We start from the raw sequence: 47,894 nt of genomic DNA, 5'->3' as shown, positions 1-47,894 counted from the left end.
GGGGTCGCGGGGGGCCCCGCCTCACCCGCGCTGGGCCGCCGCCGGGGCCCTCCGCCGCCCCCCCCGCCCCTGTTTTTTGACACCCACCCCCCCGCGGACCACCCACCACAACTCATTCTGTCGGGGGATGACGACCTGCTTGATGATCAGCAGGATCGACGCGGCGACCGGGATCGCGATCAGCGCACCCAGGATGCCCAGCAGCGAGCCGCCCGCGAGCGCCGCGATCACGACGACGGCGCCGGGCACCGACACGGCGCGGTTCATGATGCGCGGGCTCAGCACATATGCCTCGACCTGCATATAGATCACGTAGTAGATGGCCGCGACGAGGGCGGTGAGCGGCGAGGCCAGCAGCAGCGACAGCAGCACGATGATGATGGACCCCGAGATGGTTCCGATCAGCGGGATCAGCGAGAACAGGAACGCGATCACTGCGAGCAGGATGGGGAAGGGTGCGCCGATGATCGTGAGGAAGATCGCGCTCAGTATTCCGTTGATGAGGGCGAGCCCCACCTGCCCCATCACGTACTTGCCGACGGAATCCGTGATCTGCTCTGCGATGTCGGCGAACCGGCCGCGCTTGCTCGCCGGCACCAGCTCATACGCGGCGCGCTTGATGTTCGGCAGCGATGCGGTGAAGTAGATGGTGAGGATGATGACGATGAGCGCGCCGAAGAACCCGGAGATGATGCCGATCCCGACCGACAGCAGGCCGGCACCGATGCTGCCTGCGGACTTCTGCACGTAGTTCCAGATCTCCTGGAGCGACTTGTCGAAGTCGATCGCCGGGAACTGCTTCTGCAGCGTCTGATACCACTCCTGGTAGGTGCCCTTCTCCACGAAGGACGTCATCTGCTTCACGAGGCTCGTGCCCTGGCTGACGATGATCGGGATGATCGCCCAGAGCAGCAGGCCGAGCAGCACGAGCAGCACGACGAGCACGATCAGGATGGCCGCCCAGCGCGGTATCTTGCGCCGTTCCAGGAACGCCACGATCGGCTCGATGCCGAGCGCGAGGAACAGCGCCGCCCCGATGTAGGTCAGGATCGTCGACAGCGAGACGATCGACGTGAGGATGAGAACGCCGAGCCCGACTCCGAGAGTCCCGATCAGTCCGACCCGGAATGCGTTCTGGATCTTCACGCGGCCCCCCTCGCCTGCACCGTCAGTCGTCTACGGCAGTCACCTGCTCCGCCTGGCTCAGCACGCTGCGCAGGCTCTCGAAGTACCCGGCCACAGCTTCGCGTTCGATCCTAATCTGAGACAGGCGCTCTTCCGCGTCAGCGACAAGCTTGCGTGTGCGCTCTTCCGCCTCGTCGATGATCGCGGCTGCGCGCTCCTCAGCGGAGCGCACGATCTCGCGCGCCGAGACCTCGGCCTCCTTGCGTGCCGCCTTGACCTCGGACCGCATCTCCTGCTCGATGGCCTCGCCCTCCGAGCGCACCTCGTTGGTGCGGCGGGTGACCTCGGCCAGTTCCGCGTTCGCGTCGTCGAGGTATTTCTGCGTCTGTGCGACTGCCTCCTGGTGCCGCGCGAGGTGCTCCTTCTCGGACTCGTCGCGGCGTCCCTTGAGCTCCACCTCGAGCTCCATGCGCGCCCGTTCCGCCTCGTGAGCGAGCCGCTCCGACTCGGCGGCGATCTCAGAGCGGATGCCCGCGAGCTCCTCCTCGAGCTCCTTGCGCGCCTTCTCCGCGGCACGCTGGAACGCCTTGCGCTCCTTCTCCGCTTCAGCGGCCGCCTCGGCCTTGCGCTGGTCCAGCTCGCGCGCCAGCGCTGCGCGGCCCTGCTCGATCTCGTTGGCAAGGTCGATGCGCGCCTGCTGGGTGTCCGCGGCGAGGTCGCGCTGGGACTGCGCGATCTCCTCGTCGACCACGGTGCGACGGTCGGCCAGCTCCGCCTCGACCTCAGCGCGCCGTGCCTCGAGCTCCCTCGCAAGTGCCGCCCTGGCCTCTTCGACCTCGCGGCTGAGCCCTTCGGCATCCGTCCGAGCTTCGGCGGCCTCGCGATTGGCCGCGGCCTTCGTCTCGGCCGCCTGGTGCTCGGCCTCGGCCTGCATGGCCGCCGCCTCGCGCTTGGCGGTCGCCCGCAGCTCGGCGACCTCGGTGCCGACCGACGTGCGCACGGCGGCCGCCTGGCGCTGCGACTCCTGGCTCAGGGTGTCGGCCTTCGCCCTGGCCTCGCTCACCAGCTCGTTCGCCTCGATGCCGGCGTCCTGCAGCGTGGTGTCCGCCTTTGCGTGGGCCTCCGCGAGGATGCGCTGGGCCTGCTCCTCGGCCGTGCGGCGGGTCTTCTCGACCTCCGCGGCGACGGCCGAACGCAGCTTCTCGGCGTCGATGTCGGCCTGCGCGATCATGCGCGTCGACTGCTCCTCAGCCACGCGCAACGTGTTCTCGAGCTTCGTTCCGAGACCGGAGAACGTCGGGCTGCCGACTTCCTCGATCTCGGCGTTGAGTTCGTCGATGCGGGCGGACAGGCGCTTGATCTCCTTGGCGGAGTCCGCGGTCTGCGTGTTCGCCTGAATCAGTTCGCGTCGCAGATCCTGGATCGCCTTGTCGACCTCGTCCTTGTCATAACCGCGGAAGACTTGAGTGAACTCGGTCTCTTCGGGGGCCACGGGCTTCTTCTCTCCGGGGTGGTATTCGGGGGTGTTGTTCGCGGGCAGCGCTGCCGTGTGGGGATTCGGCAGGCGACACGAAGCCGGCGCTACGACGCGCCGGGCGTTTCGAGTGTAGTCGGGCCGGGCATCCGGTGTCGCGGGAGTTCGGGGTGGAGGGCGGTGCCGCGACCCGCCGTTCAGCCCGCTGGGAGCGGGTTCCCAGGGCTGTTTCGGTATCGTGGGTTGCCTGCCGGGCGCCGCGCGCGGCGGCCGTCACCCGAAACCACTGATTGCGGGCGCCACCAGTCGGCGCCGGTTGCGCCCGTCGCGACGGCATGTTGCGTGCGGATGCGACAGCGAAGGAGAGTTCGTGCGATTCCTGATCGCCATCCTGGCGTTCATCGCCGCGGCCGCGATGATCGCCCTGGGCTTCGCCCAGCGGACCATCTGGATCCCGCCCGCGAACATTGTCACCGGCACCATCGTCAAGGGTGGTGAGCCGTTCACCGTCATCGACGGTTCCGTGTTGCGTGCACGCCCCGGCCAGCAGACCCTGACCGTCTCCGGCGGAAGCAAGCCGTTCGTCGCCTACGGCCGCACCGCCGATGTGCTCGCCTGGCTCGGCACCGAGAAGTACGCGAAGGTCTCCTACAACGCGGCGACCAACACGCTGTCGTCGCACGTCGTCACGCCGAAGCCGAGCAAGACATCAGCTCCGCAGCCCTCCGACACGGCGACCCCGACACCCACACCGACGCCGAGCGCGACCGCCGGTTCGGACTCGAGCTCGACCGATTCCACCAAGAGCTCGGCGCATAGGGGCCCGGACCCGGCGGGTTCCGACCTGTGGCTGGAGGAGTTCAGCGGAGACGCCGCCTCGATCACGAAGATGAACGTGCCCGACACGGTCAGCGTCATCGTCGCCAGCGACGGGACGAAGCCTGCGCCCGACAGGATCACGATCAACTGGCCGCTCGACAGTCGTACGCCGTTCGCCGGCCCGCTCATCGTCGGCGGAATCGTCGTCGCAGCGTTCGGAGTGCTGATGTACGTGCTCGCCATCCGCCACCTGCGCCGTTCACGGGGACCGCGCCGTGGCGGAGGCAAGCCGCCCAAGCTGCCTCGTGGGCCCAAGCCGCCGAAGCCCTCCAGCTACGAGCCGACGCAGGAGGTGGAGCCGCCGGCGAAGGGCAGGCGCTCGATCGGTCGGGCATCCGTCGCCGTTCCCGTCGTCCTCGTCGGGACGTTGGTGCTCGCCGGATGTTCGTCGGACTACTGGCCCCAGTTCGGCGGTTCGACGGCGACGCCGACCTCGACGCCGATCGCGACCGACCTGCCCGGTCAGGGGAAGGACACGCCACCACCGGCCGTGACCGGCCCGCAGCTGGACAACATCGTCAACTCCATCGCCAAGACGGCGAGCAAGGCCGACGGCACCCTGGACGCAACGCTCGCCGCGACGCGCTTCAGCGGGCCGGCACTGGATGCCCGCACCGGCGATTACGCGCTGCGCACCAAGAAGTCCGATGCGCCGGCCGAGCAGGCGATCCCGAGCAATTCCGTCTCGCTCGCCCTGCCCGAGGCCACGAACGACTGGCCGCGTGTGGTCAGCGCCGTCGTGCACGACCCGAAGGACTCCAAGGCGGCCCCGCTCGACCTGGTGATGATCCAGAAGACTCCGCGCGACAACTACACCGTGGAGTACGCGATCGCGCTGGAGGCCGACGCGAACGTGCCCGACCTGCCACCGGCCAACATCGGCACGTCGATCGTGCCGCCGGACTCGAAGCTGCTGTCGGTCGCGCCGAACAAGCTGGCCGACTACTACGGCGACGTGCTCCAGAACGGCGACAAGAGCAAGTACTACAACCTCTTCGACTCCAAGACCGACAAGCTGGCCCCGCAGGTGGGTGCGGCTTACAAGGCGTCGCAGACCGCGAACCTCCCGAAGACCGCGTCGCTCACATTCGCACATCAGGCCGGATCCGACGGTCCGATCGCGATGGCGACGAACGACTCGGGCGCCATCGTCGCGACGAGCCTGAACGAGGTGTCGACGCTGAAACCGGTGGAGGCGGGCGCGACAGTCTCGACCAGCAATCCCAACGTGCAGGCGCTCACGGGTGTGACGGACAGCACGAAGGGCCTCGAGACCACGTACGGCTACCAGCTACTGTTTTATGTGCCGCCCGCGGAGTCCAAGAGCAAGATCGTCATGCTCGGCTTCACGCAGGCGCTGCTCGGTGCGAAGGAACTCGGATGACCAACACGCCTGATGCCGCATCCTTCCGCGGCGCCGTCGATCTCTCTGGCCTGGCGAGCCGTCCGGCAGGCCAACCCACCACGACGGATGCCGCTCCGCAGCAGACCCTTCCCGGCCTGATCTACGACGGCACCGACCAGAACTTCACGCAGTTCATCGAGCTGTCGAATACCGTTCCAGTGATCGTCGACCTCTGGGCCGAGTGGTGCGGGCCGTGCAAGCAGCTCTCCCCGGCGCTCGAGCGCGCCGTGAACGACTACGCGGGCCGCCTCGTGCTCGTGAAGGTCGACGTCGACGCGAACCCGCAGCTGGCGCAGGCGTTCCAGGCACAGTCGATCCCGACCGTCGTCGCCATCATCGGCGGGCGCCCCGCCCCGCTCTTCGTCGGCGCCATTCCGGAGCAGCAGGTGCGCGACGTGTTCGAGCAGGTGCTCCAGATCGCCGAGCAGAACGGCGTGACAGGCAGCGTGAGCGTCGACGAGGCGGCGGGCGCCGAGGGCGACGAGGTGGCATCCGAGCCGGAACCCGAACCCCTGCCGCCGCACCACCAGGAGGCGTACGACGCGATCGAGCGCGGCGACTTGGACGGCGCCATCGCGGAGTACCGGCTCGCGATCGCGCAGAACCCTGCAGACGACCTTGCGGTCGCCGGGCTCGCCCAGGTGAGCCTGCTCAAGCGTCTCTCAACCGTCGACGCCAGTCAGGTGAGGGATGCCGCGGCATCCGCGCCGAAGGACGCCGACGCCGCCCTCGCCGTGGCGGACCTCGACCTCTCCGGCGGGCACGTCGACGACGCGTTCGGTCGGCTGCTCGACCTGTTCGCCACGGCAGACCCCGCGACCCGCGACCTCATCCGCACGCGCCTCGTGGACTACTTCGAGATCGTCGGCGTGACCGACCCCCGCGTCATCAAGGCTCGCGGTCGCCTGGCTTCGCTGCTGTACTAGCGCTTCGGGCGCAGCCAGAGGGCGCCGAGCGGCGGCAGGTCGAGAACGGCGGATGCCTGCATCCCACCCCACGGCGCATCCGTCGCCCGCACGACGCCCAGGTTGCCCACACCCGACCCGCCGTATTCCACGGCGTCGGTGTTGAGCAACTCGTCCCAGTCGCCGGCGAACGGCATCGGCAGCCGGTACCCGGTGTGCGGCACCCCGGCGAAGTTCACGACGCACACCAGCGGATCGCCGTCTGCACGCCTGGCGAACGCGACCACGTTGCCCTGGGCGTCTCCGCCGTCGATCCACTGGAAACCGCGCGGGTCCTGGTCGTAACGCCACAGCGCCGGCTCATTGCGATAGATGCCGTTGAGCCGCGCCACGAGCTCCCACAGGCCGCGGTGCGCCGGCTGGTCGAGGATCCACCAGTCGAGCCCGCGCTCTTCGCTCCACTCGGAGGGCTGCCCGAACTCCTGGCCCATGAACAGCAGCTGCTTGCCGGGGTGCGCCCACATGAACGCGAGATAGGCACGAACGTTCGCCAGTTGCTGCCAGTGATCGCCTGGCATCTTGGCGAGGAGCGATCCCTTGCCGTGCACCACCTCATCGTGGCTGATCGGCAGCATGAAGTGCTCGCTGAACGCGTACACGAACGAGAACGTGATCTCGCCGTGGTGGTACGAGCGGTACATCGGGTCCTCGTGCATGTACTGCAACGAGTCATGCATCCAGCCCATGTTCCACTTCAGGCCGAACCCGAGCCCGCCCGCGCTCGTCGGAGCGGTGACTCCCGGGTAGGCAGTGGACTCCTCGGCGACCATCACGATGCCCGGGTTGCGCTTGTACGCGGTGGCCGTCGCCTCCTGCAGGAACGAGATCGCCTCCAGGTTCTCGCGCCCGCCGTGCACGTTCGGCACCCACTCGCCCTCGGCGCGCGAGTAGTCGAGGTACAGCATGGAGGCGACGGCATCCACGCGCAGGCCGTCGACGTGGAACTCCTCCAGCCAGTACAGCGCGTTCGCGACGAGGAAGTTCCGCACCTCCGGCCTGCCGAAGTCGAACACGTACGTGCCCCAGTCCTTCTGCTCGCCGCGACGCGGATCGGGATGCTCGTAGAGAGCCTCGCCGTCGAACCGCGCGAGAGCCCAGACATCCTTTGGGAAATGGCCAGGCACCCAGTCCATGAACACGCCGATCCCAGCACGGTGCAGCCGGTCGATGAGGTAACGCAGGTCGTCGGGATGCCCGAAGCGGCTGGTCGGCGCGTAGTATCCCGTCACCTGGTAGCCCCACGAACCGCCGAACGGATGCTCCGCCAGCGGCAGGAACTCCACGTGGGTGTACCCGAGCGGCGTGAGGTAGTCGATCAACGCGTCCGCCGCCTCGCGGTACCCGAGCCCCGGCCGCCACGACCCCAGGTGCAGCTCGTACACGCTCATCGGTCCGGTGTGCGGGTTGCGGGAGCGGCGGCCGAGCATCCAGTCGCCGTCGTCCCAGACGTAGTCCGTCTCGGTGACGACAGAACCCGTCGCCGGCGGCACCTCGGCCAGACGGGCCAGGGGATCGGCCTTGAGACTCCACTGCCCGTGCTTGTCACGCAGCTCGAACTTGTAGACGGCGCCAGGCTCGACGCCGGGCAGGAACAGTTCCCACACGCCGCTGGCTCCCATGGAACGCATCGCGGATGCGACGCCGTTCCAGTCGTTGAAGTCGCCCGCCACCCGCACCGCTGTCGCGTTGGGCGCCCACGCCGTGAACGCGGTGCCCGAGACGCCCTCGTGCTCGCGGTGGTGTGCGCCGAGCGCGTCCCAGAGCCGCTCGTGTCTGCCCTCCCGGATCAGGTGCAGGTCGAGTTCGCCGATCGTCGGGGTGAACCGGTACGGGTCTTCGGCCGTCCACACCGCGTCGTCCTCGTAGCGTGCCTCCAGCAGGTACGGCTGGGGTCCGAGCACGCTCACGCCCTGCCACACGCCGTGCCCGAGGTGGCCGAGCGAGACCCGCGCCCCGGTGGCGAGCACGGCCGTGACCGACCTGGCCAGCGGGCGGAGGGCGCGGATGACCGTGACGCGGTCGGCGACGCCGTCCGCCGCCACCAGGTGCTGACCGAGCACGGAGTGCGGTTCGTGGTAGCGCCCCTCCGTGACGGCCAGCAGTACGCCGTCATCCAGCGCCGGCGCGTGTATCGCCGCGGATCCGTCCGCGTGCGCGATCGTCGTCATCTCGTTCTCGGACATCGGGCCGCCTTACGCCGGGGGACTTGCAGGGGAGTTCACGCTGAGGATGTGCACGGGCTCGTGGAAGGCATCCAGCCGCACGTAGTTGACGGCACCCCACGACCAGACCTGCCCGGTCACGGCATCCGTCACCTCGTACGTCGACTCGGGCGGCAGCTCGATCGCCTCGAGATCGAGGTGCACGAGCGTCTCGCGCACGGCGTGCGGGTCGACATTGGCGACCACGATCACCGTGTCTGGCCGGCCGGTGCCGGTGAACTCCGCGGCCAGATGCTTGCTGTAGACGAGAACGGCGTCGTCCTCGCTGGAGTGCACGTGCAGGTTGCGCAGCTGCCTCAGCGCAGGATGCTCGCGCCTCACCCTGTTCAGCATCGTGAGGTACGGCGCCAACGATTCGCCCCGGGACTCGGCGCCTTCGTAGTCACGCGGCCGGTACTCGTACTTCTCGTTGTCGATGTACTCCTCAGCGCCGCTTCGCGCCACCGACTCGTAAAGCTCGTAGCCCGAGTACACGCCCCAGAGCGGAGCGCCGGTCGCCGCGATCGCGGCCCGCACCTTGAAGGCGGGCCGGCCGCCGAACTGCAGGTACTCGGTGAGGATGTCCGGGGTGTTGACGAACAGGTTGGGCCGCATGAAGGCAGCCGTCTCGTGCGCGATCGAGTCCAGGAACTCCTCGAGCTCGACCTTCGTGTTGCGCCAGGTGAAGTAGGAGTACGACTGCTGGAACCCGGCCTTCGCCAGCGTTTGCATCACGGCCGGCCGGGTGAACGCCTCGGCCAGGAACACGACGTCCGGCTCTTCCGCATTGATGGTGTGGATGAGCCACTCCCAGAAGTCGACGGGCTTCGTGTGCGGATTGTCGACGCGGAAGATGCGGATGCCCAGACGCATCCAGTGCCGCACGATGCGGAGCACCTCGACGCGGATGCCGTTCGGATCGTCGTCGAAGTTGACCGGGTAGATGTCCTGGTACTTCTTCGGCGGGTTCTCCGCGTACGCGATGGAGCCGTCGGGCAGCCGGGTGAACCACTCCGGATGCTCGCGCACCCACGGGTGATCCGGCGAGGCCTGCAGCGCGAGGTCCAGCGCCACCTCGAGTCCGGCCTTCTTCGCCCGCGTGACGAACCGCTTGAGGTCGGCCTCGGAGCCAAGATCCGGGTGGATCGCGTCGTGGCCGCCGTCCGCTCCGCCGATCGCCCACGGCGAGCCCGGGTCGTTCTCGCCGGCATCCAGCGAGTTGTTCGGCCCCTTGCGGTAGGCCAGCCCGATCGGGTGGATCGGCGGAAGGTAGACCACATCGAAGCCCATCTCCGCGATCCGAGGCAGCCGGGACTCCGCCGTGCGGAACGTCCCCGACTTCCAGGACCCGTCTTCCTGGCGCACGGCGCCGACCGAGCGTGGGAAGAACTCGTACCAGGCGCCGACCCCGGCGCGTTCTCTCTCCGCGAGCACCTCGTACTCGTGCGATGAGGTCACGAGGCTCCGCAGTGGGTTGGCGGTCAGGTGGTCCAGCACGCCGTTCGTCGCGAGGGCGTCCAGCCGTACGGTCGCCGGCTTGCGGCCGTTCACGAGTGCTTCCGCCTCGTCCGCGAGCCAGCGTCCGTCTGCGGCATCGCCCTGTTCCACCGCCGCGCGGCTGAGGAGCTCGGCGCCCGCCGCCAGCATCAGGTCGACGTCGATTCCCGCAGGCACCTTGATGCCGGCGGCGTGCCACCAGGTCGCGACGTCGTCCGCCCACGCCTCGATGCGGAACCGCCACGTGCCCTGCTCGTTCAGAAGCGCCGTCGTGCCCCAGCTGTCCGTTCCCGCTGCGAGTGCGGACATCCTTCGCCTCAGCGTCTGACCCGAGGGCGCCGTGAGCACGAGCTCGACGCCGATCAGGTCGTGACCTTCGCGGAATGCGACGGCGGAGAACGGCACCACCTCGCCGTTGTACGCCTTGGCCGGCCATGCTCCGCCCTCGACGACGGGACTCACGTCGAGGATCGGGAGCCTGCCGAGTACGGGACGGTACTCGCTCCGTTGTGCTGTTTCCGCCGGCGGGCGGGAACGGGAGGAGCGTGACGACGTTGTCGGCATTCTCCGACCGTAGCGCTACGGGGCCCGGAAGTCGCCACCCCTTGCACGCCGCGCGCGTCGCCCCCACACTCCCGCGCGAGGCGCGCGTCAGGCACGCGTTCACACGTTGGACATGCGGCGTGGGTAGGGTTGCGCGAGTGAAAGCCATCCGTCGATTCACCGTCCGTGCGGTCATCCCGGACTCCCTGCAAGCGCTCGACGAGCTCGCCTCGAACCTGCGCTGGTCATGGCACGAGCCCACCAGGGATCTGTTCCGCCACGTCTCCGAGCACCTCTGGCGCGCAACGAACCACGATCCGATCGCGCTGCTCGGCGCCGTCAGCCCGGAGCGTCTCGCGGAGCTGGCCGACGACGAGGGCTTCATCGGCTGGGCGAACGGCCTGCGAGACGAGCTGCGCCGCTACATCGGCGAACCGCGGTGGTATCAGACGCTTCACGATGCCCCGCAGTCGATCGCGTACTTCTCGCCCGAGTTCGGCATCGCGGCCGCGCTGCCGCAGTACTCCGGCGGCCTCGGCATCCTCGCGGGCGACCACCTGAAGAGCGCGTCCGATCTCGGCGTCCCGCTCACCGGCGTCGGGCTGTTCTACCGGTCCGGATACTTCGCGCAGTCGCTGACCGCCGACGGCTGGCAGCAGGAGAGCTATCCGGTGCTGGATCCCGATGGGATGCCGCTGTCGGTGCTGCGGCACGCGGACGGTACCCCGGCGATCGTCGCGCTCGCCATGCCCGACGGCCGCACCCTGAGCGCCCGCATCTGGACCACCCTCGTCGGGCGGGTGCGTCTTCTCCTGCTGGACACGAACATCCCGGAGAACGACGACGACCTGCGCAGCGTCACCGACCGTCTGTACGGCGGCGGGGGAGAGCACAGGCTGCTGCAGGAGCTGCTGCTGGGCATCGGGGGCGTTCGGGCGCTGCGTACTGCCACGAGTCTGCTCGGCCTCGCCCCGCCGAGCGTCTATCACACGAACGAAGGCCACGCCGGTTTCCAGGGTCTCGAGCGCATCGCCGAGCTGATCGGCGAGGGCCTCACGTTCCCGCAGGCGCTGGAGGCGGTGCGCGCCGGAACCGTCTTCACCACGCACACACCGGTCGCGGCGGGAATCGACCGCTTCGACGCATCCCTGGTGCACCGCTACTTCCAGGCGCACGAGCTCGTGCCGGGCATCGACGTCGACGACGTGATGCGCCTCGGGGCGGAGGACTACGACGGCGGATCGCCCGGCGTGTTCAACATGGCCGTGATGGGGTTGCGGCTCGCGCAGCGCGCGAACGGCGTCTCGAAGCTGCACGGCAACGTGTCGCGGCACATGTTCGCGGGCCTCTGGCCGGGATTCGACTACGACGAGGTGCCGATCGGCTCGGTCACCAACGGCGTGCACGCGCCCACCTGGACCGATCCGCTGCTGACCGAGCTGGCGCAGAACACGCTCGGCACGTCCGACACGACGCACGCCGACTGGCTCTCGCCTTCGCTCAGCGATCACGACCTGTGGAACGTGCGCAGCAGAATGCGCGAGAACCTGGTGCAGGATGCCCGCACGCGTGTCGCAGGGGAGTGGCACCGCCGCTCTCGGGGCGCGATCACCCCGGCGTGGCTGTCCGGCGTGCTCGACCCGCACGTGCTCACCATCGGATTCGCCCGCCGCGTCGCCACCTACAAGCGGCTCACGCTGATGCTGCACGACAAGGAGCGCCTCACGCGCCTGCTGAACGACCCGGAGCGCCCGGTGCAGCTGGTCATCGCGGGCAAGGCGCATCCGGCCGACGACGGCGGCAAGCGGCTCATCCAGGAGCTCGTCGAGTTCGCGGCCTCGCCCGAGGTGCGCAATCGCCTCGTGTTCCTGCCGGACTATGACATCACGATGGCGCAGACGCTGTACCCGGGCTGCGACATCTGGCTGAACAATCCGTTGCGTCCGCTCGAGGCGTGCGGCACGAGCGGAATGAAGGCGGCGCTGAACGGCGCGCTCAACCTGTCGATCCTCGACGGCTGGTGGGCCGAGTACTTCGACGGCGAGAACGGTTGGGCCATCCCGTCGGCGGACGCCGCGGGGGATGCCGCCGAACGTGACGCGCTCGAGGCGAACGCGCTGTACGACCTGATCGAGCACCAGATCGCGCCGCGCTTCTACGACCGGGACGAGACCGGGGTGCCGATCACCTGGATGCAGCAGGTGCGGCACACCCTGAAGACGCTGTCTCCTGAGCTGAGCGCGGACCGCATGGTGCGGCAGTACGTCACCGAGCTGTATCAGCCGGCCTACGCCGAGTCGACGCAGCTCGGCGCGAACAGGTACCAGGGCGCTCGCGAGTTCGCCGCATGGAAGGCGCGCGTGACCGATGCGTGGCAGGACGTGGCGGTCGTGCACGTGGAATCCGGGGGAGTGGATGCCGTGCCTCAGGTCGGCGACCGGCTCCGTCTTCGTGCACACGTGGCGCTGGGCACGCTGGAGCCGTCGGATGTCGCCGTGGAGGTCGTGTACGGCCGTATCGGCGAGGACGACGACCTCGAGAAGGTCGGGCATCAGCGGCTGAGTCACCACGACGGAGGCACAGGCGGCACGTCAGCGTTCGAGGGCGTCGTGCCGCTGGACCGCGCCGGATCGTTCGGCTACACAGTGCGCGTGCTGCCGTGCAATCCGGCGATGGCGAGCCCTGCTGAACTCGGACTGGTCACCATCGCCCACTGACCCGTCAGCGAGCGATGGCGACGAGGCGTCCGTCGGTGACCCTGAGCAGGTCGCTCGGCGTCAGCTCGATGTCGAATCCGCGGCGGCCGCCGGAGACGTAGACGGTCTCGAAGACGGAGGCCGAGGCATCCAGGACCGTCTCCAGCCTCGACTTCTGCCCGACCGGCGAGATCCCGCCCACGATATAGCCGGTCCTCCGTTGCGCCAACGCTGGGTCGGCAAGCGACACCCGCTTCGCGCCGACCGCAGCAGCTAGTGCCTTGAGATCGAGTTGACCGGTCACCGGTACGATGCCGACGACGAGCCGGCCGTCGGCATCCGCGATCAGCGTCTTGAAGACGCGCGCCGGATCGACGTCCAGCTCATCGGCCGCCTCGATTCCGAACGACGTGGCGCCCCGGTCGTGCTCGTACGCGTGCGCGGTGAACGGGACACCGGCACGGGTGAGCTCCACGGTGGCCGGTGTCCCCGCAGCGCGCGCCGATGCCGACTTCTTCATCGCCACCCGTGCGCCCGGAAGAGCTTCATCGAGGTGGGACCCATGTCGACAGTGCCCCCGGGCGCGAACTCCGCGTCGGCCTCAGACACCGTCTCCAGGGCGCTGTCCCACAACAGGGTGTAGCCGCCAACGCCCTCGCGCTCGGGAAGCGTCACCGACGTGTCGGTCTCGAGTCCGTGCACCACGAGCAGGATGCGGTTGAACTCCTCGAACTCGGGCGTCGACGCGGCGAGGTACTGCAGAGTGCGGTGCTCGGGCGAGTCCCAGTCCTGCTGCGCCATCGTCTTCCCCGATGCGTCGTACCAGTCGAGCTGGCTGGCGCTCGGCACGGTCTCGCCGAACTTGCCGAACCGCACGGGACGCAGCGCCGGGTTCTCCCTGCGCAGCCTGATCAGCTCGGCCGTGACCGCGGCGAAGTCGCTCTGCCGCTCGTCCCAGTCCCAGCGGAACCAGGTGAGCTCATCGTCGTGGCAGTACGCGTTGTTGTTGCCTGACTGGCTCCTGCCGTACTCGTCGCCCGCCGTGATCATGGGGATGCCCGCCGAGAGCAGGAGCGTTCCCATCAGGTTGCGCGCGGCCTTGCGTCGCGCGGCGCGGATGCCCTCGTCGTCGGTCGGTCCTTCGACGCCGTGATTGAACGACCTGTTGTCGTTCGTGCCGTCGCGGTTGTCCTCGCCGTTTCCGAGGTTGTGCTTCTCGTCGTACGACACGAGGTCGGCGAGGGTGAAGCCGTCGTGCGCCGTGACGAAGTTGACGGATGCCAGCGGGCCGCGTTCCGGACTGAACAGATTGGACGACCCGGCCAGACTGGTGGCGAACGAGCCGATTCCGGTCGGTGCGGAGCCGTTCGCACGGGCATCCGCGATGTCCGCCAACCAGAACGAGCGCACGCGGTTTCGGTACCGGTCGTTCCACTCGTGCCAGCCGTTCGGGAACCCGCCGGTCTGCCAGCCGCCAGGGCCGACATCCCACGGCTCCGCGATGAGCTTGACGCCCTCGAGGTACGGGTCGTCGACGATCGCCGTGAGCAGCGAGTGGTCGTTGTCGAACTCGCCTGTCTCGTCGCGACCAAGAGTGGCGGCGAGGTCGAAGCGGAAGCCGTCGATCTGCACGTCGTTCGCCCAGTACGCCAGCGAATCGAGCACGAGCCGCTCTGCGACCGGATTGCCGTAGTCGATCGTGTTGCCGACGCCCGTGGTGTCGATGTAGGAGCCGTCAGGGTTCTGCCGGTAGTACGTGGCGTTGTCGATGCCGCGCAGGCTGGTCGTCGGACCGCCGAGACCCTCCTCGGCCGTGTGGTTGTAGACGACGTCGAGGATGACCTCGAGCCCCGCCTCGTGCAACAGCCGCACCATCCCCTTGAACTCACGCAGCACCGCCTCCGCACCGGATGCCTGCGCCTGCTTCGTCGCGTACGGCGCGTGCGGCGTGAAGAAGTTCAGCGTGTTGTAGCCCCAGTAGTTCGACAACCCGAGCCGCGAGAGGCGCTGCTCCGTCACGAACGCCTGCACGGGTAGGAGCTCGACGCTGGTGACTCCGAGCCGGTGAAAGTGCTCGATCGTCGCCGGATGAGCGAGACCGGCGTAGGTGCCGCGGAGGTCAGCGGGAATCGCGGTGTTGAGAGTGGTAAGGCCCTTCACGTGCGCCTCGTAGACCACGGTGTGGTCGGTCGGCACGTGCGGCTTGCCCGTCCCTGCCCAGTCGAAGCCGCCGTCCATGACGACCGAGCGCCACTCCTTCGTGCCCGCCCGCAGGAGGCCACGCGAGTACGGCTCGATCAGCAGTTGGCGCTCGTTGAAGTGGTGCTCCGGTCCGCGCGGACCAGAGCACCTGATGTCGTATCGCGTGCCCGGTCTCAGGTGCGGCGACTGCGCGGTCCACACGTCGCCGTGCCCGCGGGTGAGAGGCACCGTATCGATCCGCCAGTTCGGATCGGAATCGTCGAAGATCAGCAGGTCGATCGATGTCGCGTTCTTCGAGTACACCCCGATGGTCCCGCCGTCCGCTTCGGCGTGGACGCCGAGCTGCGACAGGGGATCCTCGGTGGACATGCGTTCTACAGTAATTCGTATGCCGGTCTACCTTGACCACGCCGCCACCACCCCCGTTCTGCCCGAGGCGATCGAGGCGTACACGCGCGCGCTGACCGAGGTGGGCAACCCGTCGAGCATCCATTCCGCCGGCCAGTCCGCCAAGCGCGCGCTCGAGGATGCCCGCGAGCAGCTTGCCGGCACGCTCGGCTGCCAGGGCATCGAGGTCGTGCTCGTCTCCGGTGGTACCGAGGCGATCAACCTGGGCATCAAGGGGCTCTACTGGGCCGGCGCGCGCCGGGGCGCGAATCGCATCCTCGTGCCGGAGGGCGAGCACCACGCCACGCTCGACACGGTCGAGTGGTTGCAGTCGTACGAGGGCGCCCAGGTGGAGTGGCTCCCCCTCGACGAACAGGGATTCGTGCGGGTCGACGTGCTCGAGCGCGCCCTGTCACGCGAGCCGCACACGGTCGCTCTGCTCACGTTCCTGTGGGCGAACAACGAGGTGGGGAGCATCCAGCCGGCCGAACGGATGATCGCGCTGGCGGCGGCCGCGGGCGTCCCGGTGCACGTGGACGCCGTCTCCGTCTTCGGACACCTGCAGGTGGACTTCACTGGAATGCGTCGCCGCACAGGCTCGAAGGCGGGGGCGGGGCTCGCAGCACTGAGCGTCTCTGCGCACAAGATCGGCGGCCCGGTCGGCGCGGGCGCGCTCGTGCTGTCGAGGGACGCCACGATCGTTCCGCTCATCCACGGCGGTGGGCAGCAGCGCCAGGTGCGCAGCGGAACGCAGGATGTTGCGGCGGCCTCCGCCTTCGCGGTGGCGGCGGTCTCGGCGGACCGCGACCGCGTCGTTGAGGCCGAGCGGCTCACCGTACTCCGCGACCGCCTCATCGACGGCGTGCGCCGTGCCGTGCCTCAAGCCGTGCTCAGCGGCCCCGAGCCCGGTTCGGACGGCTCCGCGGATGCCCGACTCGCCTCGAACGCTCACTTCACCTTCCCCGGCTGTGAGGGGGACTCCCTGCTGTTCCTCCTGGACGCCGCGGGCGTCGAGGTCTCGACCGGATCCGCGTGCCAGGCGGGCATCCCGGAGCCGTCTCACGTGCTCCGCGCCATGGGCCGCACCGAAGACGAGGCGCGCGGAGCGCTTCGCATCACATTGGGACGCACCTCGACCGAGGCTGACGTCGATGCTTTTCTGGCGGCGTTGCCCGCGGCATACGCGCAAGCGTCACGTGCCGGTCTCGCCGCCCGAGAGTCCGCGCTCGGCGCCCGCTGACCTTCCGCACGCGGCGCCCGCTGAGCCCTCGCACCTTGTGCCGGTTCCGTCAACAGGACAGATCGCGCTGTCCCGCCGATAGCAGGACCAATCGGCATGTTTCCGGGCGGATGTCATGTCGGCGCCGCTCCAGCGCGTGAAATGAACATCCAGGGACACTTTCGTAGGCTGTAGCGCATGCGTGTTCTGGCGGCGATGAGCGGCGGAGTCGACTCCGCGGTGGCAGCGGCGCGCGCCGTTGACGCCGGGCACGACGTCGTCGGCGTGCACCTAGCGCTGAGCCGCATGCCGGGAACGCTGCGAACCGGGAGCCGTGGATGCTGCACCATCGAGGACTCGATGGACGCGCAGCGGGTGGCCAACCTGATCGGCATTCCCTACTACGTGTGGGACTTCTCGGAGCGGTTCAAGCTCGACGTGGTCGACGACTTCATCGCCGAGTACTCGGCCGGCCGCACCCCGAACCCGTGTTTGCGCTGCAATGAGAAGATCAAGTTTGCCGCACTGCTCGAGAAGGCGATGGCGCTCGGGTTCGACGCGGTGTGCACCGGCCACTACGCGAGCATCGTGACGGATGCCGACGGCAACCGGGAACTGCACCGTGCCGCGGCGTGGGCGAAGGACCAGTCGTACGTACTCGGCGTGCTCACGGCCGAGCAGCTCGCTCACGCGATGTTCCCGCTCGGCGCGACACCGTCGAAGGATCTGGTGCGCGCGGAGGCGGCGGAGCGCGGGTTCACGGTCGCGTCGAAGCCGGACTCGCACGACATCTGCTTCATCCCCGACGGTGACACGCGCGGCTGGCTCGCCGAGCACGTCGGCACGGCGCCCGGTGACATCATCGACCGCGACGGCAGCGTCGTCGGGAGCCACGAGGGCGCGACGGCCTACACCATCGGACAGCGCCGCGGCCTGGGCATCACTGTCCCAGCTCCGGACGGCCGCCCGCGCTTCGTGCTCGAGGTGCGCCCGAAGGACAACACGGTCGTCGTTGGTCCCAAGGAGGCGCTCGACATCGCCGAGCTCGCCGGTAGTCGCATCACATGGGCAGGGCTGCCGCCCGAGGATGCCGCCACGCCGTTCGCCTGCGAGGTGCAGATCCGGGCGCACGCCGACCCCGTGGCCGCCACGGCCCTCCTGCGCGACGGCGAGCTGGTCATCCGGCCGGCCACACCCATCAACGGGGTGGCGACCGGACAGAGCGCTGTCGTCTACGTGGGAACGCGCGTGCTCGGGCAGTGCACGATCGACCGAACGGTGAGCGCGGTTCCGGCCACCACGCGCTGAAGCGGCCGCAACGTCGGTGGCCGCTTCTAGGATGGCGGACGTGACGGACATTCCGGCAGGCTCGGTCATCCCAGCGGACAGCGACATCCCCGCCGACTTCGAGTCTGCGCACGCCGAATCTGACGAGCTGCGTGAACGCATCGAGCGCAACCGCGTCGCGTACTACGCGGGCGGCAGCCTGATCAGCGACGCGGAGTACGACGCGGACATCCATCGGCTCGAGGCGATCGAGCAGCGCTTCCCCGAGCTCGTCAGTCAGGACAGCCCGACGCAGACCGTGGGGGCCGACATCGCGTCAGCGGGTTTCCCGCCGCACGAGCACGCCGAGCGGATGCTCAGCCTCGACAACGTGTTCAGCATCGACGAGCTGCGCGACTGGGCGAACAAGACTCAGCTGGCGGCCGGACATCCGGTTCACTGGCTCACCGAGGTCAAGATCGACGGGCTCGCGATCAGCCTGGCGTACCGCGACGGCGTTCTGGAGACCGCCACCACCCGCGGTGATGGAACCGTCGGCGAAGACATCACCGAGAACGTCGACTGGATCCCGGTCATCCCACGCAGGCTCGAGGGCAGCGGATGGCCGCCGTTCTTCGAGGTGCGCGGCGAGGTGTTCCTGAAGACTGCCGACTTCGAGTTCCTCAACGAACGACAGCACCAGCTGCAGGACCAGTACGCGCAGCTGCAGCGGGCGAAGGGCAAGACGGACGACGAGATCAAGACCCGCTACCCGGAGTTCGCCAACGCGCGCAACACCGCGGCGGGGAGCCTGCGCCAGCGCAGGGAGAACAAGTCGCCGCAGGAGCTCGACCTGATGCGCGAGCGGCAGGGGCGGCTCTCGCTGTACCTGCACGGGATCGGCGCCTGGCCCGACCCGCCAGTGCGAACGCAGTCGGAGATGTACGACCTGATCCGCTCCTGGGGTCTTCCGGTGTCTCCGCACAACCGGGTGCTGGACGACATGGATGCCGTGGCCGGCTACATCGCCGAGATGGGGGAGCGCCGCCACTCGCTCGAGCACGAGATCGACGGCGTCGTCGTCAAGGTCGACGACCTCGCCACGCACGATGAGCTCGGCGCGACCAGTCGTGCGCCGAGGTGGGCGATCGCGTACAAGTACCCGCCGGAGGAGGTCTTCACGACCCTGCTGGACATTCTGGTCGGCATCGGCCGTACCGGACGGGCGACGCCGTACGCGGTGATGACGCCGGTGAAGGTGGCGGGCAGCACGGTGCGGCAGGCCACCCTCCACAACCAGCAGGTGGTCAAGGCCAAGGGCGTGCTCATCGGCGATACGGTCGTGCTGCGCAAGGCGGGCGACGTCATCCCCGAGATCCTTGGTGCCGTGGAGGAGCGCCGTGACGGAACGCAGCGGGAGTGGCGGATGCCGGAGCTCTGCCCCGAGTGCGGCACTCGTCTGGCGCCCGCGAAAGAGGGCGACATCGACCTGCGGTGCCCGAACTCGCGGTCCTGCCCCGCTCAGGTGCGGGGCAGGGTCGAGCACATCGGCTCCCGAGGAGCGCTCGACATCGACGCGCTCGGAGAGGTGACCGCCGCCGCGCTCACGCAGCCGCTGGTCCCGGCTGAGCCGCCGCTCGCGAACGAGGCAGGGCTCTTCGAGCTCACCGAGGACGAGATCGTTCCGATCGAGGTGGTGGTGCGCGACGTCGAGACCGGCGCTCCGAAGGTGGACGATGAGACCGGCCTGCCGGTACGGCGCGCGCCGTTCCAGAAGGTCGCGCTGGTGTACCCGCCGGGATTCGAGCACGCGAGCGCGGCGGAACGGCGCAAGGCGGGCATCCGCAAGAACCACCGTCTCGTCACGCCGTCCGAAGCGGCCGTCACGCTGCTCGCCGAGCTCGAGAAGGCCAAGACGCAGCCCTTGTGGCGGCTGCTGGTGGCACTGAGCATCCGGCATGTCGGCCCGGTCGCCGCACGGGCGCTGGCGAACTGGTTCGGTTCGCTGGATGCCATCCGCTCGGCCAGCAGAGACGAGCTCGCCGCGGTCGACGGCGTCGGCGGGATCATCGCGGATGCCGTGCTCGACTGGTTCGACGTCGACTGGCACCGCGAGATCGTCGAGCGGTGGACGGCGGCCGGGGTGCGGTTCTCGACTCCCGGGCATCCCGGACCGGGGCGTGCGGAGGAAGCGGGCGGACCGCTCGCCGGCCTGACCGTCGTGGCGACGGGATCGCTCGAGGGCTTCACCAGGGAGGGAGCGCAGGAGGCCATCATCGCCGCCGGCGGCAAGGCGGCCTCCAGCGTGTCGAAGAAGACCGACTACGTCGCGGCCGGCCCAGGAGCCGGATCCAAGCTGGCGAAGGCGGAGGAGCTCGGCGTGCCGATCCTCGATGCCGGGCAGTTCAGGCTCCTGCTGGAGGGCGGACCCGCCGCACTGGGCGGACCTGCCGCACTGGGCGGATCGGAACCACTGGAGGGATCGGAGTCGCTGGACGAGGCGGGGGAGAGCACGCCCTCGTGACACAGGATGCCTCGCGCCGCGAGTTCCTGCGCGGAGCCGGAATCGCGGCCGCCGGCGCCGCCGCGGGCGGCATCGTCGGAGGCGCAGCGGGCGCCGCGATCGGGGCGGCTGCGGGACGTGCGAGCGTTCATCCCGAGATCGAACGCGAACTCGGCCTGCTTCCCGTGCCGTCGAAGCCGGGCTTCGACCATCTCGTCGCGATCATGTTCGAGAACAGGTCGTTCGACAACATCCTCGGATTCCTGTACGCCGACGGGAAGCCGCCCCACGGTCAGCACTTCGAGGGCCTCGACGTGGAGCGCGACGCAAACCGGGATCCGCTCACCGGCCTCGACATCCCGGTGCACGTCTACAACGGCACGACCGACTTCGTGATGAGCCAGCCCGACCCGGACCCTGGCGAGGAGTACCCCTACGTCAACCAGCAGCTCTTCGGCAGGGTCGACCCACCCGGCAATGCGGACAAGTTCCTCGGGGAGATGGATCCGCCGTTCAACGCGCCCCCTGCAGGTGCCGAGCCGGACATGAGCGGATTCCTCGCCGACTACATCGATCACATCCGGGTCGACCGGCGCGGGGTCACGCCGCAGATCGACGAGTACCGGCGCATCATGGGTGCGTTCGATCCCACGATGCTTCCGGTGTTCTCGACCTTGGCCAAAGAGTTCGCCGTGTACGACCACTGGCACTGTGCTGTGCCGTCGCAGACGTTCTGCAACAGGTCGTTCTTTCACGCCGCCACCTCGCACGGCTTCGTCACGAACAACGGCAGCGGCGGTTACCGCAAGTGGTTCGAGGTCGACGGCGGTGCCGACACGATCTTCAATCGGCTCGAGGATGCCGGGATCTCGTGGGCGATCTACTTCGACGACAATCAGTTCCTCTCGCTCACCGGATTCATCCATGCGCCGGCGCTTCACAAGTTCTGGAAGACCGACCGCTTCCGCACCATGGCTCGCTTCTACGACGACGTGAAGCGCGGCGAGCTTCCCGCCTACTCGTTCATCGAGCCGCGACTCACCTACGACCACAACGACATGCACCCGCCGGTCGGACCGTTCACCAGAACGGATGTCGACGGCCAGGTGATCGCCAGCGGCGCGATCTCCGACGTGCGCGCCGGTGAGGCACTGTTGCACAGGGTGTACTCGGCGATCAGGGAGAGCGCCACGCTGAACGGATCGAACGCCATGAACACGATGCTGTTCGTCACGTTCGACGAGCACGGCGGCCTGTACGACCACGTACCGCCGCCGGCTGCGAAACCGCCGTCGAAGCGGCTGGGCGACACGGAAATGGACTTCCGGTTCGACCGTCTCGGAGTCCGCGTACCCGCGCTCGCGATCTCCGCGTGGACCGCGAAGGGTCACGTCATCAACGAGACCATGCACCACTCCAGCGTGATGGCGACCCTGGAGAAGAAATACCGGCTGGCGCCCCTGACCGAGCGGGATGCCGGCGCACCGACCATCGACAATGCGGTCACGCTGCGCACGCCGCGGCAGCCCGCCACCTGGCCGCAGACCCACCCGCAGTGGGTTCCGCCGAATCCGGAGGCCGGCCCTCCCGTTCCCGGCGGCGACGACGACCGTCCGCTCGGACCGCCGGGGGTCGGCCTGCTCGGCATGCTGATCGCGCACTACGGCGGCGACGAGACGCGGGTGCCGCGCACGTACCGGGAGGCGTACGACCTCATCACCGTGTCGGGCAAAGGGGTGTTCGGTGCCGGGCCGAACCCTGCCGAGCCGCTCCTTCCGCCGCTGAGTCCCGCGCCGACTTCTCCCACGTCCCCTGGTTCGACGGCACCCGGCCCCACGCAGCCGCCCAGCGCTGCCGAATAGACTGGACGGCATCCCTCGAACTGAACCGAGCTACGGAGACCCATGCCCGATATCAGCGCCGACCAGGTGCGGCACCTTGCCGAACTGGCCCGCATCGACCTCAGCGAAGCCGAACTGACGAGCCTGACCACCGAGCTGGGGCAGATCGTGGAATCCGTGGCCAAGGTCAGTGAGGTGGCGACGCCCGAGGTGCCGGCCACGAGCCATCCGATCCCCATGACGAACGTGTTCCGGGACGACGTGGTGCGTCCGAGCCTCACCGTCGAGCAGGCGCTGTCGGGGGCACCCGATCGCGAAGGCGACTACTTCCGGGTACCCCCCATCCTGGACGAGGAGGCGTGATGACCGACCTGACCAGACTCAGCGCGGCCGAGCTCGCCGCCCGGCTCGAGGCATCCGACGTCTCCAGCGTGGAGGTGACCCGTGCGCACCTCGAGCGCATCCACGCGGTGGACCCTGACGTGCACGCGTTCCTGCACGTGGCATCCGAGAAGGCCCTCCAGACGGCGGAAGCCGTGGATGCCCGCCGCGCGGCAGGCGAGAAACTGGGCCCGCTCGCGGGCGTGCCGGTGGCGATCAAGGACGTGCTCTGCACGTACGACATGCCGTCGACCTCCGGCTCGCGGATCCTCGACGGCTGGATTCCGCCGTACGACGCGACGGTGGTGAAGCGGCTGCGCGACGCGGATCTGGTGCCGCTCGGCAAGACGAACATGGACGAGTTCGCCATGGGCTCGTCCACCGAGCATTCTGCGTTCGGGCCGACGCACAACCCCTGGGACCTCGAGCGCATCCCGGGCGGATCGGGTGGCGGTTCGGCGGCTGCCGTCGCCGCGTTCGAGACTCCGCTCGCTCTCGGCAGTGACACCGGCGGCTCGATCCGGCAGCCCGCCGCCGTGACCGGCTCGGTGGGTGTGAAGCCCACGTACGGCGGCGTCAGCCGCTACGGAGCGATCGCCCTGGCCAGCTCGCTCGACCAGGTCGGGCCCGTCACGCGCAGCGTTCTCGACGCAGCGCTGCTGCACGACGTGATCGCCGGGCACGACCCGCTGGACTCCACCTCGCTGGTCGAGGACTGGCCGTCCATGGCGGAGGCCGCCCGCGCCGGGCTGCGCGACGACGCACTGAAGGGCGTGCGCGTCGGCGTCGTGAAGGAGATCGCCGGCAGCGGCGAGGGCTTCCAGCCGGGCGTCAAGCAGCGGTTCGACGAGACCGTCGCCCTGCTCAGCGCTGCCGGCGCCGAGGTGGTCGAGGTGTCGGCGCCGAGCTTCGAGTACGCGGTTGCCGCGTACTACCTGATCCTGCCGGCCGAGGCATCCAGCAACCTCGCCCGCTTCGACTCGGTGCGCTTCGGGCTCCGCGTTCCGCCGCAGAGCGGACCGGTGACGAGCGAGCGCGTCATGGCCGCAACGCGGGATGCGGGATTCGGTGCCGAGGTGAAGCGCCGCATCATCCTGGGCACATACGCACTGAGCGCCGGCTACTACGACGCGTACTACGGCAGCGCCCAGAAGGTGCGAACGCTCATCCAGCGCGACTTCGCGTCCGCCTTTTCGCAGGCGGACGTGCTGATCAGCCCGGCAGCGCCGACGACGGCGTTCAAGCTCGGCGAGAAGGTCAACGACCCGCTGGCGATGTATCTGAACGACATCACCACCATTCCTGCGAACCTCGCAGGAGTTCCGGGTCTTGCGCTCCCGGTCGGCCTTGCGCTGGAAGACGGCCTGCCCGTCGGGCTCCAGATCATGGCGCCGGCCAGGCAGGATGCGCGGCTGTACACGATCGGTGCGGCGCTCGAGCGGCTGCTTACGGCCGGGTGGGGGCATCCGTTGCTCGCCCAGGCGCCGCAACTGGCGCAGACGGAGATGTTCGCGAGCGAGGAGGGGGCGGTCTGATGGCCAAGGACAACCTGATGGACTACGACAAAGCCCTCGAACTCTTCGAGCCCGTGCTCGGTTTCGAGGTGCACGTCGAGCTGAACACGAAGACCAAGATGTTCTGCGCCTGCGCCAACGAGTTCGGCTCCGGCCCCAACGCGAACACCTGCCCCACCTGCCTCGGGCTGCCCGGCGGTCTGCCGCAGGTGAACCACAAGGCGGTGGAGTCGAGCATCCGTCTCGGTCTGGCGCTCGGCTGCGACATCGCGGAGAGCTCGCGGTTCGCCCGCAAGAACTACTTCTACCCGGACACGTCGAAGAACTTCCAGACGTCGCAGTACGACGAGCCGATCGCGCACGATGGCGAGGTCACGGTCGAGCTGGAGAGCGGCAGACAGGTCACGGTCCTCATCGAGCGCGCGCACATGGAGGAGGACGCCGGCAAGCTCACGCACGCCGGCGCCACCGGCCGCATCCAGGGCGCGGACTACTCGCTCGTCGACTACAACCGCGGCGGCGTGCCGCTGGTCGAGATCGTCACGAAGATCATCGAGGGCGCCGACGGCGACGCCCCGGAGGTCGGGCGGGCGTACGTTGCGCACATCCGCGAGCTGGTGAAGGCGCTCGGCGTCTCCAACGCGCGCATGGAGGAGGGCAACGTGCGCTGCGACGCCAACGTTTCGCTTCGCCCGCGCGGCTCGACCGTTCTGGGTACGCGCACCGAGACGAAGAACGTCAACTCGCTGCGCTCGGTGGAGCGCGCCGTGCGGTACGAGATCCAGCGGCAGGCCGCGATCCTGGATGCCGGTGGCACCATCACGCAGGAGACGCGCCACTGGCACGAGGACACCGGCACCACCTCATCGGGCCGCCCCAAGAGCGACGCCGACGACTACCGGTACTTCCCGGAGCCCGACCTCGTGCCGGTCGCACCGAGCCGCGAATGGGTCGAGGAGCTGCGCTCCACTCTGCCCGAGCCGCCTTCCGAGCGCCGTGCCCGGCTGCGCGAGGCATGGGGATTCACGGCGCTGGAGTTCCAGGACGTCGTCAACGGCGACCTGCTGGATGCCGTCGAGGCGACGGTCGCGGAGGGCGCGGCACCGGCATCCGCGCGCAAGTGGTGGACCGGCGAGATCACCCGCATTGCGAACGCGCGCGGAGTGCAGGCGACCGCGCTGGTCTCGCCTCTGCACGTGTCGGAGCTCGTCGCCCTCGTGGAGAACGGCGACCTCACCGACCGGTTGGCCAGGCAGGTGCTCGAGGGCGTCATCGACGGCGAGGGTTCGCCGAGCGACGTCGTCGAGGCACGGGGCCTGAAGGTCGTCTCCGATGACGGCGCGCTGATCACCGCGATCGACGAGGCGCTGGCCGCACAGCCTGACGTGCTGCAGAAGATCCGCGACGGCAAGGTGCAGGCGGCCGGCGCGGTGATCGGTGCCGTGATGAAGGCGATGAAAGGTCAGGCCGACGCCGCCAGGGTGCGGGAGCTCGTGCTGGAGCGCGCCGCTCAGTAGCCGTCCCGAGTCAGGGGTCTGGCGTACTTTCGAGTGCGTCGAAAAAAGTCGCGTGCAGTTTGTCGTAAGCGTGGGTCTCCCTTCGACGAGTTGATGAGTGAGCCGCTAGAGACGAAAGGAAAGCTCATGCGATACATGCTGCTGATCTGCACCGACCCGACCGGTGAGCCCGAGTCGGAGGCCGATGTGTCCATCGACCAGTGGGTGGACGAGCTCGCCGCCTCCGGCGAGCGAATCGTCGGTGAGCGGTTGCCTGCCGAGACGGCCAAGGTGGTGCGGCGGCGCGGCGACCGGCTGCTCATCACGGACGGCCCGTTCGCCGAGTCGAAGGAGCAGATCGCCGGGTTCGACCTGATCGAGGCGGAGTCCCTCGAGCGTGCGCTGGAGATCGCGGCTCGACACCCGATGGCTCGCGGCGGCCTGGTCGAGGTGCGCCAGTTCTACGCGGAGGAGTAGTCACTGCGCGTGGTTGAATGGCGGGATGCCGGATGACGCTCCCGAAAGCTCCTCCGTCGCCTTCAAGCAGGCACCTGCGGCACCGCAGGATGTCGTCGGTGTCGACGCCGCGCTGATCGCGCGCCTCCGTGACGACCTGGAGTCGGCCGGATTCACCGTCGATGCACTCGACGAGCTCTGGGGCGAGGAGGCTGCGGCAGCACTGTTCCGCGGTCAGCGCGTCGCGGCACGACGCGCGGCCGAGCCCGGGGTCGCCCGGCACGAACCGCTGGCGGTGCTCGCCACCGCGTTCGTGCTGGGGCTGCCGGTCGGGGCGCAGGCTCTGGCATCCGCTCTGCCTGCGCTCGGGATCGATGGTGCATGGAGTCTCGGTCTCGTCGCGCTCGACGAGGGCGGCGAAAGGTCGGAGACGACCTGGGCTCGTCCACTTGTCGACCTGCGGCCCTATTCGTACTTCGATGGTGACGCCGGCGACGGGTCCTGGTGGATCTGCTCCGACCTCGGCGAACTCGCTCTCGGGCGGGTGCTCCGGGAGGACCACGTGCTGGGCGTCGGCGGCGCATCGAACACGCTCAGCGCGATCATGATCCGCGACCGCGTCGGGGCCGCGCTCGATCTGGGGACCGGGTGCGGTATCCAGGCGCTGCACGCGGCCAGGCACGCCGATCGGGTGGTGGCGACCGACATCTCGCACCGTGCTCTGCGCTTCGCGGAGTTCAATGCGCTGCTGAACGACGTGCACACCATCGAGTTCCGGCACGGGAACCTGTTCGAGCCCGTCGCGGGGGAGTCGTTCGACCTGATCGTGTCGAACCCGCCGTTCGTCATCACGCCGCGGGTGACCGGTGTTCCCGAGTACGAGTACCGCGACGGCGGCCTCACCGGAGACGCGATCGTGCAGGCCGTGATGCGCGGAGTCCGCGAGCATCTCGATCCGGGCGGCATCGCGCAGTTCCTCGGCAACTGGGAGTACCACGGCGAGGGCGAGGCCTTCGACCGTGTGCGTTCCTGGCTCGGCGACGAGCAGGAGCCGGGCGGCCTGGACGCCTGGATCGTGGAGCGAGAGCTGCAGGATGCGCCGCAGTACGCCGAGACCTGGATCCGCGACGGCGGCACCCGACGAGGCAGCGATGACTTCGAACGGCTCACGGATGCCTGGCTTGACGACTTCGCCGCTCGCGACGTGCGCTACGTCGGGTTCGGTTACGTCACCCTGCGTCGTCCGATCGACGGTGCCGTCACGCTGCGCAGGTTCGAGTCTGTCACCTCGACGGGCTCGCAGGAGTCGGTCGCGTCCTCGGAAGGCGGGCTCGGATCGCACCTGGCGCGCGGTTTGCGCGTGGCGCGGTGGCTGGCATCCGTCGATGACGAGCAGCTGCGCCTTGCCACGCTGATCACCGCGCCGGATGTCACCGAGGAGCGGCACTACTGGCCCGGTGACGACGACCCGACGATGCTCGCCCTGCTTCAGGGCGGCGGTTTCGGTCGACGGTTGAAGGCGGACACCGCGTTGGCCGCCTTCGTCGGCGCGTGCGACGGCGACCTTCCGGTGGGTGTCATCGTCGGGGCGTTGGCTGACCTGCTCGACGTGGATGCCGCCGAGCTCGGGGCGGACCTGCTGCCACGCGTGCGTGAACTGATCTTCGTCGGCATGCTCGACCCGCTCGGCGTCGACTGAGGCGACGGATGCCAGGGCGCTGTGGTGCGCCGCCACATAGTATTTCGTTCGTGTCTTCCCCTGTCACCGAGAGCCCGTCCCGCGCAACCAGCACCCGAGGCGTGCCCATCTGGCCGGCCGTCGTGCTCGATGTCGCACTGGTTCTGCTCTTCGTGCTGATCGGCCGGGGGAGCCACGGCGAGAACGTGCTCGCCGGGGCTCTCGTCACGTTCTGGCCATTCTTCGCGGGGCTCGTCGTCGGCTGGCTCGTCTGCCTCGCCTGGCGGCGCCCGGGGGCGCTGTGGCCGACCGGCGTTGTCGTGTGGGCGGCGACGCTCGTGCTGGGCATGCTGCTGCGAGTCGTCAGCGGGCAGGCCATCGCGGTCTCGTTCGTGATCGTGGCCGGCGTGGTGCTCGCCGTCTTCCTGATCGGCTGGCGCGTGATAGCACTGGCCGTCTCCGCCGCCCGCGCGCGTCGCCGCGGCTGAACGGCCCGATCCGGTGTCGCGTGCGATCCTGCCCGGCCTGACGGAGCCGTTGCGCGCGCGTCTGCAGGAGACGCTGAGCGGTCAGCGGACCGGTGTGCCCGCCTGGGTGACCGAGTTCGAGTCGGGCCAGGATGCCGGCTTCTTCGGACCGGGCTCCGCCGTCTGGGCCGTGCACGGGGGAATGCCGACGCTCGTCGCGGGCATCCGTGCCCTGCTCATGCAGGCGCTGCACCCCGGAGCTCTCGCCGGCGTCTACGATCGTTCCCGCTTCCGTGAGGATCCGCTCGGCAGGCTGAACGGGACCATCCGCTGGATCTTCACCGTCAGCTACGGCGACACCGCGCAGGCCGCAGCAGGGTCGGCCTGGGTGAAGCGACTGCACGAGCATGTGGTCGGCGACTACGTCGATGGCCACGGTCGACCCGCGCACTACTCCGCCAACGACCCCTACCTCTCCACCTGGGTGCATCTCGCGTTCGCCGACGCGTTCCTCACGGCGCACGAGCGCTGGGGCGGACCGATTCCGGGTGGTTCGGACGCCTATGTCGATCAGTGGGCGATCGCCGGTGAGCTGATGGGTGTTCCCGATCCTCCGCGCACCCGACGGGAGTTGAAGGCCGCGCTCCACGGGTTCGCCGACAGAGGCGAGCTCAGGTGCGACGAGCGCACGCGAGAGGTGGTGGATTTCGTGCGCAGGGCTCCGGTGCGTCGCAGCCTGAGACCGTCGTACGCCGTGCTCTTCGCAGGAGCCGTCGCGTCCCTGGAGCCTCGATTCCGTGACCTGCTTGATCTCCGGATGCCGCACCTCGGTCCCGTGCCGTTGCCTGCGGCATCCGCGACCCGCCTCGTGCTCCGCGGTGCGGGTGCACTGCTCGGGCCGCAGACCGCCGGTGAGCGGGCGGCACGGGTACGGCTTGCGCGCCTGCAGGACGCCGGACGGAACGCGTCTAGGGCTTGAGGCCCGCGACGAGGTTGACGGTCGAGGCGAGGATCACGGCGCCGAACACGTAAGACAGCAGCGTGTGCCGCAGGATCACCGCACGCAGCTGCGTGGAGCGGATGCTCGTGTCCGACACCTGGAACGTCATCCCGAGGTCGAACGCGAGATACGCGAAGTCGACGTAGCGGGGATCTTCGTCGTCGTTGAAGTCGATCCCGCCGACCGGTGGCTGGTAGTAGAGGCGCGCGTACCTCAGCATGTAGAGCGTGTGAAGAAGCGTCCACGACAGAGCGACGCTGAGCAGTGCCATCATGGCGCCGATGACCTGCGCTCCGCCCTTCGCCTGGCTCGTGTGCAGCAGCAGGATGGCCACCGCCCCGAGGCTCGCCACCGTGACGCAGACCACGAGCAGGTCGCTGGCCGCCCTGCCCGGATCCTCCCGGGTGGCGTGCACCCTCGTGGTCGCGCCGTCGAAGCGGCCCACCACGAGCCATACCCACAGGATGTACACCGCGCACGCGCTGGCCCAGCCGCCGACGGCTGCGTACCACCAGGAGGCAGTGAAGCCGATCGTCACGCCCACGATCAGGCCGACGACGAGCATCGAGATCAAGCGGAGGCGCGAGCGGTTCCGTCCCTCCGGATCGATCGAGAACGTCACGGCATGATGCTGACACGCACCAGTGCCGCCGACGCGCGGGCGCGCCGCAGCTGCCGTGCCGAGCGCGTCAGCCTTCGCCCGGCGCGGTGTCGCCCAGCCGCTTGGTCAGCAGCTCCACCACCTGCCTGCGCAGCACCTTGCCAACGATCGACCTGGGCAGCTCGTCCACTTCGAACACGTGCCGCGGAACCTTGTACGGTGTCATCGTCGACCTGGCGAACGCCCGGATCGCGTCCTCGTCGAACGGCGTGCCCGGCTTCATGATGACGGCGGCGACGACATCCTCGCCGCCCCTGGAGTGCGGCAGCCCGACGACCGAGACATCCGCGATGCCCTCGTACCCGCGCAGCTCTTCCTCCACCTCGGTGGGCGACACGTTGAACCCGCCGGTGATGATGAGCTCCTTGATGCGGTCGACGATGCGCACGAAGCCCTGCTCGTCCATGGTGACCACGTCTCCCGTGCGCAGCCAGCCGTCGGCATCCAGCACCTTCGCCGTCTCATCCGGCTTGTGCCAGTAGCCGCCGAACACCTGAGGCCCCCGTGCCTGCAGCTCGCCCGCCTCGCCGTACGGAAGCACGCGGTCCGGATTGTCAGGGTCGACGACGCGCAACTCGGTGCTGGGCAGCGGCAGCCCGACCGTGCCCGCCTTGCGGGTGCTGCCCACCGGATTGGCCATGAGAACGGGGGATGCCTCGCTCAGTCCGTACCCCTCCACGAGGTATCCGCCGGTCTCGTTCTCCCACAGGTCGACGATCGTCGACGGAAGACTCATCGCACCCGAGATCGCGATCTGGATGCCCGACAGCGACACACCTCTCATCGCCGCGGCCGTCACGAGGCGCTCGTAGATCGGCGGAACGGCCGGCAGGAACGTCGCCGGGCGCTTCTTCACCACCTGTAGCACCAGGTCGGCGTCGAACGAGGGGAAGAGCACGAGCCGGGCGCCCATGCTCATGGCGAACGTGAGGCACAGCGTGAGACCGTACGCGTGGAACAGCGGGAGCACGGCATAGACGACGGATGTCCCGCGCGGCACCGTCGGCACCCAGGCCCTCGCCTGCGCCGCGTTCGCCACCAGGTTGCGGTGGCTGAGCATCACGCCCTTCGGCACTCCCGTCGTGCCGCTCGTGTACTGGATGAGCGCGAGGTCGTCGACCTCGGGGCGCGGAACGGATGCGTCGATCGGCTCCGCCTTCGCCAGCGAGTCCCAGCTCACCGCGCCGGCGACCCGGGAACGCAGCCTCTCCCTGGACTCTCGCGCCTTCTTCACGGGGAGCCGTAGTGCGAATCGCATGCGCGCGGGCATGGCGTCCACGATGTCGACGGCGACGATGGTCTTCAGGCCGATGTCGGCCGGCATGTCCTGCAGCGTGGCGACCACCTTGGTCCACGCGATCGCGACCGTCGCGCCGTGATCCTCGAACTGGTGTCGCATCTCGCGCGGGGTGTAGAGCGGGTTGTGCTCGACGACGACGGCGCCCAGGCGCAGGGCTGCGTAGAACGCGATCACGTGCTGCGGGCAGTTCGGCAGCACGATCGCCACGCGATCACCCGCCCGTACGCCGAGGGCGGCGAGCCCGCCGGCGACGCGCTGGATCGCGTCGCCGAGCTGCCGGTACGTCGTTGTGGCCCCGAAGAACTCGAGTGCGACGTGCTCTGCGTACGCGGCGACCGAGTCCTCGATGAGTCGCGGCAGCGATCCGGTCGGAGGTTCGATGTCGGCCGGCACGCCTTCGGCATAGCTCGACAGCCAGGGACGCTCGACGGATTCGGTCATGTGCCCAGCGTAGGGCGACGCCGGAACGCTCAGGCCGCGATGCGGTCGTCTCTACCGGTCAGGGCGAGCAGACGGGACTGCAGCGAGGCATCCTCGTCGATCGGCACCGGCGAGGCGAACAGGCCGCTGGCCTCGAGGGCGTCCTTCTGCGGTTCGAAGACGGTCCACGCCGCCGCCACCAGCGTCTCGCCGAGGTTCTCGTCAGCCCCGACGGCACGGGCGAGATCCCACGTGTGCACGATCACGTCGGAGGCCTGCTCGCGCAGGTAGGCGCTGGCGGGCACGGTATCGTACGAGAGATTCACCCTGGCATGCGGGTCGACGGATGCCCACGCTGCAGTCGCATCCGCCGAGTAGCGTTCCCACTCGGCGACCAGGTCGTCGCCCAGCGGCTCAAGCCGTGATCGCGCCTCGCCGACGGTGCGGCCGGCGAGGAGTAGAGGAACCCACTGCTGTTCCTCGATCACGTGGCGCACCAGGGCGCTGACGTCCCAGTCCTCGTCGGGCGTCGGCGCGCTCCAGTCGGTGACGAGCGCGAGGCGATCGCCGAAGGCGAGGTGCGCCTGCTGCTGCACGCGCAGCCAGTCGGCGAATGACATGTGGGGGCCCTTCTCGATGCCGGTCGTGGGTGCGTCGTCGTCGCTCAGTGCGTCGTCGTGCGTGTTCCAAAACCGAGGATCGCGCTCGTTCATTCCTGACCTGCAACCTTCGCGACGGCCTCGTCGATCGGAGTCGACCCGGAGACGAGCTCGAACTGGGTTCGCATCGTACCGGGATTGCGTAGGGCCGCCACGATCACCCGGGCGACGTCTTCCCGAGGTATCGAGCCACGCTCAACGCGAGTGGCAGCCTCGACGAGGCCCGTTCCGTCTTCCAGCGTGAGCGAACCCGGACGCACGATGGTCCAGTCCAGCTCGCCGCGACGCAGTTCGGCATCCGCATCGCGTTTCGCCGTGACGTAGGCGCGCCACGAGTCGTCGGCGTCGTCCGACACAGGATCGTCGACGCCCCACGCAGAGACCTGCACGAATCGCCGGATGCCCGCCAGCTCGGCTGCGCGTTGGGACTTCACGGAACCCCCGAAGTCGACGGTTCCCTTGCGCTCCACACCGGAACCCGCACCGGCCCCAGCGGCGAACACGATCGCGTCGGCTCCTTCGACCGCGTGGGCGATGGCATCCGGCTCGGCCTGCTCGATGTCGAGCAGCACGCCCTCGCCGCCGAACCGGTAGATGTCGTCGGCATGATCCTCGTTCCGCACGATGCCGATGAAGTCGTCACCCTCGTCGTACAGCACCCGCATGAGCTGCTGCGCGACCTTGCCGTGTGCACCGATGATCGCCACGCGTGTCATGCCTCCCATCATGCTCGCCCATAGAGGGCCGCGCAGGTAGGACGCTTCATTACCAACCGAGTCAGCGCAGCTGACTCGGCGCTGGGGTCGCGGCGAAGGCCCACCGGGCCTTCGCTCCAAGCTCCACCGCGCGCGCAGTCGCTCCACCGCGCAGGTGGGACAATGACAGTCGTGTGGTGGCGGCGGGAGAAGCAGACCCCGGGCGGTGAGGAAGAGTCCTTCGGCGTCGGCGTGCAGGTGCACGTGATCGACGACGAGCGGCAGGGGCCGAAGGGTTGGGTCGGCGACCCGACCGGCGTGATCGTCGCGAGCGCATCGGGCATCGCCCACGGTGCGTTCGAGGTGGAGCCGCTGTCCGGACGCGTGTGGACCGTCGCATTCGACGAGCCGCAGTACCGCGTCGATGGCACGGGGCCGGTCGCCCGGGCGAACATCCCGGAGTACCTGCTCGTCACGGCACCGGTCGCGGACACCTCGGAGGACGTCGGAGAAGAAGCGGCGGACTCGTGACGCACCTGCTGTTCTCCTATGGAACCCTCCGGCTCCCTGCGGTGCAGGAGGCCACCTTCGGCCGACGGATGCCGATGCGCAGCGCCGAGCTCCCCGGTTACGTGCTCGACACGGTCGCCATCACCGACCCGCACGTGATCGAGCTCAGCGGCAGTGCGGAGCATCCGTTCGCGCGTGCGACCGGCGAACCGACCGACATCGTGGACGGAGCCGTCCTCGAGCTCACGGACGACGACCTCGCAGCCGCGGACGCATACGAAGTCGACGACTACACCCGCGTCGCTGTGACGCTTTCCACCGGCGAGACGGCGTGGCTCTATGTCGACGCCGCCAGCCTCGCAAACTGACGCTCAGCCTGCCCAGGTGATCTGATGTCAATCGGGTGCCGGTGTCGGCGCCGGATCCTATTCTGAGATCATGCTCGTGGAGGGCACGCTGCGATGGCGGGTGACGGAGGATTGTCCGCTCGACCTGCTGATCGGACTCTGCCTTCGCGACCTTGCTGGACTCGCGGGCGTCGGTGATCCTGCCCTGCCGGCAGTCGTACCGGCCGTGGAACGTCGCCCGGTTCCCAACCGCGTTCTTGCGACCGCGGCATCCGCCTCGTGGGATGCTGCCCAGCCCGATCCCTTCGCACAGCTCGGCGAGGAGTGGACGCACTGGTGGCGCAGAGCGGTGCTGCGGGCGAACGCGGTCGGCTCGTGGAGCACCGTGTTCCTGCCGCCGCATTTCGCCGCGTTCGACCGCGAACTGGCACTGCAGGACCTCGTCATCGAGCGCTTCCAGGATGCCGTCGCCTGGGCGAGGGAGCGCCGCGCCGAATACGTCGCCGACGACCTGGCCCACCACCTGCAGTACTCGGCCGACATCGTCGACATCGTGCGAGAACGCGAACACGAGCTGCGCAGGCAGGCCGGCTCGTTCCGGTTGGACATCGAGGCGCTGCCGCTGGCCGAACCCGGCGCATGGGTGGTGGGCCCCGACACGGTCGTCGTCAGCTGGAGCCTGCGCGACGACCATGCGGCGTTCCGTGAATGGTTCGAGCCGCTCGTCGCCGCGCTGGTCTGAACGGGCGTCAGGCGACCCGCGACTCCGGTGACTTCGTGTGCGACGGGTCGGTCACCGCGACCGGGAGGATCGCCTCGTCGATGCGTGCGAGCACGGCCTCGTCGAGTTCGACACCCGCGGCCTTCGCGTTGGACTCCACCTGCTCCGGACGCGAAGCACCCACGATGGCGCCCGCCACGTTCGGGTTCTGCAGCACCCAGGCGACGGCGAGCTGGGCGAGCGTCAGGCCGGCCTCGTCGGCGATGGGCTGAAGCTTCTGCACCGCGGTGAGCACGTCATCCGTCAAGAACCGCTTGATCGCGCTCGCGCCGCCCTTGTCGTCGGTGGCGCGGCTGCCCTCAGGCAGTTCGGCTCCCGGCTTGTACTTGCCGGTGAGCACGCCCTGCGCGACCGGCGACCACACGATCTGCGAGATGCCCAGCTCTTCCGAGGTCGGAACGACCTTCTCCTCGATCACGCGCCACAGCATGGAGTACTGCGGCTGGTTGGAGATGAGCTGGAACCCGAGGTCCTTGGCCAGGGCGTGTCCCGCGCGAAGCTGCTCTGCCGTCCATTCGCTGACGCCGACGTAGAGCACCTTTCCGGCGCGCACGAGGTCGGCGAACGCCTGCATGGTTTCCTCGAGCGGCGTCTCGTAGTCGTAGCGATGCGCCTGGTAGAGGTCCACATAGTCGGTGCCGAGACGCTCGAGCGAACCGTTGATCGACTCCATGATGTGCTTGCGGCTCAGGCCGGTGTCGTTGTGGCCGCTTGGGCCGGTCGGCCAGTACACCTTGGTGAAGATCTCGAGCGACTGCCGGCGCTGACCCTTCAACGCGTCACCTAGAACCTTCTCCGCTGCCGTGTTGGCGTACGCGTCCGCCGTGTCGAACGTGGTGATGCCGGCGTCGAGCGCGGCGTGCACCGACGCCGTCGCGGTGTCGTTCTCCACCTGAGAACCGTGAGTGAGCCAGTTGCCGTAGATGATCTCGGAGATCTTGAGTCCGCTGTTTCCCAGGTATCTGAAATGCATGAGATAACGCTATCTGGCGTGCACCGGGCTCGGGCAATGTCAGACCATGGTGAGAAACTGAAGCGCGTGGGACGCGGCGACGGGCGAGATAGGCAGGTGACCGTCGGGCCCGTCGACGACACGGGCGCGACGAAGCTGCACGTCGACATGGATGCCTTCTACGCGTCCGTCGAACTGCTCGACCATCCGGAGCTGCGCGGACGTCCGGCGATCGTGGGGCACGCGTCCGGTCGCTCCGTCGTCTCCAGTGCCACTTACGAAGCACGGCTGGCGGGTGTGCGGAGCGCGATGCCCGTGGCGCAGGCGCTGCGGCTGTGCCCTGACGCGGTCGTGCTGGAGCCGCACTTCGACAAGTACGCGCACTACTCGGCCCAGGTGGTGGGCATCCTGAGCGACGTCACGCCGCTGGTGGAGCAGGTCAGCATCGACGAGGCCTTCCTCGACGTCGCAGGTGCCGTGCGGCTGCTGGGGTCGCCTTCGAGCATGGGGGCGGGCATCCGTCGCCGCGTCTTCGCGGAAACGGGCCTGACGTGTTCGGTGGGCGTCGCCGCCACGAAGTTCATGGCGAAGCTTGCCTCGACCAAGGCGAAGCCCGATGGGATGCTCGTGATTCCGGCGACCGAGACGCTCGCGTTCCTGCATCCACTGCCGATCGGTGCGCTGTGGGGCGTAGGGCCGTCCACCCAGGAGACACTGCATCGCTACGGACTCCGCACGGTCGCGGACGTCGCTTCGACACCGCTGGACGTGCTGCGGCGGTGGGTGGGAGACGCGTCTGGCGTGCGACTGCACGAGCTTGCGAACGGCGTCGATCCCCGAGGCGTCGAACCGGAATCGCGGGAGAAGAGCATCGGACACGAGCAGACGTTCGAGCACGACGTGACGGATGCCTCGATGCTGCGACGTGAGCTGCTCCGGCTCTCCGGTCAGGTCGCCGCGCGTTTGCGAGCACACGGTCTGACGGCGAGGACGGTGGCCCTCAAGCTGCGCTACGCGGACTTCCGCACCATCTCCCGCTCGCGCACCCTGACGGAGCCCACGAACGTCGGTCGTCGCGTCTACGAAGAGGCCGCGTCGCTTCTGGATGCCGTGCTGCAGCCGAGCGACGCCATCCGGCTGCTGGGCGTGCGAGCGGAGCAGCTCGTTCCCGGCGGAGCGAACGCGCCGGTTCTGTGGGACCCCGATGAGGACTGGCGCGACGCCGAGAACGCGATCGATCGGGTGGCCGCGCGGTTCGGGGCGGGAGCGGTCACCTCTGCCGCCCTCGTCGGTACCGAGCCGCGCCGAGTCGGCGACACTGCCAACGCGAAGGTGCTGCGCGAGCGGGAGGAGCCCCGGTAGCGTGGGGCTATGGCTGACTTCGTGCTCAGACTCGCCGATTCCGTCAAGTCCACCGCAGGGGTGCGTACCGCGTACGGCGACCCGGTGGAACTCGACGACGTCACCGTCATCCCCGTGGCGCTCGCCTGGTTCGGGTTCGGCGGGGGAGAGGGAACGCAGGAACCGGCGTCCGGCTCCGGTGGTGGCGGAGGAGGCGCCAGCGTCCCGATCGGCGCCTACATCAAAGACAAGACGGGCGTGCGGTTCGAGCCGAACCCGATCGCATTGCTTGCCGTCGCGATTCCGTTCGCGTGGGTCGCCACTCGCGGCGTCGCGCTGATCTTCCGCGCATTGCGTCGCCGACGTCGCTGACCGGTCAGCGCCAAGCGGACGACCAGCTGCCGGTGTCGCCCGCGACCGTGCGCGACGGCGATCGCCATGTCACTCGGTGCTCGAGCGCTCCTCAGCCTCTTCGAGTTCGCGAGCGCGACGAGCGGCGGCATCCCGCGCGGCGCGGGCAGCCGCGAGCCGTGCGGCTTCGGCTCGGCGCTCGGCGACGATGCGCTCGAACTTGCGCATCCGCATGACGTAGAGGCGCAGCAGGATCACGAACGCCAATGCCACGACGAGGAGCACCCACATGATGACCATGGCTGCCTCCTCGTGAAGCTCCGCGCGGGCGCGGGGCCCGCGCTCCAGACTACGCGCACGTTTCCTGGGTCTTCGCCGGGGAATCGGGCGACACCTGTGAGCCGTCCTCAGAACCCCGTGGCCGACTATAATCGTCAGTCGAACACGGGAGTCCGGTGAGCCGGGCTGAGAGGAAGGTACTCCAACCTTCGACCGTCGAACCTGATCTGGGTCATGCCAGCGCAGGGAGGCCGTCTCTGGGGCGCTCCGCACGTGCGGGGCATCCACCCGTGCCCACGTTTCATCGAACGAAAGGGCACGTATCGTGCACGCAAACATCGCAACCACCACGGGACGGACTCGAGTCCTCCGCTGGCGCGTCGTGGACATCGTCGTCGCCGCCGTCCTCGCCGTCGTCGCCGGACTGGTGTTCTGGGTATGGGACCAGGCATCCAACCCCGTCGGCGCCCCGATCACGGCCGCGCTACCCGGACTCCAGGGCATCATCAACGGGCCATGGCTGTTCGCCGGGGTACTCGGCGGACTCGTCGTGCGCAAGCCTGGCGCCGCGCTGTTCACCGAACTCGTTGCGGCGACCGTCTCCGCGCTGATCGGCACGCAGTGGGGTCCGCTCACACTGCTCTCCGGGCTCGTGCAGGGCGCTGGGGCCGAGCTCGTCTTCCTCATCGTGCTGTATGCGCGGTGGAACTGGGTCGTCGCCCTCCTCGCCGGCGCCGGAGCGGGAGTCGGCGAGTCGGTGCTCGACCTGCTCGTCTGGTATCCGGGAGCCAAGCCGTCGTTCGCGGTCGTGTACGCGGCCGGCACGATCCTCTCCGGTGCGATCATCGGGGGCCTCGGCTCCTGGGCGATCGTGAGGGGGCTCGCGAAGACCGGAGCACTGAGCAGATTCGGCGCGGGCCGCGAGGTGACGGAGCGGGTGTGAGCCGCTCCCGAGAAGCCGCCCTGGACGGGAGCCCGGCCGCCATCCACGCGACCGGGTGGGGCTGGCGGCACGCCGGCCGGGCCGCCTGGGCGGTGCGTCACCTCGACCTGCACGTGGAACCGGGGGAGCGGGTCCTGCTCCTCGGCGGATCGGGGTCGGGAAAGAGCACCCTTCTGGCCGGCATCGCCGGCGTGCTCGGCGGTGACGACGACGGCGAGTCCGAGGGTCGCCTGCTGCTCGACAGCGCCGATCCCGGCGCCGTACGAGGCAGAGCCGGGCTGTTGCTGCAGGATCCGGAATCCCAGACCGTGCTCGCCCGGGTGGGCGATGACGTGGCATTCCCGTGCGAGAACATCGGCGTGCCACGTGCCGAGATCTGGCCCCGCGTTCATGCGGCACTGGATGCCGTCGGTCTCGACGTCGACACGCGGCATCCGACAACTGCGCTGAGCGGCGGACAGAAGCAGCGCCTCGCGCTGGCCGGCCTGCTCGCGATGCGCCCTGGCGCGTTGCTGCTGGACGAGCCGACGGCGAACCTCGACCCGAACGGCGTCGGCGAGGTCCGCGATGCCGTCCGCGCGGCGCTCGATGCGACCGCCGCCACCCTGATCGTCGTCGAGCACCGGGTCGACGTCTGGCTCGATCTCGTCGACCGGGTCGTCGTGCTCGACGGACGTGGCGGGCTTCTCGCAGATGGCCGTCCTAACGACGTGTTCGAGGGAAGTCACGCCGAACTCTCCGAGGCTGGGGTGTGGCTGCCGCAGAACCAGAGGCAGCCGGTCGGGCGGCGCTCCGGGGGGTCCGGAACACCGGGTGGCGTGTTGCTGGCCGGTCACGACCTCACGGTCGGCAGGCCGCGAGGCCCCCGTATACCGGTGGGTGAGGTTGCGGTTCGGGCGGGCTCCGCGCTCGCCCTGACCGGGCCGAACGGCGCCGGGAAGAGCACGCTCGCTCTCACGATCGGAGGCCTCCTGCCGCCGATCGCCGGAAGAGTCACCGCCGCGGACGAGCTGCGGAACGGGCTGGCGGCATCGCCGTTCGACTGGAGGTCGTCCGCTCTCGTCACCAGGATCGGCTCGGTCTTCCAGAACCCCGAGCACCAGTTCGTCGCAGCCACCGTGCGGGACGAGCTCGCGATCGGGCCGCGAGCCGCCGGCATCCGTGGCCGCGACGCCGACGAGGTCATCGACGACGTGATGGCCAGACTGCGACTTGATGCGCTCGCCCGCGCGAACCCGTTCACCCTGTCCGGCGGGCAGAAGAGACGGTTATCGGTGGCCACGGCCATCGTGACGGCGCCGAGGATGCTCGTGCTCGACGAACCGACATTCGGACAGGATGCCGTCACCTGGCGCGAGCTCGTCGCGCTGCTGGCCGAGGTGCGCGACGCGGGAAGCGCCGTGGTGTTCGCCACGCACGATCTCGACCTGGTCGGCGCCCTGGACGCGGATCGGCGAGAGCTGACCGTCGCTGACCCGCTGGTGAGTGCGTCGTGACGTTCACCGAGCCCCTGCGCGCGACGCGCCTCGCCTCGGTGAATCCCGTGGCGAAGCTCGGTGCGGCCTTCACGATCGCGCTCGCGCTGCTCGCGAGCATCGACTGGGTGTCGGCAGCGGTTGCGCTGGTCGCCGAGAGTGCTCTGCTGGCGTGCCTGCGGTTCCCGTTCCGCGCCGCGCTGCTGCGTCTCAGCCCCATCCTGGTGGCCGCCGGCCTCGCCGGGCTCACCACGCTGCTCTATGGCCAGTCCTCTGGTCGGGTCTACCTGCACTGGTGGTTGATCGAGGTGAGCGACGGTTCGATCGGGCTCGCGGTCGCCACCGCCCTGCGCATCCTCGCCGTCGGTGTGCCCGCCGTACTGCTCTTCATCACGGTCGACCCGACGGACCTCGCGGACAGCCTCGCGCAGGTGCTCCGTCTGCCGGCACGGTTCGTGCTCGGTGCCCTCGCCGCGTTTCGGCTGCTCGGACTGTTCGCCGACGACTGGCGCGCTCTCGGGCTGGCGAGGCGAGCGCGGGGCATCGCCGGACGTGGTGCGATTCGGCGCTCGCTCGGCCAGGCTTTCACCCTGTTCGTGCTCTCCATCAGGCGCGCCAGTTCGCTGGCGACGGCGATGGAAGCTCGGGGGTTCGGCAGCGCCGCGACCCGCAGCTGGGCGCGTCCCTCGCGGTTCGGCAGACGTGACTGGGTCGTGCTCGGCGTCGGGGTCCTCGTCGCCGCGCTCGCGGTCACTGTGTCGGTGGTCACAGGGAGCTGGCGCTTTGTCATCGGATGAGACGAACGCTTTCGAGGGCGCGGCCGACTCGGAAGCTTCTGCCGTCGTCGCGCGTGCGCTGGCTCGGAAGGAGCATCCGGTCGTGCTCATCGACGGCCCGAGCGGTGCGGGCAAGTCCACGTTCGCGGATGCCGTCGTCGCGGCGTGGCCGGAACCAGCGCCGCGGCTCGTGCGCATGGACGACCTGTACCCAGGGTGGGACGGCCTCGAGGCGGCATCCGCCCAGGTCGCCGACCAATTGCTGGAGCCGCTGCTCACCACGGGAACCGGGCGTTGGCGCCGATGGGACTGGGCGAGTTCGGAGCCTGCCGAGTGGCACCAGGTCGCGGTCGGGCATCCGCTCATCATCGAGGGATGCGGATGCCTCACCCGTCGCACCGCACCACTCGCCGACCTGCGGATCTGGCTCACCGCCGCCGATGACGTCCGCAAGCGAAGGGCCCTCGCCCGCGACGCCGGAGGCTTCGACGCGCACTGGGACGGCTGGCAGGCGCAGTGGGACCTCTTCGTCCACCGTGACACGCCGGAGGCGTTGGCCGATGTCGTGATCGACACGACGACGCCATCTCGGCGTGCTGCGACCGGAGCCCACCCTCGCGGTACCGTTGTGCCATGAGCGACACCGCAACCGAGTACATCGTCGAATACGTGGACGGGCCACTCGCTGGTACCGCTGACCGCCGCTACCTCATCGGCGGCAAGTATGACGAGACAGTGAGCGCGTACGCCGCCATCGACGGTATCGAGTCGCAATTCGAGTACAAGGCGCTCGACAGTCGTGAGGTGCATGGGCAACTCCACGTGCGGTATTCGTTCGACGCGCCCGACAGCGACCCGTACGAGAGCGACCCGGAAGACGATCCCGCGCGCTGAGGCGAATTACGCCCAGCCGAGTTCGTGGAGCTCATCGTCGTCGATTCCATAGAAGTGCGCGATTTCGTGCACGAGAGTGATGTGAACCTCCTCGCGTAGCCGCTTCTCGTCGGAGCTGATCTTCAGCAGCGGTTCGCGATAGAGGAGGATGCGGTCGGGCATCTCCCCGAAGCCGTACCTGTCCCGCTCGGTGAGGGTGATGCCGTCGTACTCGCCGAGCAGGTCGAGCGATCCGTCGGCCGGCCGGTCCTCCACCAGGAAGACGACGTTCTCGAGCCCGTCGACCATCTCGTCGGGGAGCGCATCCAGCTCCTCGACGACGAGCTTCTCGAAGGCGTCGGCATCCATGCTCATCACGCAACCCAGCGTGCCATGCGCGGCGAGGCGCGCGGATGCTTATCGGTCCGGCGTCATCTCACGCAATCCCCGGCGAAGCGTCGGGAGCAGCGGGTACACTCGTTCGACCGGTGGCCCCCGCCAGACCGTCTCCGAGCACCTTTTCGGACCAGCCCCCCGAGGACCCGATGACCGACCCCCAGCCCACGCCGCGCCTTGGCGGCGCCGTGGCGACCGGCCCGACCAGCGTCCGAACCGGCGGTGCGCACGCCGGGAACACGGGTGACGGCTACACCGGTGACGGGCTGATGACGATGATCGCCGACCCGGCCACCGACGGCGGTCTCCAGTCGGTTCCTGGCGCCATGGGCGGCCGACCGCCCTCCCGGTACACGATCACGGGCACCCTAGGCGAGGGCGGAATGTCCGTGGTGTACTCGGCGATCGACGAGCACCTGGGGCGCGAGGTCGCGGTGAAGGTGTTCAAGCACGCGATCTCCGGCGACGACTCGACCCGGCAAGAGGCGGAGATCGACGTTCTCGCCGGGCTTAGTCATCACGCGATCGTGACCCTCATCGATGCCGGGATCGCGCCGGATCCGCAGGGCGCGCCGCACCGCTATCTCGTGCTCGAGCGCGTCGACGGCGTCGACTTGCGCCGCCACCTCGAGGGAACGCAGCTCTCGCTGCGTCACATCGCCGAGATCGGGTGCGACCTCGCCGAAGCGCTGGAGTACGTTCACGCCCGTGGTGTGATCCACCGTGACCTCACGCCGGGAAACGTGCTGGTCGTATCGGATGAGAACGGCCGCACCCGTGCGCGCCTCACCGACTTCGGCATTGCGTTGGCCACCGGTGCCGAGCGTGCGACCATGGAGGGCGTCACCACCGGAACAGCGGCGTACCTCAGCCCGGAACAGGCGCGCGGCGACACGCTCACCGGCGCAAGCGACGTGTACGCGCTCGGCCTGGTGCTGCTCGAGTGCCACACACGCACGCTGACCTTCCCCGGAACGCCCGTGCAGTCGGCGCTCGCACGCCTCACGTCCGACCCGGTGATCCCCGATGACCTGCCCGATGCGTGGCGGATGCTCCTGGCGGCGATGACGAGCCGCGATCCCGCCGATCGTCCGGTCGGCCGCGAACTCGTGCAGGCACTGCGCCAACTGGAGCTCGCCGAAAGCAGCAGGCACCGAGCGGCTCCCGCCGGTACGGTGTCCGAACCGTCCCTCGCTCATGCGTTCGACCGCATCACCGGCATCGCCGCGCGCACGTTCGGCGTACCGGTGGCTGTGCTGAGCATGGTGCGCGGTGACAACGTGCGGTTCCTCTCGCACCGTGGTGTGAGCCCCGCGCGCGCGAGCGAGTGGGAGGGAGTGTGCACGAGCGCCGCGTTCCTCGGCGAGACGCTCCTGGTCGAAGACGCCGCGATCGACCCGCGGGTGCGCGATCACATCCTGGTCACCGGGGAAGCGCGGTTGCGTTTCTATGCCGCCGTGCCCGTCCACTCCGTGGAGAACGGACCGATCGGAACCCTCTGCGTCGCCGACACGACGGCACGTCCGATCGAGCCTGCCCACATCGACACGTTGCGTGACCTTGCCGACCTCGCCGCACTCGTCCTCGGCTGGGACGCCGACGCCCGACGGATGCCCGCAGCGGTCTGATCTGTCGTTCCTACGATGGGGTCGTGACCCGTCGACCGTCGAAGCCGTTCTGGAGGCTTGTTCAGCTCGTCTGGATCCTCGGGTTCCTGGTCGGAACGACGACCCACGTCATCGACCTCATAGCACGCGGCCTCGACGCGTACGAGGACTTCACGCCGCCGGTGCGGGTCTTCTGGGCGTCGCTGACGGTGCTGGACCCGCTCACCGTGGTGTTGCTCGCTCTGCGTCGCCCCGTCGGCGTCATGCTCGGTCTCGTCGTCATCCTCGCGGACATCGCCGTGAACTGGACAGTGTTCGCTACATACCCGGGCACACCGATCTGGGGCATCCTGAACCAGACCGCTTTCGCGGTCATCCTGGTGACGACGGCGCCCGGCCTGGTGCGGCGGATGAAAGATGGGGTGCTCGGCGCTTCGCGCCTCAACCCTTGATCGCTCGGCACGAGAATGCGAGCATTCTCGGCCTCACTCTCTGCGGGTGAGTGACGGGGCTTGAACCCGCGACCTCCTGGACCACAACCAGGCGCTCTACCAACTGAGCTACACCCACCATGCCGCCCGCGTGCGGGCAACCACACGATTGTATTACATGCGAGGGGTCCAGATTTTCACCACGTCGTCGGCTATCTTCTGGCACTGATCGGAGCTGAGGCCGGGCTCGGGCGTGAAGACGGCGCGCCGGTAGTAGTCGAGCTCGCGGATCGACTCGCGGATGTCGGCCAGCGCCCGGTGCCCGCCGTTCTTCTCCGGTGCGTGGAAGTAGACGCGCGGGAACCACCGTCGTGCCAGCTCCTTGATGGATGAGACGTCCACGTTGCGGTAGTGCAGGTGCGCGTCAAGCCGCGGCATGAATTTGGCCAGGAACATCCGATCGGTGCCGATCGAGTTGCCGGCGAGCGGTGCCTTCTGCTCGGCCGGGACGTACTGGAGGATGTACTCCATTACTTCGTACTCCGCCTCGGCGAGACTCTTGCCGTTCGGGATCTCCTCGATCAGCCCGCTCGTGGTGTGCATCTTGCGCACGAAGTCGCCCATGTTCTCGAGAGCGCTCTGGTCGGGCTTGATCACGATGTCGATGCCGGGATCGAGAGGCACCAGGTCGAAGTCGGTGACCACCACGGCGATCTCGACGAGCTCGTCCTTCTCGAGGTCGAGTCCGGTCATCTCGCAGTCGATCCAGACGAGGGCGTCGTTCGCAGTCGGCATGCGGTGAAGTCTATCGGCGGACTCCGACGCGTCCGCTGTGACGCGGGCGGAGCTACTCCAAGGCCGGCATCCTGCGAGAGCGCGCTGCGATCTACAATCGCGATCGTGGAGTTGCACCTGTACACGTCGGCGTTCTGCGAGCCGTGCCTGCAGACGAGAGGCGTGCTTGCCGAGGCTGAGCGACTGGTACCGGATGCGCGGGTGACCGAGTTCGACGTCGTCGTTCACGAGGAGCGTGCGCAGGCTGCAGGCATCCGTTCGACACCGACCGTGATCGTGTTGAATGAGGAGGGCTCGGAAGTGTTCAGGGCAGAAGGGGTGCCCAACCTCGCCCAGGTGCTTGTGGCGGCTGCCAAAGCGGTCTGAGCAGCCGCCTGCGGTAGCCTGAGTGTCGCACTGAGCCCCCGTAGCTCAGCGGATAGAGCAGGAGCCTTCTAATCTCTTGGTCGCAGGTTCGATTCCTGCCGGGGGCACCAGCTCAAGGATCCTCCGTGATCGATCTCGTCGTTGGTTCTTCGTCGCCTGACTTGTTGTCTTCGTCCCGAGAACCGCTTCGCCGACCGATCTCCGGGCTTGATGTTTTCGCAACCGTGAACGCAGAACTCGATCGGGCGGTCGGAGAAGCCTCGATATAGAATATGATTTAGGAGTCATATTGAGGAGATGGTCATGGTCGCAGTTGCATCGACTCTGGTCCGCGCTGCTCGTAAAAGCCGAAGGCTCACCCAGGAACAGTTGGCCGAGCGGGTGAGCATCGACCAGGCAACAGTTTCGCGGTCGGAGCGTGGACGCGATGCCGAGTTCGCCACGGTCGATCGTCTGCTTGCCGGCGCGGGTCATCGGCTCTACTCGGCGCCGACTCGTCGGGATGACGCCGCGACGGTTGCGGCGGAGATCCGTGATCGGCTCCGTGCCGGGGATAAGGACCGCGCCCTGCGCTCGCTCATCCAGCTGAACGATGACCTGCTCGCCGAGCGAGGGCTTGTTCGCGGTGTGCTCGGTCTGGCCGAGCCGGAGACGACGACGGATCCCGTGTGGGACGCGGCACTTGCCGCTCTGGTGGCGTGGCGGCTGGACGAAGAGAAGCTCCCTTCGCCGGATTGGGTCAACGCACCGAGCCGGTTCGTACAGGAGCCCCGCGGGCTCGAGATTGATCCCGCTGACCCTGTGCCGCCCACCTCCGACGTGCCCGCAGAGTTTGCCAAGCGTGGAGTTCTCGTCTGGCGTGACACCTTCGCGAGCGTGTGACGATGGCTACCCGCCCTCGACAGAGATGACATCATCGCGGGTCTGCGCGACCTCATCGCCGAGCTTCGGAGTGCCGGGGAAGTGGCGGGCATCCGGCTCGTCGGCGGCGCTGCGCTGGCATTGCGGTACTTCGATCGAGGCACCACTCGCGACCTCGACACATTGCACGTCCGGCCCGGAAGTGACGTTGCGGTCGCGACCGCGGCGGCCAAGGTTGCTCTCATGCACGACTGGGATCCCGGCTGGCTGAATTTCGAAGTCAACGGCGCGGATGCTGTGCCATCGCTCGGACGGGCCGTCGAATGGGAAGCCATTCACGACCACGCCGGCATCGTCATCGAGGTTGCTTCCAAGGAGGCACTCCTCGCGATGAAACTGCGCGCCAACCGTCCGGGACGCGACACCCGAGACATCCGACTGCTGCTGGGCCTCTGCGGCGTCCCGACGCGGGCGGAGGCGAGGCGCTTTACGAAGAGTTCTACCCAGGGGATGACCTCACTGAACGAGCCATTCAGATGGTCGGCGCCCTCGTGGCCGATGGACCGCCTCCGGCGCCGGACGCGCTGCCGCCTCTCGTGCTGTGAACAGGAAAATGCCTGATCAAGTGACCAAAAAAATCAGTATGACCGAGCGAAAACGCTGAACTTCTAATCTCTTGGTCGCAGGTTTGATTCCTGCCGGGGGCACCAATTCAAGGATCTCGGGCTTGTAGGTCTTCAGGGGCTCGGACTTGGGGTGAGCTTCAGGTCTGGCGGTATAGGAGCGTTGCGTGCTCGGTCCAGGATGGAACGGATCGAGTTGACGACGAGCTGAGGCTGCTCCAGTTGGATGTAATGCGTGCTATTCGTGTCAGAAACGTGCGCGGCATCGGGATACAACATTGCGAGCTTGTCTTGAGCTGCCAGCTGAGCTGACCAGAGCGCATCGGCGAACGCTTGATCAACACCGGGAGGCAGCTTTCCCGATACGAGCACGTCAGGTGTCAACTGAGGGTGGTCAGCGGTGAGCACGATTGTCGGCACCGGCTCGGGCAGCCGCCGCATGGTCCGCAACTCTTGGAAATTCGCCGACCAGTCGATCCTCTCTTTGTCCGTAGGCCCTCCTTTCGGGGTGTTGAGTGACTCGAAGATGGCTAACTGGCCAGCGGTGAGTCCATCCGGGAGGAACGGGGAAAGGGCGTCCACGAGCACGAGCCCAGCGACATCGCGGGGGTGCTCGCTGGCGTAGAGCATGGCGACATCGCCCCCATACGAATGGCCGACGAGGATGTAGGGGCCGCGGAGTCTGCTCGCGCTCAGCAAGGCGGCAAGATCCGCTGCCGCGTCCTTGGCCGTGGTCGGTTGATGCACGGGAGTGGAGCGGCTCGGCTCTGCGCCAGTGGGACCCTCTGTCGACGTGCCGGGACGATCGTAAGCGCAAACGCGGGCGAATCTCGCGGTCAGAGGGAAGACGGCAGCGGAATCTGGCGATGGGCTCGGCAGGTTCTGCCAGGTATCAGCACGGTCCCCGAAACCCGATAAGAGCACCACAGTTGGGCTTCCGCTCCCGCGGCACTCCATGAAGATCTTCCGGTTATCCCCGATGCCGACCGGTCCGGCAAAGTCTCCGTGTACCGGTGTGGTGATGGAAGAGGTGTCCTTGCGGGCCTTTGGCTCGGTCGTCGTCGGGCCGGAGCAGCCCGCGAGCATGACAGCGACAGCCGATAGCGTGGCGATGCAGAGAACCCCCATTCGACGGACTGTCCACCTCATAGGAGATGCCTACACCAGACGAGCCGCAGCGGCCACACCTTCTCGAGCAGTTGAATTTGGCGACGGCGTTGGCCATCGTGAGGATGCGGTGCGTTTGCGAAGAGTCCT

General features: G+C 68.5%; 45 protein-coding genes, 2 tRNA genes and 1 riboswitch. Of the genes, 30 read left to right on the top strand and 17 right to left on the bottom strand.

The window, feature by feature from the left end:
* Positions 1 to 21 precede the first annotated feature (21 nt).
* Positions 22 to 1,146, bottom strand: a complete 1,125-nt coding sequence (locus ACTHNC_RS15985) for an AI-2E family transporter (RefSeq protein ID WP_440295612.1) — start codon at positions 1,144 to 1,146, stop codon at positions 22 to 24.
* 22 nt (positions 1,147 to 1,168) lie between these two features.
* Positions 1,169 to 2,617: a DivIVA domain-containing protein gene (locus ACTHNC_RS15980; protein WP_440295611.1), complete on the bottom strand. Its 1,449-nt coding sequence runs from the start codon at positions 2,615 to 2,617 to the stop codon at positions 1,169 to 1,171.
* 352 nt (positions 2,618 to 2,969) lie between these two features.
* Here ACTHNC_RS15980 and ACTHNC_RS15975 point away from each other — a divergent pair, with 352 nt between their 5' ends.
* Both ACTHNC_RS15975 and ACTHNC_RS15970 read left to right on the top strand, forming a co-directional pair.
* Positions 2,970 to 4,862 (top strand): hypothetical protein, encoded by a 1,893-nt coding sequence (locus ACTHNC_RS15975; RefSeq protein WP_440295610.1) that lies wholly within the window; start codon positions 2,970 to 2,972, stop codon positions 4,860 to 4,862.
* A complete protein-coding gene (locus tag ACTHNC_RS15970; protein WP_440295609.1) occupies positions 4,859 to 5,809 on the top strand; it encodes a tetratricopeptide repeat protein in 951 nt (316 codons plus the stop codon). The genes ACTHNC_RS15975 and ACTHNC_RS15970 overlap by 4 nt, the downstream gene beginning before the upstream one ends.
* On the opposite strand, the gene glgB is transcribed toward ACTHNC_RS15970, so the two are convergent.
* Both glgB and ACTHNC_RS15960 read right to left on the bottom strand, forming a co-directional pair.
* Positions 5,806 to 8,031: a 1,4-alpha-glucan branching protein GlgB gene (gene glgB, locus ACTHNC_RS15965; protein ID WP_440295608.1), complete on the bottom strand. Its 2,226-nt coding sequence runs from the start codon at positions 8,029 to 8,031 to the stop codon at positions 5,806 to 5,808. The two genes, ACTHNC_RS15970 and glgB, sit on opposite strands and share 4 nt — an antisense overlap.
* A 9-nt stretch (positions 8,032 to 8,040) precedes the next feature.
* A complete protein-coding gene (locus ACTHNC_RS15960) occupies positions 8,041 to 10,110 on the bottom strand; it encodes an alpha-1,4-glucan--maltose-1-phosphate maltosyltransferase (protein WP_440295607.1) in 2,070 nt (689 codons plus the stop codon).
* A 137-nt stretch (positions 10,111 to 10,247) separates the two neighbouring features.
* On the opposite strand from ACTHNC_RS15960, the gene glgP reads away from it, so the two are divergent.
* Entirely contained in the window at positions 10,248 to 12,806 is a 2,559-nt protein-coding gene (glgP, locus tag ACTHNC_RS15955; RefSeq protein WP_440295606.1) for an alpha-glucan family phosphorylase, read from the top strand.
* Positions 12,807 to 12,810: 4 nt separating this feature from the next.
* Here glgP and ybaK read toward each other — a convergent pair whose 3' ends face one another.
* Both ybaK and glgX read right to left on the bottom strand, forming a co-directional pair.
* On the bottom strand, positions 12,811 to 13,305 hold the full coding sequence (gene ybaK, locus ACTHNC_RS15950; protein WP_440295605.1) for a Cys-tRNA(Pro) deacylase: 495 nt from the start codon (positions 13,303 to 13,305) through the stop codon (positions 12,811 to 12,813).
* The gene (gene glgX / locus ACTHNC_RS15945) at positions 13,302 to 15,356 is read right to left on the bottom strand and encodes a glycogen debranching protein GlgX (RefSeq protein WP_440295604.1); all 2,055 of its coding nucleotides are present in this window, start codon (positions 15,354 to 15,356) and stop codon (positions 13,302 to 13,304) included. The genes ybaK and glgX overlap by 4 nt, the downstream gene beginning before the upstream one ends.
* Positions 15,357 to 15,375: 19 nt before the next feature.
* On the opposite strand from glgX, the gene ACTHNC_RS15940 reads away from it, so the two are divergent.
* From ACTHNC_RS15940 to ACTHNC_RS15890, 11 genes are all read left to right on the top strand, one after another.
* Positions 15,376 to 16,614, top strand: a complete 1,239-nt coding sequence (locus ACTHNC_RS15940) for a cysteine desulfurase family protein (RefSeq protein ID WP_440295603.1) — start codon at positions 15,376 to 15,378, stop codon at positions 16,612 to 16,614.
* 177 nt (positions 16,615 to 16,791) lie between these two features.
* The gene (mnmA, locus tag ACTHNC_RS15935) at positions 16,792 to 17,901 is read left to right on the top strand and encodes a tRNA 2-thiouridine(34) synthase MnmA (protein WP_440295602.1); all 1,110 of its coding nucleotides are present in this window, start codon (positions 16,792 to 16,794) and stop codon (positions 17,899 to 17,901) included.
* A gap of 31 nt (positions 17,902 to 17,932) precedes the next feature.
* On the top strand, positions 17,933 to 20,383 hold the full coding sequence (ligA, locus tag ACTHNC_RS15930; RefSeq protein WP_440295601.1) for an NAD-dependent DNA ligase LigA: 2,451 nt from the start codon (positions 17,933 to 17,935) through the stop codon (positions 20,381 to 20,383).
* Positions 20,380 to 22,224 (top strand): alkaline phosphatase family protein, encoded by a 1,845-nt coding sequence (locus tag ACTHNC_RS15925; RefSeq protein WP_440295600.1) that lies wholly within the window; start codon positions 20,380 to 20,382, stop codon positions 22,222 to 22,224. Before ligA ends, ACTHNC_RS15925 begins: the two co-directional genes overlap by 4 nt.
* 42 nt (positions 22,225 to 22,266) lie before the next feature.
* The gene (gene gatC / locus ACTHNC_RS15920) at positions 22,267 to 22,566 is read left to right on the top strand and encodes an Asp-tRNA(Asn)/Glu-tRNA(Gln) amidotransferase subunit GatC (RefSeq protein WP_440295599.1); all 300 of its coding nucleotides are present in this window, start codon (positions 22,267 to 22,269) and stop codon (positions 22,564 to 22,566) included.
* Positions 22,566 to 24,119, top strand: a complete 1,554-nt coding sequence (gene gatA, locus ACTHNC_RS15915) for an Asp-tRNA(Asn)/Glu-tRNA(Gln) amidotransferase subunit GatA (RefSeq protein WP_440295598.1) — start codon at positions 22,566 to 22,568, stop codon at positions 24,117 to 24,119. Before gatC ends, gatA begins: the two co-directional genes overlap by 1 nt.
* Positions 24,119 to 25,615 (top strand): Asp-tRNA(Asn)/Glu-tRNA(Gln) amidotransferase subunit GatB, encoded by a 1,497-nt coding sequence (gatB, locus tag ACTHNC_RS15910; protein WP_440295597.1) that lies wholly within the window; start codon positions 24,119 to 24,121, stop codon positions 25,613 to 25,615. The genes gatA and gatB overlap by 1 nt, the downstream gene beginning before the upstream one ends.
* Positions 25,616 to 25,741: 126 nt before the next feature.
* Positions 25,742 to 26,071, top strand: coding sequence for a YciI family protein (locus tag ACTHNC_RS15905; protein WP_440295596.1), 330 nt, complete (start codon positions 25,742 to 25,744; stop codon positions 26,069 to 26,071).
* Between the two features lie 25 nt (positions 26,072 to 26,096).
* Positions 26,097 to 27,749, top strand: a complete 1,653-nt coding sequence (locus ACTHNC_RS15900) for a DUF7059 domain-containing protein (RefSeq protein ID WP_440295595.1) — start codon at positions 26,097 to 26,099, stop codon at positions 27,747 to 27,749.
* 50 nt (positions 27,750 to 27,799) lie between these two features.
* On the top strand, positions 27,800 to 28,216 hold the full coding sequence (locus ACTHNC_RS15895) for a DUF3054 domain-containing protein (protein ID WP_440295594.1): 417 nt from the start codon (positions 27,800 to 27,802) through the stop codon (positions 28,214 to 28,216).
* A gap of 13 nt (positions 28,217 to 28,229) precedes the next feature.
* The gene (locus ACTHNC_RS15890) at positions 28,230 to 29,174 is read left to right on the top strand and encodes an oxygenase MpaB family protein (protein ID WP_440295593.1); all 945 of its coding nucleotides are present in this window, start codon (positions 28,230 to 28,232) and stop codon (positions 29,172 to 29,174) included.
* Here the strand turns inward: ACTHNC_RS15890 and ACTHNC_RS15885 are convergent.
* The 4 genes from ACTHNC_RS15885 to ACTHNC_RS15870 form a co-directional block, all read right to left on the bottom strand.
* Positions 29,164 to 29,817: a DUF1345 domain-containing protein gene (locus ACTHNC_RS15885; RefSeq protein WP_440295592.1), complete on the bottom strand. Its 654-nt coding sequence runs from the start codon at positions 29,815 to 29,817 to the stop codon at positions 29,164 to 29,166. The two genes, ACTHNC_RS15890 and ACTHNC_RS15885, sit on opposite strands and share 11 nt — an antisense overlap.
* Before the next feature lie 67 nt (positions 29,818 to 29,884).
* Complete coding sequence (locus ACTHNC_RS15880) at positions 29,885 to 31,597, bottom strand: long-chain-fatty-acid--CoA ligase (protein ID WP_440295591.1); 1,713 nt, start codon at positions 31,595 to 31,597, stop codon at positions 29,885 to 29,887.
* Positions 31,598 to 31,626: 29 nt separating this feature from the next.
* Positions 31,627 to 32,289: a TIGR03086 family metal-binding protein gene (locus ACTHNC_RS15875; protein WP_440295590.1), complete on the bottom strand. Its 663-nt coding sequence runs from the start codon at positions 32,287 to 32,289 to the stop codon at positions 31,627 to 31,629.
* The gene (locus tag ACTHNC_RS15870) at positions 32,286 to 32,951 is read right to left on the bottom strand and encodes an NAD(P)-binding oxidoreductase (protein WP_440295589.1); all 666 of its coding nucleotides are present in this window, start codon (positions 32,949 to 32,951) and stop codon (positions 32,286 to 32,288) included. Before ACTHNC_RS15870 ends, ACTHNC_RS15875 begins: the two co-directional genes overlap by 4 nt.
* 162 nt (positions 32,952 to 33,113) lie before the next feature.
* On the opposite strand from ACTHNC_RS15870, the gene ACTHNC_RS15865 reads away from it, so the two are divergent.
* From ACTHNC_RS15865 to ACTHNC_RS15855, 3 genes are all read left to right on the top strand, one after another.
* On the top strand, positions 33,114 to 33,461 hold the full coding sequence (locus ACTHNC_RS15865) for a hypothetical protein (RefSeq protein WP_440295588.1): 348 nt from the start codon (positions 33,114 to 33,116) through the stop codon (positions 33,459 to 33,461).
* A complete protein-coding gene (locus ACTHNC_RS15860) occupies positions 33,458 to 33,808 on the top strand; it encodes a gamma-glutamylcyclotransferase family protein (protein ID WP_440295587.1) in 351 nt (116 codons plus the stop codon). The genes ACTHNC_RS15865 and ACTHNC_RS15860 overlap by 4 nt, the downstream gene beginning before the upstream one ends.
* 70 nt (positions 33,809 to 33,878) lie before the next feature.
* Positions 33,879 to 34,529 carry a hypothetical protein gene (locus ACTHNC_RS15855; protein WP_440295586.1) on the top strand — a complete coding sequence of 217 codons (651 nt, stop codon included), beginning with the start codon at positions 33,879 to 33,881 and terminating at the stop codon, positions 34,527 to 34,529.
* Positions 34,530 to 34,536: 7 nt separating this feature from the next.
* Here the strand turns inward: ACTHNC_RS15855 and ACTHNC_RS15850 are convergent, their stop codons facing one another.
* Positions 34,537 to 35,541 (bottom strand): aldo/keto reductase family protein, encoded by a 1,005-nt coding sequence (locus ACTHNC_RS15850; protein WP_440295585.1) that lies wholly within the window; start codon positions 35,539 to 35,541, stop codon positions 34,537 to 34,539.
* 66 nt (positions 35,542 to 35,607) lie between these two features.
* Between ACTHNC_RS15850 and ACTHNC_RS15845 the strand changes: the two genes are divergently transcribed.
* Together ACTHNC_RS15845 and ACTHNC_RS15840 are read left to right on the top strand one after the other, a co-directional pair.
* Positions 35,608 to 36,882, top strand: coding sequence for a DNA polymerase IV (locus tag ACTHNC_RS15845; protein ID WP_440295584.1), 1,275 nt, complete (start codon positions 35,608 to 35,610; stop codon positions 36,880 to 36,882).
* Positions 36,883 to 36,891: 9 nt separating this feature from the next.
* The gene (locus ACTHNC_RS15840; protein ID WP_440295583.1) at positions 36,892 to 37,233 is read left to right on the top strand and encodes a hypothetical protein; all 342 of its coding nucleotides are present in this window, start codon (positions 36,892 to 36,894) and stop codon (positions 37,231 to 37,233) included.
* 69 nt (positions 37,234 to 37,302) lie between these two features.
* On the opposite strand, the gene ACTHNC_RS15835 is transcribed toward ACTHNC_RS15840, so the two are convergent.
* Entirely contained in the window at positions 37,303 to 37,512 is a 210-nt protein-coding gene (locus ACTHNC_RS15835; RefSeq protein ID WP_440295582.1) for a hypothetical protein, read from the bottom strand.
* A 134-nt stretch (positions 37,513 to 37,646) separates the two neighbouring features.
* Positions 37,647 to 37,757: riboswitch (TPP riboswitch) on the top strand.
* 59 nt (positions 37,758 to 37,816) lie between these two features.
* Here ACTHNC_RS15835 and ACTHNC_RS15830 point away from each other — a divergent pair.
* The 5 genes from ACTHNC_RS15830 to ACTHNC_RS15810 are packed head-to-tail and all read left to right on the top strand — an operon-like array spanning position 37,817 to position 41,579.
* A complete protein-coding gene (locus ACTHNC_RS15830; protein ID WP_440295581.1) occupies positions 37,817 to 38,434 on the top strand; it encodes an ECF transporter S component in 618 nt (205 codons plus the stop codon).
* Positions 38,431 to 39,930 (top strand): ABC transporter ATP-binding protein, encoded by a 1,500-nt coding sequence (locus ACTHNC_RS15825; RefSeq protein WP_440295580.1) that lies wholly within the window; start codon positions 38,431 to 38,433, stop codon positions 39,928 to 39,930. The genes ACTHNC_RS15830 and ACTHNC_RS15825 overlap by 4 nt, the downstream gene beginning before the upstream one ends.
* A complete protein-coding gene (locus tag ACTHNC_RS15820) occupies positions 39,927 to 40,706 on the top strand; it encodes an energy-coupling factor transporter transmembrane component T family protein (protein WP_440295579.1) in 780 nt (259 codons plus the stop codon). Before ACTHNC_RS15825 ends, ACTHNC_RS15820 begins: the two co-directional genes overlap by 4 nt.
* Positions 40,693 to 41,322, top strand: coding sequence for an ATP-binding protein (locus ACTHNC_RS15815; protein ID WP_440295578.1), 630 nt, complete (start codon positions 40,693 to 40,695; stop codon positions 41,320 to 41,322). The genes ACTHNC_RS15820 and ACTHNC_RS15815 overlap by 14 nt, the downstream gene beginning before the upstream one ends.
* On the top strand, positions 41,319 to 41,579 hold the full coding sequence (locus ACTHNC_RS15810; protein WP_440295577.1) for a hypothetical protein: 261 nt from the start codon (positions 41,319 to 41,321) through the stop codon (positions 41,577 to 41,579). The genes ACTHNC_RS15815 and ACTHNC_RS15810 overlap by 4 nt, the downstream gene beginning before the upstream one ends.
* A 6-nt stretch (positions 41,580 to 41,585) precedes the next feature.
* Here the strand turns inward: ACTHNC_RS15810 and ACTHNC_RS15805 are convergent, their stop codons facing one another.
* Entirely contained in the window at positions 41,586 to 41,933 is a 348-nt protein-coding gene (locus ACTHNC_RS15805; RefSeq protein ID WP_440295613.1) for a metallopeptidase family protein, read from the bottom strand.
* A 170-nt stretch (positions 41,934 to 42,103) separates the two neighbouring features.
* Between ACTHNC_RS15805 and ACTHNC_RS15800 the strand changes: the two genes are divergently transcribed.
* Positions 42,104 to 43,582: a protein kinase domain-containing protein gene (locus tag ACTHNC_RS15800; RefSeq protein ID WP_440295576.1), complete on the top strand. Its 1,479-nt coding sequence runs from the start codon at positions 42,104 to 42,106 to the stop codon at positions 43,580 to 43,582.
* Between the two features lie 23 nt (positions 43,583 to 43,605).
* A complete protein-coding gene (locus tag ACTHNC_RS15795) occupies positions 43,606 to 44,013 on the top strand; it encodes a hypothetical protein (protein ID WP_440295575.1) in 408 nt (135 codons plus the stop codon).
* A gap of 45 nt (positions 44,014 to 44,058) precedes the next feature.
* Here the strand turns inward: ACTHNC_RS15795 and ACTHNC_RS15790 are convergent.
* Positions 44,059 to 44,131 (bottom strand) — tRNA-His (locus ACTHNC_RS15790).
* Between the two features lie 35 nt (positions 44,132 to 44,166).
* A complete protein-coding gene (orn, locus tag ACTHNC_RS15785) occupies positions 44,167 to 44,787 on the bottom strand; it encodes an oligoribonuclease (RefSeq protein ID WP_440295574.1) in 621 nt (206 codons plus the stop codon).
* A gap of 105 nt (positions 44,788 to 44,892) precedes the next feature.
* Here orn and ACTHNC_RS15780 point away from each other — a divergent pair, with 105 nt between their 5' ends.
* The 3 genes from ACTHNC_RS15780 (at position 44,893) to ACTHNC_RS15770 (ending at position 46,035) form a co-directional block, all read left to right on the top strand.
* Complete coding sequence (locus ACTHNC_RS15780) at positions 44,893 to 45,153, top strand: thioredoxin domain-containing protein (protein ID WP_440295573.1); 261 nt, start codon at positions 44,893 to 44,895, stop codon at positions 45,151 to 45,153.
* A gap of 34 nt (positions 45,154 to 45,187) precedes the next feature.
* Positions 45,188 to 45,263, top strand: a tRNA-Arg gene (locus ACTHNC_RS15775).
* Between the two features lie 193 nt (positions 45,264 to 45,456).
* On the top strand, positions 45,457 to 46,035 hold the full coding sequence (locus ACTHNC_RS15770; protein WP_440295572.1) for a helix-turn-helix transcriptional regulator: 579 nt from the start codon (positions 45,457 to 45,459) through the stop codon (positions 46,033 to 46,035).
* A gap of 6 nt (positions 46,036 to 46,041) precedes the next feature.
* Here the strand turns inward: ACTHNC_RS15770 and ACTHNC_RS15765 are convergent, their stop codons facing one another.
* Positions 46,042 to 46,263, bottom strand: coding sequence for a hypothetical protein (locus ACTHNC_RS15765; RefSeq protein ID WP_440295571.1), 222 nt, complete (start codon positions 46,261 to 46,263; stop codon positions 46,042 to 46,044).
* On the opposite strand from ACTHNC_RS15765, the gene ACTHNC_RS15760 reads away from it, so the two are divergent.
* Positions 46,258 to 46,635, top strand: coding sequence for a hypothetical protein (locus ACTHNC_RS15760; protein ID WP_440295570.1), 378 nt, complete (start codon positions 46,258 to 46,260; stop codon positions 46,633 to 46,635). The genes ACTHNC_RS15765 and ACTHNC_RS15760 overlap by 6 nt on opposite strands.
* Positions 46,636 to 46,751: 116 nt before the next feature.
* On the opposite strand, the gene ACTHNC_RS15755 is transcribed toward ACTHNC_RS15760, so the two are convergent.
* Positions 46,752 to 47,765, bottom strand: a complete 1,014-nt coding sequence (locus ACTHNC_RS15755; protein WP_440295569.1) for an alpha/beta fold hydrolase — start codon at positions 47,763 to 47,765, stop codon at positions 46,752 to 46,754.
* Between the last annotated feature and the right edge of the window lie 129 nt (positions 47,766 to 47,894).

The organism is Humibacter sp., assembly GCF_051954055.1.
Taxonomy (GTDB): domain Bacteria; phylum Actinomycetota; class Actinomycetes; order Actinomycetales; family Microbacteriaceae; genus Humibacter.
The sequence above is the reverse complement of the archived record's forward strand: the minus strand, read 5'-3'. Positions and strand labels throughout refer to the sequence as shown.

Coding starts and splice junctions, on each gene's coding strand:
- ACTHNC_RS15970 (WP_440295609.1), top strand. CDS start 4,859: ATGACCAACACGCCTGATGCCGCATCCTTCCGCGGCGCCGTCGATCTC.
- glgB (WP_440295608.1), bottom strand. CDS start 8,031: ATGTCCGAGAACGAGATGACGACGATCGCGCACGCGGACGGATCCGCG.
- ACTHNC_RS15960 (WP_440295607.1), bottom strand. CDS start 10,110: ATGCCGACAACGTCGTCACGCTCCTCCCGTTCCCGCCCGCCGGCGGAA.
- ybaK (WP_440295605.1), bottom strand. CDS start 13,305: ATGAAGAAGTCGGCATCGGCGCGCGCTGCGGGGACACCGGCCACCGTG.
- glgX (WP_440295604.1), bottom strand. CDS start 15,356: ATGTCCACCGAGGATCCCCTGTCGCAGCTCGGCGTCCACGCCGAAGCG.
- ACTHNC_RS15940 (WP_440295603.1), top strand. CDS start 15,376: ATGCCGGTCTACCTTGACCACGCCGCCACCACCCCCGTTCTGCCCGAG.
- mnmA (WP_440295602.1), top strand. CDS start 16,792: ATGCGTGTTCTGGCGGCGATGAGCGGCGGAGTCGACTCCGCGGTGGCA.
- ligA (WP_440295601.1), top strand. CDS start 17,933: ATGGCGGACGTGACGGACATTCCGGCAGGCTCGGTCATCCCAGCGGAC.
- gatC (WP_440295599.1), top strand. CDS start 22,267: ATGCCCGATATCAGCGCCGACCAGGTGCGGCACCTTGCCGAACTGGCC.
- gatA (WP_440295598.1), top strand. CDS start 22,566: ATGACCGACCTGACCAGACTCAGCGCGGCCGAGCTCGCCGCCCGGCTC.
- gatB (WP_440295597.1), top strand. CDS start 24,119: ATGGCCAAGGACAACCTGATGGACTACGACAAAGCCCTCGAACTCTTC.
- ACTHNC_RS15905 (WP_440295596.1), top strand. CDS start 25,742: ATGCGATACATGCTGCTGATCTGCACCGACCCGACCGGTGAGCCCGAG.
- ACTHNC_RS15900 (WP_440295595.1), top strand. CDS start 26,097: ATGCCGGATGACGCTCCCGAAAGCTCCTCCGTCGCCTTCAAGCAGGCA.
- ACTHNC_RS15880 (WP_440295591.1), bottom strand. CDS start 31,597: ATGACCGAATCCGTCGAGCGTCCCTGGCTGTCGAGCTATGCCGAAGGC.
- ACTHNC_RS15875 (WP_440295590.1), bottom strand. CDS start 32,289: ATGAACGAGCGCGATCCTCGGTTTTGGAACACGCACGACGACGCACTG.
- ACTHNC_RS15870 (WP_440295589.1), bottom strand. CDS start 32,951: ATGACACGCGTGGCGATCATCGGTGCACACGGCAAGGTCGCGCAGCAG.
- ACTHNC_RS15865 (WP_440295588.1), top strand. CDS start 33,114: ATGACAGTCGTGTGGTGGCGGCGGGAGAAGCAGACCCCGGGCGGTGAG.
- ACTHNC_RS15855 (WP_440295586.1), top strand. CDS start 33,879: ATGCTCGTGGAGGGCACGCTGCGATGGCGGGTGACGGAGGATTGTCCG.
- ACTHNC_RS15850 (WP_440295585.1), bottom strand. CDS start 35,541: ATGCATTTCAGATACCTGGGAAACAGCGGACTCAAGATCTCCGAGATC.
- ACTHNC_RS15840 (WP_440295583.1), top strand. CDS start 36,892: ATGGCTGACTTCGTGCTCAGACTCGCCGATTCCGTCAAGTCCACCGCA.
- ACTHNC_RS15835 (WP_440295582.1), bottom strand. CDS start 37,512: ATGGTCATCATGTGGGTGCTCCTCGTCGTGGCATTGGCGTTCGTGATC.
- ACTHNC_RS15810 (WP_440295577.1), top strand. CDS start 41,319: ATGAGCGACACCGCAACCGAGTACATCGTCGAATACGTGGACGGGCCA.
- ACTHNC_RS15805 (WP_440295613.1), bottom strand. CDS start 41,933: ATGAGCATGGATGCCGACGCCTTCGAGAAGCTCGTCGTCGAGGAGCTG.
- ACTHNC_RS15800 (WP_440295576.1), top strand. CDS start 42,104: ATGACCGACCCCCAGCCCACGCCGCGCCTTGGCGGCGCCGTGGCGACC.
- orn (WP_440295574.1), bottom strand. CDS start 44,787: ATGCCGACTGCGAACGACGCCCTCGTCTGGATCGACTGCGAGATGACC.
- ACTHNC_RS15770 (WP_440295572.1), top strand. CDS start 45,457: ATGGTCGCAGTTGCATCGACTCTGGTCCGCGCTGCTCGTAAAAGCCGA.
- ACTHNC_RS15760 (WP_440295570.1), top strand. CDS start 46,258: ATGCACGACTGGGATCCCGGCTGGCTGAATTTCGAAGTCAACGGCGCG.
- ACTHNC_RS15755 (WP_440295569.1), bottom strand. CDS start 47,765: ATGGGGGTTCTCTGCATCGCCACGCTATCGGCTGTCGCTGTCATGCTC.